This window comes from Vibrio sp. Vb2880 (assembly GCF_033337975.1).
GTDB lineage: Bacteria > Pseudomonadota > Gammaproteobacteria > Enterobacterales > Vibrionaceae > Vibrio > Vibrio alginolyticus.
The window spans coordinates 115,343-173,013 of sequence record NZ_JAWORT010000010.1 but is presented as its reverse complement, the minus strand read 5'-3'; the positions used below and the strand labels follow the sequence as shown (position 1 = coordinate 173,013).

The following is a 57,671-nucleotide window of genomic DNA, read 5'->3' as shown; positions in this document are numbered from 1 at the left end:
GTGACCGAAGGTTTGGACATCAGTGCGACAGATTACCTTGATATCACCAAAATGGATATTGCCGCACGCATCGACCTGTCGAGCTACGAGACCGACAAGGAATCCAATCGTTATCTGCAATACATTAAAGGACGCGTTGGCCGTAAAGTGGCGGACTTCTTCCTAGATTTTCTGCAAGCGGATATTGGCTTAGATACTAAACAACAAAACTTAGTGTTGATGCAGGCGGTGGATGATTTTTGTGCTGACTCGAAGCTAGAAAAGCAAGAAGTGAACGAGTACAAGAAACAAGTTTACGACTACTGCAATGAGCAAATTAAATCCGGTGATGAGGTTCAAATCTCAGAGCTTTCCGGAGAGCTTCCTCAAAGCCAAGATGGCACGAGCTTTATGGATTTCACCAAAGAGCAAGGGTACGAGATTGAAGAGTCTTTCCCAGGTGATCGTGCGACGGTTCGCAAACTGACTAAATTTGTTGGAGCTGGTGGTGGTTTGAATATTAGCTTCGATAGTCTCTTACTTGGCGAGCGTATTTTTTATGATCCAGAGACGGATATCTTAACGATTAAAGGGACGCCTCCAAATCTAAAAGATCAGTTAAGTCGCAATTAAAATCATATCGTTAAATAAAGAGAGCAAACGGCTCTCTTTTTTTATGTGAATAAGAAACATCCATAGTATATGCTTGTAATTAATGGAGATATGCGAGGGGCAAGTGTTGCTGAAGCTAAAAGAAGGAATACGGCGGTTTGTTTGGTTCTGGTTCGTTTTGTGGTGTGTTTTAGCACTTGGCATTTGGCTGCAAGCCAAACAAACGATTCAAACGATTTCGACTGTAAATGAGTTAGGAAGTAAAGTTGAAGAAGTCAGGCACTTTTTTAACTTCGATCTGCCTTACCGTGTTAAACACGTCGACCAAATTTCACTGAAACTTCAGTTGGCTTATGCAGTTCGCTTACAGCTTGAAAGTGAGTTTTCTGAAGGGAAAATCACACCAGACATCACTCAATTGCTTTATACGACCGACCGATTTTTAGAAAGTGCTCGAGCTTTTGTAAGAAGTGACAGTGAATTGGTTTCGTTAGCAGAACAGTTACGAAGCAGCCGTGCTCGAACAGAAAACTCTGATCAAATTCAGGCAATGTACTATCGCTTAGGTGCGCTTGTTTTTGAGTCTGTCTTTAGTGACTCTGCAACGAATAGCGATACTTACCGTGACTTAGACCGACTTTTTATTGAATCAGAGACGCTCTCTCCCGAAGAGCGAAGCGCTCTTCAGCGCCAGCTTGCTCAAACCTCAAGCGCACTATCTGCTCAGGCACAGGGCAGTTATTTATCCAATCAACTGCTTAATCCAGATTTCCCGAACCAGTTAACTTCGATAAATGATCAGTTGGAACAGAAGCTAATGACTTTTATTGTTTGGTTGTCTGTAATCAGTGGTTTGCTCCTTTTCCTCATTTCATGGGGAGCCTTCTCCCCAAAAACGATTCAACCGATACCACTACCCAGAACCGATGATAAAAAGTCAGAGCAAGTTGGCGATGATGAAAATGGAGCTAACGCTGTTCCCTCAGCTCAGTCAGAAAATTTTCAAAACGTCCAAATGAACGAAGAAAGTTGTAATGAGGTGAATTCATCACAAGTGGAAGTAGTGGAACGTGAGCCGTACATAGATATCAATAAAATGTTAGATTCTCTGTCTGGTGACGAGGGCGCTGTGCGGATGTTACTGGAGGTCTTTATTCAGGATCACTCTGGCGATGGCACTAAAATGTATCAGCTGTTAGAAGAGGATAAAGAGCAAGCGCAAAGAGCCGCACACAGTCTTAAAGGGGTCTCAGGGAGTTTAGGTGCAATGCCATTGCACTGTATTTCGGGTGATATTGAACTGTTGATTAAACAAGGGCAAAAAGTGCCGGAAGAGAAGTTGGCATGTTTAGATGATGTCCTAAAACAAACCATACTTTTTGCTAATAATGTTCTCAATAGTGAAAAGATAACAGAAGCGCTAACAGATTGATATTGCTCTGACTTAATGTCATAAGAGTTGAGGTAATAAAGGCTCGAACTATATGACTTAGTTCGCTTTATTCCTGTTCTATACAATTTGTTAAAGGTGTTTTCATGTCCGTTCGCCGAATGTCTTCAATGATGTTGATAGGGCTGGTTATGATGCTTTCAGGGTGCTCCCTGCTCGAAGTCAAGATCGAGAGTCAAACCGTCCCTCTTACCAAACAAGAGCTCAATATGCGTCTTTTGACTCGTGAGTATGCGCAGCAGTTTTTTGCTCAGGTTGAGCAAGCAGCAGATGCACTACACGAACAATATGATCCTCATGATAAAGTTCATCAATCTTATATTTTACTTTGGAAGATAAATGCTGAAGAGGGCATCCAAGCTTCTGCGTATCAAGTGTCCCCAATGGCTGCACTGATTGATACATGGACTTTCACGCTACAAATGGAACAGTTCTTTACTACCGCTTCTGGTAATGAGCTCTTTGCGTCTGATGAGGCCAAGTTAGTTTCCGTTTATTTAGCGAAAGAGGTAGATAAACTGGCTCAATCTTTATTGAAGAAAGAAGCATACATCAAGACACAAACGTTTGTTGCAGAGTTCGCCAAGCAGCATCCATTCGCTGATTTAAGCATGATTAGGACTCCGGCTTACCGTGGGTGGTTAGATGCAAACCAAATTAGCGAAGAGGAAGCCGTTACAACGCTAGGCACGATGCCAGAAGCACTTGGGGATGTCTCTGATCGTCTAAGTCTGGTATCAGAACAGACACCAAAAATTATGACGTGGAAAGCGCAGTTGTTGGCCTTGAATAGCTCTGCCAGTATCGAAAAAGTCAATGCGGCGCTCAATAGTTTGCAAGTTACCGCTGATTCGATGAGGGATTTTATCGATAACAACCCAGAGTACATGCGTTATTTGGCAGAACAAATGGCGCTGGAGTTACAACCTTTGGTTGACGATATCGATCAAAGGACGGAGGCGCGTTTATCTCAGTTGGGTGAAGAACGCCAAGCTATAGAGCTGATGGTTGCCAGAGAACGTCAAGAAATCGCACAGATCATTACCCATGAGCGCGAGAAGTTTGCTCAAGATATGGATCGAGTGTCGCAAGAGGTTGTGAATCTCGCCATGACTAAGCTGATTGAACTTGTCAAAAGTACCATCATCTACTTTATTCTGTTCATTGCCGTTATATTCTTTGCACCGCTTGGCTTGGGCTATTGGTTTGGGAAGCGTGCAGCCGTAAAAACGCCAGTAAAACAAAGCTAACGATTTGTTTTGGAAATAAAAAAAGAGCGCTTTAAAGCGCTCTTTTTTAGTATTGAATTCGGAAGGGAGGTTCTTCCTATCTCTACGAAGTTAAGCGGTTTGCTGCTTCAATTCGCCTTCAGCTTCTTCAACTGCTTCTGCTGTTGGTTCGCACTTATCAACAAACCAACCCATGTAAGAAGTGAAGATCGTTACGATGATACATACAAAACTCAGCCACATGAACGGGGCATAAGACAGTGTAGCAACACCCAAAATACTGGCCATGTAGATACCGTTGTCACTCCAAGGGACCATACCTGAGGTTAGCGTGCCGCCAAATTCTGCGTTACGAGACAAATTCTTACGTTTGTAGCCTAGACGGTCATAGTTCTTCGCACAGATTTTTGGGGTCAGAATAAGTGAAACGTACATCGCTGAACCAAATACGTTGCCCATAAAGGCCGTACCAATTGTGCTTGTTGCCAATGAACCTGCACTTTGAACGCGTTTTTCAAACAGCTTCGCGATAGTCTCTAGCACGCCTACTTTATCTAGTAGACCGCCAAAACCAAGGCCGAATACGATAACCGCTACCGACCCAAGCATTGAAGACATGCCGCCACGGTTAAGGATTGAGTCAATGAAATCTACGCCAGATGAGATTGCAAACGGAGCCCAAGCCGTGTTGAACGCGGTTAGGAAATCGACATCTTGGATCATCACTGCCCAAATAATACCTAGCAGAGAACCAAAACTGATCACTGGGAATGAAGGCATACGCATCGCTAGAAGTGACAATACGATGATCACAGGAACAAATGAGTAAGGGGTGATGTAGAACTGCTGTTCCATCGCTTTAATGACAGAGTCTACCTGGCTCATGTCAACTTGACCTGCGTAGTGGAAGCCAAATGCAGTAAACATAATGCCTGTAATAATGTAGCTAATGAGTGCTATCGGCAACATGCCTTTAATATGTTCCATCACTTCAACGTTAGACATAGATGAAGCAAGGATTACTGAATCCGATAGAGGCGACATTTTGTCACCAAAGTAACAGCCTGAAAGTACGGCACCTGCAGTGATTGGCGCAGGAACACCAAGACCTTGACCGATACCCATCATTGCAATACCTGCCGTGCCAGCCGCACCCCAAGACGTGCCAGTCGCTAGCGCAGTCAATGAACAGATGATCATGGTCGCGAGCAAAAAGATGGAAGGGTGGATTGCTTTAAGGCCGTAGTAAATAATGGTTGGAACAATACCACCAGAGATCCAAGTACCTACAAGCGCGCCAACGGCCAAAAGGATTAAAACGGCTCCAAGTCCATTGGAAATGCCATTTAGTGCTGCTTTTTCCAGATCTTTATACTGATGGCCAAGCTTTATGCCTAATATCATGACAATGAACCAACCGATGTATAGCGCTAGCTGAATCGGTAGGTCTAGCTTGGCTGTGAACGAAAATGCCAGCAGGAGAAATAAACCGAGCGAGATAAATACCTGTATCAAGCTTGGTAGGCGTGGTGTAACTTGCTTCATATGTGCCTCTGTCAATCTTGGAGCAATAGAGGAAGGCGCTCCTTGTTGTAATCGCGCATAACATACATTAACAAAAATTATATTTCGAACATTTGGTGTTTTATCTTGATGTTCGTTGGTAAAAACGTTTGCTTGTGAAATTAAATGTTAGTTTGTTTTAACTTTTTTGGTTTTAAATGTTGTGTAATGTGAAATTATTGTGCTTCATGTGTTATTTTCTCATTGAGTGGTAAGACCAATTAGGGGGCTAAAGTGCTTTCCCTACTTGAAAAATGGTTAAAACCGCAAACCAAACACTAAAAAATCTCGTGTAACCCGGTTTTTCAGAGGAAAAGGTTAAAAAACGCGCTTATTTACAAAATAGGGGTTGAGATTTTGCTGTGAAAAATTAACTATGGGGTAGGTTTTTTAATACATGGAGAGTTAATACGATGAGAGTTGGTTTAGTTGGTTGGCGCGGTATGGTTGGTTCAGTCCTTATGCAGCGTATGGTTGAAGAGAAAGACTTCGACCTAATCGAACCAGTATTCTACAGTACTTCTCAAGTTGGTATTCCTGCTCCTAACTTAGGAAAAGACGCAGGCTTACTGCAAGACGCGTATGATATTGAAAGCTTAAAACAGCTTGATGCGGTAATCACCTGTCAAGGTGGTAGCTACACAGAAAAAGTTTTCCCTGCACTTCGTCAGGCTGGTTGGAAAGGCTACTGGATTGATGCGGCCTCTACGCTACGTATGGCTGAAGATTCGATCATCACACTTGATCCAGTGAACTTAAAGCAAATCCAACAAGGCATCCACGGTGGCACGAACACATTTGTCGGTGGTAACTGTACGGTTAGTTTAATGCTAATGGGGCTAGGTGGTCTATTTGAGAAAGGCCTTGTTGAGTGGACAAGCGCAATGACTTACCAAGCCGCATCTGGTGCTGGTGCGCAAAATATGCGTGAATTGATCTCGCAAATGGGCGTTATCAATGACTCTGTGAGCTCTGAACTTGCAAACCCATCAAGCTCTATCCTAGATATTGATAAGAAAGTTGCGGATACAATGCGCAGCGGCTCTTTCCCTACCGATAAATTCGGTGTGCCACTAGCTGGTTCGTTGATCCCATGGATCGATGTGAAGCGCGATAATGGTCAGAGTAAAGAAGAGTGGAAAGCGGGCGCTGAGGCGAATAAAATTTTGGGTTCTCAAAGTTCACCTGTTCCAATTGACGGTACTTGTGTGCGTATTGGCGCGATGCGTTGTCACTCTCAAGCACTTACTATCAAGCTTAAACAAAATGTACCAATGGACGAAATCGAAGAAATCATCGCCACTCATAACGATTGGGTGAAAGTGATTCCTAACGACCGTGACATCACTGCTCAAGAGCTAACACCGGCAAAAGTTACGGGCACAATGTCTGTACCAGTGGGTCGTTTACGTAAGATGGCAATGGGTGATGATTTCCTAAATGCTTTCACTGTTGGTGACCAACTGCTTTGGGGTGCTGCGGAGCCATTGCGTCGTACTCTGCGAATTATTCTGTCTGAGAAAGCATAATCACATCAATCCTTTATTTGATGACAAAATAAAAGAGCTCCTTAGGGAGCTCTTTTTTCATGCGTCGTCTTCCGTTCGAACGACTCTTTTGTCTGGATCGGCTAGTTCACTACCACAATGTTTACAGTAAATTGCGTCAGAGTCGTGCCCTGCGTGGGAGCAGTTTGGGCATTTCACCAATACTTTGTGCGATTGCATCTCTTGGTGCAGTTCGGCAGTGAAAATACCTGTAGGTACCGCCAAAATGGAATAACCCAGTAACATGGTGAGTGATGCAAGCCCTTTACCTAGGTCTGTTTGAGGGACCAAGTCACCATACCCAACCGTTGTGATGGTCACGATCGCCCAATAAATACTTTTAGGAATGCTAGTAAATCCGTTTTCAGGTCCTTCAATGATAAAAATCAATGAGCCGAAAATCGTTACCATAATGGCGACGGAGCTAAAGAAGATAAAAATCTTTCTGCGCGCCATAAGCAGTGAACGTAAGAGGATATTGGACTCTTGGAGGTATCGGACTAACTTGAGTATGCGGAATATTCGCATCACTCGCAGCGCCCTGATCACACCCATAAACGAAGCCGATGGGAAGAAGAGTGCTAAATAAGTGGGCAAAATCGCAAGTAAATCGACGACACCATAAAAACCCTTTGCGTAGGCGGCAGGTTTGGGGGAGCAATAAAGCCTTAGAAGGTATTCAATCGTGAATAGGCCAGTAAATGTGTATTCAATAAACTTCAGCTCTTTTTCCCACTCGGCCCGAACGGAGGGTATCGAATCTAACACCAGTACGATTAACGAACTGATGATCGCGATAATGAGAGCAATATCGAACGTTTTACCAGCTTTGGTATGAGTACCAAAAATGGTGACATATAGAGTATGTTTAAGAGAGTCAGTCGTCATGACAAAGCGATCCATTGTTGAATCGCTCTATCATACAATTTTATAGAAACTCAGGCTAATCCTGGAAATAAGTTGCGTAAGCCATTCGCAATGAACTCTATGCCAAGCGCGCCCAATATCAAACCCATGATACGAGTAATGACGTTGATTCCAGTTTGACCTAAAAATCGTACGATCAATGGGGCAGAGCGGAACAATAGCCATGAACAAAGGCAGAACAAAACAATCGTAATACTAATGCCCACGGTATCGAACATGCTTGGGTAGCGTGCACCATAAACAATAGTCGAACTGATTGCACCAGGACCTGCCATTAAAGGCATTGCAAGAGGGACCACACCAATCTGTTCACGACTGACGTATTCCGTTTTCTCTTGTTTGTTCTGCTTATCTTCCCCCAGTTTACCGCTCATCATCGAGAATGCGATGCTAAGTAATAGCAACCCGCCAGCGACACGAAACGAATCCAGAGAAATACTGAACATGTCTAACAGTAACTGACCAGCAAAAAGCGAAATGATCAGGATGATCGCAACAGCCACATTTGCTGTTGTTGCCGTATTGCGCTTTTCGTCTGGAGTCATATGTCCGGTTAGTGACACAAACACAGGCATGATACCAACAGGGTTTACTGCGGCGACCAAACCGAGAAAAAACTGCAAGAAGATAGCAAGTTCAAAAGTTTGCATGTTGCGTACTCATCAAAGTTCACATTAGTGAAAAGGAGAAGGGGTAATTTGGGCGTAATGTAAGGCAAAAGTTAGGTTGTAAGAAATGAAAAAAACTAACGCATTCCCTGCCATTTAAGTGAGAAAAACTAATTCTTTAATAAACTGTATCTAATCTGGAAAGGAAATGTTACGTATAAAGTTGCTGATAAATTGCGCTGTTTTACATAAACGTTAACATTCGCACATTTTTGATAAAAACCAAGGTGGTTTGTAGAGAGATGTATTCGGTTCGATATACTCTCAGTAGCACAAAGAATTGGGCCTACATGTAATTTTGTTGGTCAAAAATGAAACTTTTTTACAGGTTGTTGTAGTTTCTTTTATTTATTTGTCCATTTGCTTCTTTTTTACTCAATAAAAAATGAAAGTTAATTTATTTGTTTATCAGTGATTTATGTCATTTTGGTGTGATGAGGCACCACTTTGGTAGTATTTAGGTGGTGAGAACTGATCCAAGTCAATTTTTTTCACACTATGAAATATTATACTCAGTCCTGAAAGCAATTTACTAAGACGTTTGTTTTCTAAGTGACTGATAAACAGTAAAAACGATAAGTAATAGCCTTAGTAAAAAGTTTTTAATATTTGTTAATTTTAGGAGATTCCCTATGCCTGTAACTAATATGGCTGAACTAGATGCAATGGTTGCTCGCGTTAAGAAAGCGCAAGAAGAGTTCGCTACTTACTCTCAAGAGCAAGTAGATAAAATCTTTCGTGCAGCATCGCTTGCAGCTAACCAGGCCCGTATCCCGCTAGCTCAACAAGCGGTAGAAGAATCTGGTATGGGTATTGTTGAAGATAAAGTAATCAAGAACCACTTCGCTTCTGAGTTTATCTACAACAAATACAAAGACGAACAAACGTGTGGCATCTTAGAAGAGGATGACAACCTAGGTACTATGACTATCGCTGAGCCTGTAGGCATCATCTGCGGTATCGTACCAACGACTAACCCAACTTCTACAGCGATCTTCAAATCTCTAATCTCTTTGAAGACTCGTAACGGTATCATCTTCTCACCACACCCACGTGCAAAAAACTCAACTAACGATGCAGCTAAACTCGTTCTAGATGCAGCAGTAGCAGCAGGTGCACCAAAAGACATCATCGGTTGGATCGACCAGCCTTCTGTTGAGCTTTCAAACGCTCTAATGAAACACGATGACATCGCGCTTATCCTTGCAACTGGTGGTCCAGGCATGGTTAAAGCAGCATACTCTTCTGGTAAGCCAGCAATCGGTGTAGGTGCAGGTAACGTTCCTGTTGTTATCGATGAAACAGCAGACATCAAACGTGCTGTTGCTTCTATCCTTATGTCTAAGACTTTCGACAACGGTGTAGTATGTGCTTCTGAGCAAGCTGCAATCGTAGTAGACGAAGTATACGACGAAGTGAAAGAGCGCTTTGCTTCTCACAAAGCTTATGTCCTAAGCAAAGCAGAAGCTGATAAAGTTCGTAAAGTGCTTCTTATCGATGGTGCGCTAAACGCGAAAATCGTAGGTCAGCCAGCAGCAGCAATCGCTGAAATGGCAGGCGTTAAAGTTCCAGCAGACACTAAAGTTCTTGTTGGTGAGGGTCTGGGTAAAGTATCTCACGATGACGCATTCGCTCACGAGAAACTATCTCCAACTCTAGGTCTATTCCGTGCTGACAACTTCGAAGACGCGGTTGCTCAAGCGGTAACTATGGTTGAGATTGGTGGTATCGGCCACACATCTGGTCTTTACACTAACCAAGATACTAACGCTGATCGTATCCGTTACTTCGGTGACAAGATGAAGACAGCTCGTATCCTAATCAACATCCCGACTACTCACGGCGGTATCGGTGACTTGTACAACTTCAACGTTGCGCCATCTCTAACGCTAGGTTGTGGTTCTTGGGGTGGTAACTCTATCTCTGAGAACGTAGGTCCTAAACACCTAATCAACAAGAAAACTGTAGCGAAGCGAGCTGAAAACATGTTGTGGCATAAACTACCTAAGTCAATCTACTTCCGTCGTGGTAGCCTTCCAATCGCACTGGGCGACCTAGAAGGTAAGAAACGTGCATTCCTAGTAACTGACCGTTTCCTATTCAACAACGGTTACGCAGATGACGTAGTAAGCCTACTAAAAGCTCAAGGCATGGAAGTTCAAACATTCTTCGATGTTGAAGCTGACCCAACACTGTCTGTAGTAGAAAAAGGTGCGGCTCAAATGGCTAGCTACCAACCTGACGTTATCCTAGCGCTAGGCGGTGGTTCACCAATGGATGCAGCGAAAATCATGTGGGTAATGTACGAGCACCCAGAAACTCACTTTGAAGAACTAGCAATGCGCTTTATGGACATCCGTAAACGTATCTACAAGTTCCCTAAAATGGGTAAAAAAGCTGAGCTTGTATGTATCACTACAACTTCAGGTACTGGTTCAGAAGTTACTCCATTCGCGGTTGTTACTGACGACAAGACTGGTGCGAAATACCCACTAGCTGACTACGAAATCACGCCAAACATGGCAATCGTTGATGCGAACCTAGTAATGAACATGCCTAAGTCTCTAACAGCATTTGGTGGTTACGATGCAGTAACTCACGCTCTAGAAGCTTACGTTTCTGTTCTTGCTAACGAATACTCAGATGGCCAAGCTCTTCAAGCACTTAAGATGCTAAAAGAGTACCTACCATCAAGCTATGCGAACGGTGCAAATGACCCAATCGCTCGTGAGAAAGTACACAACGCAGCTACTATCGCTGGTGTTGCATTTGCGAACGCATTCCTAGGTGTTTGTCACTCAATGGCTCACAAACTGGGTGCTGAGTTCCACTTGCCACACGGCCTAGCTAACGCACTACTTATCTCTAACGTGGTACGTTACAACGCGAACGACAATCCAACTAAACAAACTGCGTTCTCTCAATACGACCGTCCACAAGCACGTCGTCGTTACGCTGAAGTTGCTGACCACCTAGGCCTAAGCCAAGAAGGTGACCGTACTGCTCAGAAGATTGAACGTCTACTAGCATGGCTGGATGAACTAAAAGTTAACCTAGACATCCCAATGTCTATCCAAGCGGCAGGTGTTGCTGAATCAGATTTCGTAGCGAAACTGGATGAGCTAGCGGTAGAAGCGTTCGATGACCAATGTACTGGTGCGAACCCACGTTACCCTCTAATCAGCGAACTTAAAGATGTGTTGATGGCTTCTTACTACGGTAAAGCATTTGTTGAAGGCGAAACTTTCGAAGGTACAACTGTTATCAAGAAGAAAGCAGACCAAGAAGCAGCAAAAGCAGCACCTAAAGCAAAGAAAGAAAAAGCTGACGCGTAATTAAAAAATCGAGTGAGCAAGGTTTTCGCTAGCACGAAACCTTAATCGGGAAAAGGTTAAAGCCCCAGTCAAATGACTGGGGCTTTTTTTATTTTGGTGCAGGAGTTACATCTGGCTTGGGAAAACAGAGTTGCTGTGTATGCTTACACTTCGGTCGCAACTACTCGGCCACTGAAGTATTCATTCGCGACGATGTATGCTGTGTTGCGGACTAGTTCGTCTTGGATCTCAGCCCAGTGCCTCTCGTTGAGCTCTTCTTTTGTATGATTTACCGAGGGAATAACGCCGCCCACTCGAATGTTGAATGGTGTGAGTTCTTTTGCCCAGCTGTGAGTAAAACCTGACACCAACGCCGCCATGCTTTCAACTCCCGTAAAGTCTTCATGGTTATCATGAGAAATGACGTTAACAATGACGCCTTTCTTGTTTCTGGCTCGAAAGCGCTCTGCTCCTACTTGGCCGTAGGTATAAAGGAAGCGTGCCGCAGACGACAAGTGATCAATGTAAGTACTCATTGGTTCTGGCGCCATTAAGCCAGGCATAGGGGAGCTGGTCCAGCAATTAACAATCACATCTGGTGTCGCACGTAGCTGTGATTCTATCTGGTCAAACAATAAGTTAATGGACGTTGTGTTATCACTACACACATTCATAGCATACACTTTGTCAGTGAAAGCGCTGATTTGCTCATAGCTCGCTCTCAAAGCGCTAGAATTTTGGTCACAAAGAATCAACGTTGCTCCAAGGTGAGCAAAGTGATTTGCACAGGTTCTTCCTATAACCGAACCTGCAGACGTGACGAGAATAATTGATTCTTTGATATCCATAGCACCTTCACTGTATCCATATGTGAAAAACAATACACCAGTGGTTTGTGCTAATAGCATGGTTGAAATTCGTTGGGTTCAGTGTGAAAGGCTTCAAACTAACGCTTTCGAGTGAGGACTATTGTGCGGTAATTTGTAAGATGTCACATTTCTGACGTGTAGGTATTGCAAGCTATTGGATAAAAAGCGGATCTCTATGCTTTAGCTTGAATTTGATGCTGACGTTGAGCCGTCACTAGCTGATTATATAGCCCAGCATCTGGGATCAGTTGTTTGTTGCGTTCGCCCAATCTGCGTCGCTCATGACCAGATAGGTTGTGATAAACCTCCTCTGGTAGGTTGAATGTGTCTTCAGGCAGGTAAGTCAGCGCATCTGGTTTTAGGTAATGGCTCAGCTTTGCGGAAGGCAATCCTGCATCGTGAAACTGTTTCGCTTGTTCAGCTGCGAGTTCATAGCTGCTGCTATCAGAACGAAGAGCTTGAGGTTGCGATAAACCCAATTGTTGGCGAAGAATACTGTCACTGGTGATGACTTCCTGGACCTCTTCAACTGGGACCACATCGCGAACATCATTAGAGAACATAGACAGAATCAGCGAGAAATCCGCACGACGACCTTCGTGTACGGCATGGTTAATACCATTACCGAACTGAAGTTCGTTGATAATTGCAGCTTTGTCTAACGTATGAATTTGCATGATGTTCCTCGCTCGATGCTCTTTTAACGGCGTGGATAAGAAGAACTTTAGTAAAAGAGGGAATTATTTAAAGGTGCTAGGGAAGGCGAAACAAAAAAGCCCGCTAAATAGCGAGCTTTTGAATAAGACTAAATTGAACTTAGGGGGAAGTATATTACTTCGCTAGGTTCTCAGCTACGAAGTCCCAGTTTACTAGAGCCCAGAAGCCGTTCATGTAATCAGGACGTACGTTGCGGTAATCGATGTAGTACGCGTGTTCCCATAGGTCAACAGTTAGAAGTGGTGTTGTACCTTCTTCTGTTAGAGGAGTTGCAGCGTTAGAAGTGTTAACGATCTCTAGAGAGCCGTCAGCTTTCTTAACAAGCCAAGTCCATGAAGAACCGAAGTTGTTGATTGCTGAATCAGTAAACTTCGCTTTGAATTCTTCAAAAGAACCGAATGCTGCGTTGATAGCGTCTGCAACTGCGCCAGTTGGCTCGCCGCCCGCATTTGGAGCAAGACAGTGCCAGTAGAACGTGTGGTTCCAGATTTGCGCTGCGTTGTTGAATACGCCACCAGTAGAAGTCTTGATGATCTCTTCTAGAGTTTTGCCTTCGAACTCAGTACCAGGGATAAGACCGTTAAGCTTAACAACGTAAGTGTTGTGGTGCTTACCGTGGTGGTAGTCTAGAGTCTCTGCTGAGATGTGTGGTTCTAGTGCGTCTTTCGCGTAAGGAAGAGCTGGTAGTTCAAATGCCATTACTCGATTCTCCATTGATTTGAAAGGATGACCTTTCGATTGCTTCCAGTGTTTTTTTATAGCTATGTCGCCTTTAAGGCTGACTTGCTAAGTATTTTAGCAAGTTTTTACTTTATTAAAACCCCGATATGAAAATATTTTAAGAGGTTAGCAGTGGTGAAGTGCTGCATTGCTCGCCAATGAGCAATCTAAAATTAAGCCTTATTAATTATGTGGTTTTTATTCTGTCGTTATTGAGTAGAATGTGGCAAATAAATAAAGTTCAAACCCATGAATGAGGAAGCGATGGAAACTATCGACAAAATCAAACAGCAGATCTCTGAAAACTCAATCCTGCTGTACATGAAAGGATCACCGAAACTACCTAGCTGTGGTTTCTCTTCTCAAGCGTCACAGGCACTAATGGCATGTGGTGAGAAGTTCGCTTACGTAGACATTCTGCAAAACCCAGATATCCGTGCTGAGTTACCAAAGTACGCGCAATGGCCAACTTTCCCTCAACTATGGGTTGAAGGCGAGCTTATCGGCGGTTGTGACATTATTCTAGAAATGTTCCAAAAAGGTGAACTGCAGCCTCTAATCAAAGAAGCAGCAGCGCGCGCTGAAGATCAAGCTGAGTAATTCGTAAATACTCACATTTAGCGATAGAATACGAAGGAGCCGTACTGGCTCCTTTTTCTTTTTAGGTTAGTGGAATGAACATAAAGCTTTACTACGTGCATGACCCAATGTGCAGTTGGTGTTGGGGTTACAAACCAACGCTGGATAAACTAAAACAGCAACTGCCAGGTGTGATTCAGTTTGAGTATGTGGTTGGTGGTCTTGCGCCAGATACTAATTTACCGATGCCGCCCGAGATGCAACAAAAACTCGAAGGTATTTGGAAGCAGATTGAGCGCCAGTTAGGCACTAAGTTTAACTACGATTTCTGGAAGCTTTGTACGCCAGTTAGAAGCACTTACCAATCTTGTCGTGCGGTTATTGCAGCGGGCTTTCAAGATTCTTATGAGCAGATGCTAGAAGCGGTTCAGCATGCGTATTACTTACGTGCGATGCCTCCTCATGAAGAAGCCACTCACTTGCAATTAGCGAGAGAAATTGGCTTGAATGTTCAGCAATTCAAGAATGACATGGATGGCTCTTTCTTAGAAGGTGTGTTCGAAGATCAATTGAGCCTTGCAAAGAGCCTAGGTGTGAGCTCTTACCCTAGCTTGGTTCTTAAAATTAACGACGCTTATTTTCCGATTGCCATCGATTACCTGTCGACAGAACCAACCTTGAAGCTGATTCGTGAGCGTATTATTGACAATATGCCAGCGCAATAACCACAGTTATGAATAACAAAAAGCCGCTCATTGAGCGGCTTTTTCGTAACTAATGTATATCCATCCAAACAATAGTATTAAAGCACCATTGCTGCAATCCAACCAAAGATGATTAGAGGGATATTATAATGGATAAAGGTTGGAACGACTGTTTCCCAAATGTGCTCATGTTGACCGTCGGCATTTAGACCAGATGTAGGGCCTAATGTAGAGTCAGAAGCTGGAGAGCCTGCATCACCTAACGCCGCCGCAGTACCTACCAGTGCAATCGTTGCCATCGGCGAGAAACCGAATGCTAGCGCAAGAGGCACATAGATAGTTGCAAGGATTGGAATCGTAGAGAACGATGAACCAATGCCCATTGTTACTAATAGACCAACGATCAGCATCAGTAGTGCAGCTAGAGGCTTATTGTCACCGATGCTGGTTGATAGCGATTGTACTAGTGTTTCAACACCGCCAGTTTGCTTCATTACTGCTGCAAAACCTGCCGCTGCGATCATGATGAAGCCAATCATTGCCATCATGTGTACACCTTTAGTGAACACGTCGTGCGTCTCTTTCCATGCGATAACGCCGCCGAAAGTGAACACCATAAAGCCAGCTAGAGCACCGATAATCATTGAACCTGTGTAAAGCTGAACACCCAAAGCAGCGACAATACCAAGTGCCGCAACTAAGATGTGCTTTTTATTAATGACGTGATCGGTTTCGTCAACGACAGTCAACTCAGTTTCTTTGTAGACACGCGGTTTACGATAGCTCACAAAGATAGCCAGTAATAGACCAAACAGCATCCCTGCACCTGGCAGTAACATGGCGGTTGGGACTTGGCTTGCAACCACGTTTTCCAAACCGTTGTCATGTAGGTTCTTTAATAGAATGTTGTTTAAGAAAATACCGCCGAAACCAACAGGTAAGATCATGTAAGGTGTGATCAAACCGAAGGTAAGAACACACGCGACCAAACGTCGATCGAGCTTAAGTTTCGCAAATACGCCCAAAAGAGGTGGAATCAAAATTGGAATAAAGGCGATATGGACCGGAATTACGTTTTGAGATGACATAGTGACAAGGACGAGCGCGACTAACACCGCGTACTTTAACCCGGTAGTTGACGCCGAGTTTTCTTTACCATTTAAGCGCTTGATAACACTTTTGGCCAGTAGATCCGTGATGCCTGATTTCGAGATGGCAACAGCGAAAGTACCTAACATGGCGTAGCTTAGCGCGATAGTTGCACCGCCACCTAGACCACTTTCAAATGCGGCAACCGTATCCCCAAGGCTCATGCCTGCGACTAGGCCGCCTACGATGGCACTAAACGTGAGGGCAACCACCACGTTTACGCGCATCAATGCTAACACGAGCATGACGCACACTGATATAACGACAGGATTCATACTTTTCCTAATATGTTGTGTTTACTTATTATTCTTCGTCGACAAGCGGCCAACCGCCGAGGGCCTTCCATTTGTTGACAATACCGCAGAATAATTCTGCTGTTTTTTGTGTATCGTAAAGCGCAGAGTGTGCTTCACGGTTATCAAATTCCATCCCGGCTGTTTTGCATGCTTTAGCGAGAACTGTTTGGCCATAAGCAAGGCCACTTAATGTAGCCGTATCAAAAGTAGCAAAGGGATGAAAAGGGACTCTTTTTAGTTTACAGCGTTCATTTGCTGCATTTACAAAACCCAAGTCGAATGCTGCGTTATGAGCAACCATAATTGCACGTGAGCAATCTGCGGCTTTTTGTTCTTTGCGAATAAGCTTATAAATTTCCTTTAGCGCCTCTTGCTCAGAAACAGCACCTCGAAGAGGGCTGAAAGGGTCACGAATACCATTGAATTCAAGCGCTTCTTTTTCTAAGTTAGCGCCTTCAAATGGTTCCACATGAAAATGAATGGTGGAGGCCGGATGCAACACGCCATGTTCGTCCATTTTCAACGTAACGGCACAGATTTCTAAAAGTGCATCAGTTTGAGCATTGAAACCAGCGGTCTCAACGTCTACTACCACAGGGAAATAACCACGAAAGCGTTTTTTCAAGGTTAGAGCTTCATTTTCTAGTGTCATGTTGGCTTATTTTTGTGTGACGAAGGCTGCATTATTGCAGATTATACCGATGAGAAAAACCGCAATTTAAGAGAAAACCGGAATTCTATTTTGCATCCAATCAATAAGTTTGTATTGCATATTATGTAGACGTTTATTCGCCATACTTTGCATCATGTAAACCGATAAAACATGAGAAAGTAAAACGCTAAGTGGCGGTTAAGGTGATTGGAACACTATGGCTTACATTAATGGCAGTGTGACAGATATTCCGATATTGGCGAGATTTTTGCATGCCCGTTGAAGTGGTTTTATTGATGCAATTTGACGGCAACAGACTGCCGTTTAAGAGACAGTATTAGATGAAGAAATGGCTGATTACCAGTGGTGTTGTATTTTCGTTGTTTAGCACAAGCAGCTTCGCTTTGATGGGCAAACGTTATGCTGCAACTCTACAGCAATCTCAATGGGAAATGGTGGTCAATACACCATTAGAATGTCAGCTTGTACACCCCATTCCAAGCTTTGGAGATGCGGTATTTTCATCTCGTGCGAATAAAAAAATCAATTTAGACTTTGAGTTAAAAATGCGTCGCCCGATGGGAGAAACACGTAACGTCAGTCTCATTTCTATGCCGCCACCTTGGCGACCAGGTGAACACGCCGATCGAATTACAAACCTAAAGTTTTTTAAACAGTTTGATGGTTATGTCGGAGGGCAAACAGCATGGGGCATGTTGTCTGAGCTGGAAAAAGGCCGTTATCCGACTTTTAGCTACCAAGATTGGCAGAGCCGAGATCAGAGAATTGAAGTCGCATTGTCATCAGTACTATTTCAAAACAAGTACAACGCGTTTAGCGACTGCATTTCAAACTTATTGAAATACAGTTTTGAGGACATTGCTTTTACGATTTTGCACTACGAAAGACAAGGTGATCAGTTAACCAAGGCTTCTAAAAAGCGTTTATCACAAATTGCAGATTATATCCGACATAATCAAGATATCGATCTCGTGCTGGTGGCGACTTACACAGATTCAACCGATGGTAAAAGTGCGAGCCAAAGTTTATCAGAGCGACGTGCAGAGTCACTTCGTGATTATTTTCAGTCTCTAGGGCTACCGGAAGATCGAATTCAAGTGCAAGGGTACGGCAAGCGTCGTCCTATTGCAGATAACGGTTCGCCAATAGGAAAAGACAAAAACCGCCGAGTCGTGATATCTCTAGGGCGAACCCAAGTGTGATGCTTATAAAAACGCCGAAGCTGAAAGCTTCGGCGTTTTTGATTTACTGACGTTGTTAATAATATTTTAGTGGTATTTTGCCAAGCACCTTTCGGTGATTCCTGCTGTATAATTTGAATGTTAGTTTAATAATTTGAATGTTAGTTTAAGCGGAATTTGGCAATGACTTCGCAATTGGTTGCGGTATCTATTTTTTCAACCTGTTTGGCAATAGCTGGATTAGGGTGACGCTTCATAAAGTCTATCAACGCCTTAGTACAGCATCCTATCGAGTCGATAAAGCTTGCACACTCTTTATTTGGGCATTGTGGGATAAGTGTTAAGACTTTCTCAGAGGCCAGTTGAAGGTATTTGAGTTCATAGTCAGTATCTCCGGCCCAACGCCAGAACTGAGCTAAGTTATGACAAGAAATCACAGAAATTAATAATCGCTCGTCCGCCTCAATTTCCACACATTCGCTAATATCTTCACTCAGGCTTAGGGCTTGCTGGTAATGAAGAATGCTGCGAACAGGGTCATCTAGTTGAAGTGCCGTATCGGCTAGAAGTGTGTGTTTTTCCCATTCACTGATCATTATCGTAATCCCGCATATCGAAGTTGCGGATAAATCTAAACGATAACTATTATCAAGTAAAGAGTTTTGTTTATAAAAGGACAGGCAGATCGCAGACCTGCCTGTAATCGGAGTTCAACTTGCAGTACAAGTGATTATTAGAAGTGCCGCTTAGCCTTCAAGACCTGCTGAAGCTTGCTTGTTTTGAATAAGCTCAATCATGTAACCATCTGGGTCTTTTAAGAATGCAATGTGCGTGCTTCCGCCTTTTACTGGACCTGGCTCACGAGTCACATTACCGCCCGCCGCTTTGATAGCGTCGCAAGTTGTGTAGATATCATCAACACCAATGGCGATATGACCAAAAGCGGTACCTAAGTCATACTCAGTTTTACCCCAGTTGTAAGTCAGTTCGATCACTGCACCTTGGGATTCGTCACCATAACCAAGAAACGCTAGCGTGTATTCGTACTCTTTATTTTCGTTAGTACGAAGCAGCTGCATGCCCATAACTTCAGTGTAAAACTTGATGGATTTGTCTAGATCACCTACGCGAAGCATAGTGTGGAGAATTCGACCATTTGACATTTTTTGCTCCTAGCTTTGATTTACAAATAGCGTTAGCTATCTGGGTATACTTTCTCTTTATATTCGCACAAATCTTCGATAATGCAGCTACCGCAGCGAGGCTTTCTTGCTACGCACGTATAACGACCATGAAGAATGAGCCAGTGGTGCACATCGAGTTTGAATTCTTTTGGCACAACTTTTAATAGCTTCTGCTCGACATCATCAACCGTTTTTCCCATCGCAAATTTAGTGCGATTCGACACGCGATAAATGTGCGTATCGACGGCAATAGTTGGCCAACCAAAAGCGGTGTTGAGCACGACGTTTGCGGTCTTGCGACCTACGCCTGGTAGCGCTTCTAACGCTGCACGATCTTCAGGAACTTCACCATTGTGTTTTTCCAACAAGATCTTACAAGTCTTGATTGTGTTTTCTGCCTTTGAGTTAAACAAACCGATGGTCTTTATGTATTCTTTTAAGCCATCGACTCCCAAATCAAGAATGCTTTGAGGTGTATTCGCTACAGGGAAAAGCTTGTCGGTGGCTTTATTGACGCTTACATCGGTTGCTTGAGCTGATAGTAATACAGCGATTAGCAGCTCAAAAGGGGAGCTCCAGTTAAGCTCAGTTTGAGGATTCGGATTGTTTTCTCGTAATCGCTCAAGAATTTCGATTCTTTTTATTTTGTTCATTGCTGACTTCCAATACCGTCTCTGCGGTTTATGAAAAAGGCTCCTATGACAGAGCCTTATCTTGTTATGCGTTAGTGACGCGAGCACGTTCTATGGTTGGTTTTTCTTCTTTTGGTTGACGTGCCTGAATTGAATTATCTATGACATTTTTGAGCGCTATCAACAGCCCAACACCGATAAATGCACCAGGTGGGAGAAGCGCTAACAGGAAGCTATTGTCAAATTGGAAAACTTGAATCCGTAGAGCTGAAGCCCAGTCTCCTAGGAGAAGGTCTGCTCCGTCGAATAGTGTGCCATTACCAATTAATTCGCGCATGGCACCTAAAACAACCAAGACGCTCGTCATACCAAGGCCCATCCACAAACCATCTAGCGCAGCGGGTGCAACATCATTTTTTGACGCGTAAGCTTCTGCTCGGCCAATAATAATGCAGTTCGTTACAATCAGAGGAATAAAGATACCTAGAGACAGGTACAAACCGTACGCATAGGCATTCATTAACAACTGAACGCAGGTAACGAGTGAGGCAATGATCATAACGAATACAGGTATACGGATCTCTTTTGGCACATAGTTACGGATAAGAGAAACTGTTACGTTGGATCCAACTAGCACGAGTAAGGTTGCAATACCAAGACCTAATGCATTGGTTATCGTGGAAGAAACCGCTAGCAGTGGACATAAGCCCAGCAGTTGTACGAGAGCGGGGTTATTACTCCACATACCGTTTTTCATCAGTAATTTATTCTCATTCATTACTGCTCTCCTTCACAGCCTAACGGCTGGCTAAGAATGTCTTCACGAGATTGGTTTACGTAGTTAACGGTATTTCGCACCACTTTTACGACGGCTCTTGGCGTGATCGTTGCACCAGTAAATTGATCGAAATCGCCGCCATCTTTACGAACTTTCCACGAATTCCAATTGTTTTCCGTGACTTGTTTTCCTGTAAAGCTCAGGATCCAGTCGGTGACACGAAGATCGATTTTATCGCCCAGACCAGGGGTTTCTTGGTGGTTTAGGACGCGTGTCCCCAAAATATTGCCCTGATTATCAATCCCAGTAATCACTTTTATCTCACCATTGTAGCCATCTGGCGCGATAGATTCTATTGCGATTGCTGTTGGTTCACCATTCTTCGTGGCGAGGTAGGCTGGCATCGCACGTAATGTCCCCAGATCTGGAGACGTGACCATTGTACAAGCTTGCGTGAGTGCGTTGTCATGCATGTTTTCTGGAATGACTTGATTCAAAACAGAAAGTAATTGTTTTTGCTCTTGTACCTTGATTTGGTCTTTTGTTAGGTACTGAGTAAGGGCGACTAATCCGGTTGTTGCACATGCAAATATCGCGAGTGTCAGACCATTTTTTCTAATAGCGGTTAACATGTTTACCTCAGTGACCGTAAGTTCTAGGTTTGGTGTAGTAATCGATCAGTGGCACACACATATTTGCAAGCAACACTGCAAATGCAACACCATCTGGGAAACCGCCCCAACTGCGAATGATAAAAACCAAAGCACCAATAAGCGCACCGAAGATTAAACGTCCTTTGACGGTGGTAGACGCCGAAACGGGATCGGTTGCAATAAAGAATGCGCCAAGCATGGTTGCACCAGATAACAAGTGTAAAATTGGCGACGCAGTTTCCCCTGGCGTCAGCAACGTGAACACTAGGCTAAACAGAGTCAGACTCGCAAGGAAACCTGCTGGAATATACCATTGGATGATACGCTTTTTGATCATGACTATGCCGCCAAGAAGGTAAGCAAGGTTTACCCATTGCCAACCAATACCACCTAAGCCATCAAATATTGGCTGCGACATTACTTCGCTTGGAGTGGCACCTGTAAGAATGCCAGTCTTAAATGCATCAAGTGGTGTCGCCATTGTCACGCCGTCAACACCTGAGCGAACTTGCTGAAGTGATAAGCCGTCGTAATCATAGCCCGTAAAAATTAAAGAGAGTGTATCTGCAAAATTTACATGATCAGGTATGAGTGATGTCGGTGCACTCCAACTCGTCATTTGTACTGGGAAAGAGATCAACAAGACCACATAAGCGACCATTGCAGGGTTGAATAAGTTTTGTCCAAGGCCACCATAGAGGTGTTTAGCGATTACTATCGCAAAAATAAGCCCGATCACCATAATCCACCACGGAGACCATGGTGGTATAGCAACGGCTAACAACCAAGCGGTAACTATTGCACTGTTATCACGTAGCGCTCTCATTGGTGAGCGTTTACGACAGATCATGACTAAGGCTTCAAGGGATACAGCGACTGCAATGGCAAAAATCAGCTGAATAAGCGTACCCCAGCCAAAGAAGTAGGTTTGAGCTACTAAACCTGGAAGTGCGCAAAGTGCCACCCATTTCATTAAATCTGGCGTACTACGACGACTGTGGGTATGCGGTGAACTGGCAATAAAAAACGACACTACTCGTTCTCCTCAGTATTATTTTTATTAGCTTCTTGCTGCGCTTTGCGAGCCTTCGCGCGCGCAATAGCCGCAGCGACAGCCGCTTTTTTCGGATCTTCAGTTTGTTCAGCAGGCGTTTCAGTTTCTACCGTTTCTGCTGGTTCTTGTTGCTTAGCTTTACGCGCTTTGGCACGCGCAATAGCAGCAGCGACAGCCGCTTTTTTCGGATCTTCAGTTTGTTCAGCAGGCGTTTCGGCTTCTACCGTTTCTGCTGGTTCTTGTTGCTTAGCTTTACGCGCTTTGGCACGCGCAATGGCAGCAGCAACCGCGGCTTTCTTTGGATCTTCAGTTTGTTCATCAGGCGCTTCAGCTTCTACCGTTTCAGCTGAGTCTGCTTGTTTCGCTTTACGAGCCTTAGCGCGAGCAATAGCAGCAGCCACGGCGGCTTTTTTCGGATCTTTGGTTTGCTCGGCAGGTGCTTCGGCTTCTTCCGCTTCAATTGAGTCTGCTTGCTTCGCTTTTCGTGCTTTGGCACGTGCAATCGCAGCAGCCACGGCGGCTTTCTTCGGATCGTCGGTTTGCTCAGCAGGTGCTTTAGCTTCTTCCGCTTCAGTTGAGTCTGCTTGCTTAGCTTTGCGCGCTTTGGCTCGAGCAATTGCAGCGGCAACTGCGGCTTTTTTCGGATCGTCGGTTTGCTCAGCAGGTGCGTCAGCTTCTTCCGCTTCAGTTGAGTCTGCTTGCTTCGCTTTACGTGCTTTGGCACGTGCAATGGCAGCAGCAACCGCGGCTTTCTTCGGATCGCTGTCTTGCTGTGCAGACGTTTCCGATTCTACAGATTCAGTTGAATCTTCTTGTTGTGCTTTTTTCGCTTTAGCTCGGGCGATGGCGGCCGCAACTGCCGACTTTTTATCATCAGCGTTATTGTCTGGCGTTTCGCCTTGTTCTTTTTGCGCTTTCCGTTCGCGAGCAAGACGTTTGCGTTCTTCGCGCAGTTTTGCCATTTCTGAGTTATCAGGTTCACTAGAGCCTGCTTTAGCTGCTGCCGCTTGTTTCGCCTTCGCTTTGGCAATGGCTGCCGCTACGGCTGGTTTTACTGCTGGCTCTGTTTTTTCTGTGGTTTCTGTCTTTTGAGCTTTCACTCGTGCGATTGCTGCTGCTATCGCATCATCGCTGCCAGAAGACTTCATCTCTTTACGGCGCTGATCGGCAGCTTTCTTGAAGCGATTTTCACGTTCTGCTTTTTCGCGTTCCATACGCGCTTTTTTCTCTTCAAAACGCAGTTTTGCTCGCTCTGCAGCTTCCGCTTCTTGTGTTCTAGTTCTAATTTCTGCTTTCGCTTGGCGGTAGTACTGTACGAGCGGAATTTCACTTGGACATACAAACGCACAAGCGCCGCACTCGATACAATCCTTTAAGTTTAATTCTTCGAGTTTGTCATACTCTTCAGCTTTTGCATGCCATTGCAGTTGTTGAGGCAGCAGCGAAGCAGGGCACGCTTCTGCACATTGGCTACAGCGAATACATTCCATCTCATACTGGTGCGGAGAGATCTCACGACGAGTCGGAGCAAGGATACAGTTTGCTGTCTTGGTAATCGGCACTTGGGAGTGAGGAAGGGTAAAGCCCATCATTGGCCCACCCATAATTAAACGCTGTAACTTCTTATCTGCTTTATAGCCAAACTCATCCAACAGTGCTTGTACTGGTGTCCCTAACAATGCCCAAACGTTGCGTGGTTGTTTGAAGGTTTTACCAGTGAGAGTCACGATGCGCTTTATCATCGGTTCACCGTCGATGACTGCGCGTTTTATAGCGTAAAGAGAACCAACATTCTGAACCAAAATACCAATATCGGCTGGAATCGCGCCACTTGGTACTTCTTTATTGGTTAAAATTTTGATCAGCTGTTTTTCACCGCCAGAAGGGTATTTAGTCGGGATAACGCGAATAACGATATCTTTGTTTATAGCCGCAGCTTCTAGCGCTTTGATTGCTTCTGGCTTGTTGTCTTCAATGCCAATAATCGTGAGCTTTGGTGTCAGGATATGTTCGACAATTTCGATACCTTGAATAAGCTCTTCGGCATGTTCTTGCATGAGCTTGTCATCAGACGTGATGTATGGCTCGCACTCTGCTGCATTAACGATAAGAATCTCGGTACGAGCAAAACCTGATTGGATTTTTTTTGCAGTAGGGAAGCCTGCGCCACCCATACCAGAAATACCAGCGAGACGAATAATATCAATCAGTGCGTCAGGGGTTTCTTGTTGGTAATCTGCGACGGGGTTTCTTTCACACCATGCATCTTTCCCATCAGGCGTGATGACTGCGCACAACTCACTTAACCCAGAAGGGTGCGCGACAGTTCGTGGCTCAATCGCGGTGAGCGTACCTGATGTTGGAGCATGCACTGGAACCGTAAAGCCGGTCTCCGATTGCGTTAATGGCTGACCTTTTAATACGTAGTCACCTTCGGCAACCAGTAGGTTACCCGCTTTACCAATGTGCTGTTTTAGCGGCAATACAATTTCTGACGGGATAGCCGCATGAGCGAGTTCAGTTTTGTTGGACTGCTTTTTATTTTCTGCCGGATGCACACCACCTGGGAAATCCCAAAGCGCGCCTGTACGAATTTGTTCAATCAAAGACAACATGTGAAACCTTACTTAATTGAATCTTTCACGTTCGCTGCATTGTCGGCAGCATCCGTAATGTTAAGTACCGGAATGGAGTGAAGTTGCCACTTCCAGCTTTCTGTGGTCGTTGCCACAGGAATCATTTCAATACAATCAGTCGGACATGGGGCAACACACAAGTCACAGCCCGTACATTCGTCTTTGATTACGGTATGGACCGCCTTTGTTCCGCCTACAATTGCATCCACCGGACACGCCTGAATACACTTAGTGCAGCCAATACACATGTCTTCATGAATAAACGCAACGGTTGGAATTTTGCTGTCGAGATCGTGCGCAGATTCTTCTGGCTCAACACCCATTAAGTCGGCGAGCTTTTCGATTGTTGCCTGACCACCAGGTGGACATTTGTTGATGTGGTCGCCATTTGCAATTGCTTCAGCATAAGGGCGGCAACCAGGGTAGCCACATTGACCGCATTGAGTTTGCGGTAAAATGGCGTCGATTTGATCCACAATAGGGTCCGCTTCTACTTTAAAGCGAATAGAAGCAAAACCAAGTATCGCGCCGAAAATCGCAGCCAGAACCGCTAACGCGATAATCGCAATTAAAATCGTACTCATCGCTTACTTCACCAAACCTGTAAAGCCCATAAAGGCGAGTGACATTAAACCTGCTGTAATCATTGCTATTGATGCCCCTTTAAAAGGTACAGGAACGTCGGCGGCGGCTATGCGCTCTCGCATGGATGCAAAAAGTATCAACACCAATGAGAAACCAACAGCGGCGCCGAAGCCGTAGATGATCGATTCAATAAAGTTATGGTTTTCATTAATGTTAAGAAGTGCCACGCCCAATACTGCGCAGTTTGTTGTGATCAGCGGTAAGAAAATGCCAAGCAAGCGATAAAGCGTCGGGCTGGTTTTGTGCACAACCATTTCGGTGAACTGCACCACAACGGCTATCACCAAAATAAAACTCATGGTTCGAAGGTACTCAATACCTAGTGGACGAAGGATGTAGCTTTCCACTAAATACGCACACACTGACGCGAGCGTTAGCACAAAAGTTGTCGCTAAGCCCATACCTATTGCTGTTTCCAGTTTTTTGGACACACCCATGAAAGGACATAGGCCCAAAAACTTCACCAGTACAAAGTTGTTCACCAGCACAGTGCCGACCAACAACAAAACATATTCGGTCATAGTTATTACGTTCTTAAAATCCGATCTTGATATTATCGTGTTTTGTGACACCAATAACAACCAGTGAACGATGTGGTTTTACATACACGATGGAAAAATAGTCGTCTATTTGATCTATTTTGATGAATCAATAAGAAATTGAATCGTTTGCTGAATGTATTGTTAGCGAGAGGATACTACCTATTAATTTTCATCTAATGTGTGATTTTAAAAAAAGCCCGCCTCTCCCAGGTAGAAAAGAGAAGCGGGTAATGCATATTTACAAGCTAATTATTTAAATCTTCTGAGTGCTTGATGGACTATGTTTATATCTTACTTGTGAAAGTACGAGTGATGACGTCTTGCTGTTGCTCTGTCGTTAGAGAGTTAAAACGTACCGCATAACCAGACACTCGAATCGTCAACTGAGGGTATTTCTCTGGATGTTCAACCGCATCCAATAACATCTCTCGGTCTAGAACGTTGACGTTAAGGTGTTGACCACCTTCAATCGCAATGCCCTCGTTGCTTGCTTCGTGATGGAAGTAACCATCCATTAGCGCAGCTAGGTTCTTCTTCTGACTCAAGTCATCTTTACCCAATGCGCTCGGCACAATTGAGAAAGTGTAAGAAATACCATCTTTAGCGTAAGCAAACGGTAATTTAGAAACCGATGCCAGAGACGCAACCGCCCCTTTTTCATCACGACCGTGCATTGGGTTTGCCCCCGGTCCAAAAGGCATACCTGCGCGACGGCCATCAGGTGTATTACCCGTTTTTTTACCGTAAACCACGTTAGATGTGATTGTTAAAATCGATTGAGTTGGCACTGCTTCGCGGTAGGTGTGCATCTTCTGAATTTTCTTCATGAAGCGCTCAACCAGATCACAAGCGATGTCATCAACACGGGCATCATTGTTACCAAATTTTGGATAATCACCTTCGATTTCAAAATCAACGGCGATGCCATCTTCATCACGAACAGGTTTCACGGTCGCGTATTTAATTGCCGCCAAAGAGTCAGCGACAACAGACAGACCTGCAATACCACACGCCATGGTGCGGTGCACGTCGCGATCCATCAATGCCATCAGTGATGCTTCGTAGCTGTAACGGTCATGTGAGTAATGGATGATGTTCAACGCTGTGACGTATTGCGTTGCTAGCCACTCCAACATATTGTCGAAACGAGGCATCAAAGCGTCAAAGTCGAGAATTTCATCTTGAACTTTGTCCACTACCGGACCCACTTGCGCTTTCGATTTTTCATCGATACCACCATTGATGGTGTAAAGCAGCGCTTTTGCAAGGTTGGCACGTGCACCAAAGAATTGCATGTGCTGACCAACAATTTGCGGGCTCACACAACATGCAATCGCGTAGTCGTCATTGTTGAAATCAGGACGCATTAGATCGTCGTTTTCGTATTGAACCGAAGAGGTATCAATCGACACTTTTGCAGCGTATTGCTTGAACGCTTCAGGTAATTGCTCTGACCAAAGAATCGTCATGTTTGGCTCAGGAGCAGGGCCCATAGTATGTAGTGTATGTAAGTACCGGAATGTCGTTTTAGATACTAGCGTACGGCCATCAACGCCCATACCAGCCATGGCTTCGGTTGCCCAGATTGGGTCGCCAGAGAACAATGAATCGTATTCTGGTGTGCGTAGGAAGCGAACCATGCGTAGCTTCATGATGAAGTGGTCAATCATTTCTTGCGCTTGTGATTCATCAATCAAACCGTTTGCGATATCGCGTTCTAGATAGACGTCTAGGAAAGTCGAAGTACGGCCCAGTGACATTGCTGCGCCGTTTTGCGATTTAACCGCCGCTAGGTAGCCAAAGTAGGTAAATTGGATCGCTTCTTGTGCTGTTTTTGCAGGTAGCGACATATCAATACCGTATTTCAGACCCATTTGACGAATGTCTTCAAGTGCTTGAACTTGATCGGCTATTTCTTCGCGAAGACGAAGTGTTTTCTCAAGATCGTTGCCTTGTTCTAAGAACGTTTGTGTTGAATTGTATTGTTCTTTTTTGTCTGCTTTTAAGAAGTCGATACCGTATAGGGCGAGACGGCGATAGTCACCAATAATACGACCACGGCCATAGGCATCAGGAAGACCCGTAATGATGCCGGATTTACGACACGCTAGGATTTCTTTGGTGTAAAGGTCGAAACACGCTTTGTTGTGAGTTTTACGGTATTCAGTGAAGATTTTTTCAACCGTTGGATCCAGCTCGCGGCCATAAACTTCGCAAGAGTTTTTGACCATGCGAATCCCGCCATTGGCGATGATTGCACGTTTTAGCGGTTGATCAGTTTGTAAGCCAACGATCTTTTCCAGATCTTTGTTGATGTAGCCTGCATCGTGGGAAGTGATTGTTGAGGGCAAGTCTGTGTCAAAATCAATAGGGGCGTGTGTGCGGCTTTCTTGTTTTATGCCTTCAAGCACTTGGTTCCATAATGCTGAAGTGGATTCGCTAACTTCAGCTAAGAAAGTCTCGTCTCCCTCATAGGGTGTATAGTTTTTTTGGATGAAGTCACGAGTGTTGACAGAGTTTTGCCATTCACCAGCAGTAAATCCAGCCCATGCATCTAGCATGTCAGTTGTCGGAATAGTCATAAGTAAATCCCTAAGTTATTGATAATTAGAATGGAGGCGACGAGTAGGACGGAACCATTCTTAACCCTTTTAATCGTATGGATTTATTTGTTATGAGTAAAATGAATGCTTTTCATTTTTTTAATGATTAAATTGCATTAATAATAGATTCAACTATTTACGATTGTGTTTTGCTAGAAAAGAGACAGAATTAAATGTGTGGTGCTGTGAGAACACTATCTATGACAATGTTATGAGTTCTGTAATTTGAACTTATTTCGGTGTGATTTTATGGCGCCTAGATTGGCTTAGATTTCATGGCGATTAAGATACAAAAAAAGCCGTGTCTTGCGACACGGCTTTTCTATAATCTGGCTCCTCCTGCTGGGCTCGAACCAGCGACCTGCGGATTAACAGTCCGTCGCTCTACCAACTGAGCTAAGGAGGAATTGCTTTGCTTGAAAGCGGGACGAATCTTACCGAGCACTCAAACTACTGTCAACAGTAAAAAAATACATTTTTAGCAAAAAATATTGAGTTAAGGGCTTTACTTTTCTGTATGGCTTGCCAGTAAAGGCTCGAGGTTAGTTATCCACTAAATTTGTGGATAAGTATGTTGATGAGATCTGGGTAAAGAAAATTGATATGCAACTAAGCTTTTATTTAATGAATTTTTAGTCGGAATTATGCGTAAAATAAGCAAATAAAACAGAGATTTATCGATGTTAATCAAAAGGTATTCAAAGTGGATAAAAATCAATCTTTTGGGGATAAGAAAGTTTTAAGCTAATTTTTGGGGAAAAGTTGTGGAAACTATAATGTGAAGAATGTGTGTAGCTCTTCAACTAGGGCGAAGTACTATATCAGAGTCACTTTTGTATGGCTATAGCATTCTAGACAAACAAGAAAATTTATTAACAATGATGGGTAAATTCTCGATAGACGTAGATTTCATTAGCTAAGGTGTATATATATACAGCCTTAGCGCAGTAAAATTGAGGAAGGGTATGAGTAAAGTCTATGAATTGGTCTCCGATTATCAGCCGTCGGGCGATCAACCAGGAGCGATCAATCAGTTGCTTGAGGGGCTCGATGCTGGGCTAGCACATCAAACATTGTTGGGGGTCACAGGCTCAGGTAAAACCTTCACACTAGCGAATGTGATTGCTCAAGCCCAACGACCTGCAATATTACTTGCGCCAAACAAAACGCTTGCTGCTCAGTTATATGGTGAGATGAAGTCATTCTTTCCTAATAATGCGGTTGAGTATTTTGTTTCTTACTATGATTACTACCAACCTGAAGCATATGTTCCCACAACAGATACTTTCATTGAAAAGGACGCTTCGGTTAACGCCCACATTGAGCAAATGCGACTGTCTGCCACTAAAGCTTTATTGGAACGGAAAGACGCTATTATCGTTGCTTCGGTTTCAGCTATCTATGGTTTGGGTGATCCGGAATCCTACTTACAAATGATGCTTCATTTGCGACGTGGAGATGTGATTGATCAGCGTGATATGCTTCGTCGCCTAGCGGAGCTCCAATACTCGCGCAATGATGTTGCTTTTGAGCGGGGGCAGTTCCGTGTCCGTGGCGAGGTGATTGATATATTCCCTGCTGAATCAGACCAAGACGCTGTGCGCGTTGAGATGTTTGACGATGAGGTGGATTGCATCAGTGTGTTCGATCCATTGACAGGCGTGGTGAAACAACGAGACTTGCCGCGCTATACCATCTATCCCAAGACGCACTATGTGACGCCAAGAGATCGCATTCTTGAAGCGATTGAAAATATTAAAGTCGAACTAGAAGTGCGCAAAAAGCAGCTTCTAGATAATAACAAGCTACTGGAAGAGCAGCGAATTAGCCAGCGCACTCAATTCGATATCGAAATGATGAATGAGTTGGGCTTTTGCTCCGGTATCGAAAACTATTCTCGTTATCTCAGTGGACGCTCGGAAGGTGAGCCGCCACCAACCCTGTTTGACTACTTACCTCATGATGGCTTGTTGATCATCGATGAATCTCACGTGACAGTACCGCAGATAGGTGCCATGTATAAAGGCGACCGTTCGCGTAAAGAAACGCTGGTGGAGTTTGGTTTCCGGTTACCTTCAGCTTTGGATAATCGTCCACTGAAGTTTGAGGAGTTTGAAGCACTAGCGCCACAAACGATTTTCGTCTCTGCTACTCCTGGAAATTACGAACTAGAAAAATCGGCGGGTGATGTAGCGGATCAAGTCGTTCGTCCTACAGGCTTGCTTGACCCTGAGTTGGAAGTTCGCCCAGTAGCGACCCAAGTCGACGACCTATTGTCTGAGATCCGTATTCGCGCAGCTAAAGATGAACGAGTTCTGGTTACAACACTGACCAAACGAATGGCTGAAGATCTCACCGAATACCTTCACGAACATGATGTTAAGGTACGTTATTTACACTCAGACATTGATACTGTTGAGCGTGTGGAAATTATCCGTGACCTTCGTCTTGGGGAATTTGACGTGCTGGTGGGAATAAACTTATTGAGAGAGGGCCTGGATATGCCAGAGGTCTCGTTAGTTGCAATTTTGGATGCGGATAAAGAGGGCTTCTTGCGGTCTGAACGCTCACTCATTCAGACCATTGGTCGTGCTGCACGAAACATCGAAGGTAAGGCGATTTTATACGCTGACCGAATCACCAACTCAATGAAAAAGGCGATGGATGAAACTAACCGTCGTCGCGAGAAGCAGGAAGCGTACAATGAAGAAATGGGTATTTCGCCACAAGCGCTCAAGCGAAATATCAAAGACATCATGGAACTTGGCGATATCACTAAGTCTAAACGCCAGCGTAACACTAAACAGGTACCATTATCGAAAGTGGCGGAGCCTTCGCAAACTTACGAGGCACTGTCCCCTCAGCAGCTAGAAAAAGAAATCAGTCGACTGGAGGCAGCGATGTATCAGCATGCGCAAGATTTAGAATTTGAGTTAGCGGCACAAAAGCGTGATGAGATTGAAAAACTACGAGCGCAGTTCATCGCAAATAGTTGAACAAACTTACCGATTTAACTATCCAAGCATTTTAGGTCGCTTGTAAAAAAAGAAGCCAATAGGCAGTCGGGTCTATTGGCTTGTTTTGTGAACATATCGTTCACTAACAACGTCAGTTGGCTAGGTGACCCGAGGGGTCACAATGGTTACAGCATGGTTTGTGCCACTTTTTAAATAATTGATATTATTTTTGAATTTTTTCCTTTGCCCATAATTTAGCTAATGTTATTTGCAAAATGCAAAGCGTAATGCGATTATTGTTTAAAACACAACAAAATAATAGCTAGGTTATGCAACAAAAAACCGAAGGCCCAAAGTCTCGTTACCTTTTAATGGTCGAGGACACCGCATCTGTTGCGGCTCTGTACCGCTCATACCTGACACCGCTTGGCATAGATATCAATATTGTCGGCACAGGTAGGGATGCCATTGAGAGCCTAAATCATCGAATTCCAGATCTTATTTTACTCGATCTCCGTCTGCCAGATATGACGGGGATGGACGTTTTACATGCCGTTAAAAAGAGTCATCCCGACGTACCTATAATTTTTATGACCGCTCACGGTTCTATCGATACCGCTGTCGAGGCCATGCGTCATGGCTCACAAGACTTTCTAATTAAACCGTGTGAAGCAGACCGTTTACGTGTCACGGTTAACAATGCAATTCGTAAAGCGACCAAGCTAAAAAATGAAGCCGATAATCCAGGCAATCAGAGCTATCAGGGGTTTATCGGCAGTAGCCAAACCATGCAGCAGGTTTACCGTACGATAGATTCAGCGGCGAGCAGTAAAGCGAGTATTTTTATCACAGGTGAAAGTGGTACTGGTAAAGAGGTATGTGCCGAGGCTATTCACGCAGCAAGTAAACGTGGTGACAAACCTTTTATTGCAATTAACTGTGCTGCAATTCCAAAAGATTTGATTGAGAGTGAACTGTTTGGTCACGTAAAAGGGGCCTTTACTGGCGCTGCGAATGATCGTCAAGGGGCAGCTGAGTTAGCGGATGGCGGCACACTTTTTCTAGATGAGCTTTGTGAGATGGACTTGGATTTACAAACCAAGTTGCTACGATTTATTCAAACGGGCACATTCCAAAAAGTGGGTTCCTCAAAAATGAAGAGCGTGGATGTGCGCTTTGTTTGTGCCACTAACCGTGATCCCTGGAAAGAGGTACAAGAAGGTCGATTCCGTGAAGATTTGTACTATCGTTTGTATGTCATTCCTTTGCATTTACCGCCTTTACGCGAACGAGGCGAAGATGTTATTGAAATTGCATACTCACTGCTAGGTTACATGTCACACGAAGAAGGAAAAAGCTTCATACGTTTTGCGCCTGATGTCATCGAGCGATTCAAAAGCTATGAGTGGCCGGGTAACGTTCGTCAGTTACAAAACGTGCTACGCAATATCGTTGTTCTAAACAACGGTAAAGAGATTACGTTGGACATGTTACCGCCACCGTTGAATCAACCGCTTGACCGTCCGTCGTCTGTGGCTAAATTAATTGAGCCGAAAGCGATGACCGCATCTGAGATTATGCCATTATGGATGACGGAAAAAATGGCAATCGAGCAAGCGATTGAAGCATGTGATGGCAATATTCCTCGAGCGGCGGGATATCTTGATGTCAGTCCGTCGACGATTTACCGCAAGTTACAGGCATGGAACGGCAAGGAAGAGCGGCAAAAAGTATGAGTGTAAATGTATTAAATCAGCAAAAAATAGATGAACTGTCGATGGAAATTGGCAGTGACAACGTACCTGTACTGTTCGATATCTTCCTAGGAGAAATGGATACCTATATCGAGAACTTATCCCAACTGCAGGGGGCAGAGCGATTAGCTTACTCAAAAGAAATCAGCCACGCGTTGAAAAGTAGTGCTGCGAGCTTTGGGGCAGATCGCCTTTGTGAACTGGCTATGTCCATAGACAAAAAAGCGAAAGCCGGTGAGTTGACTGCGGAGTCTGAGGAGTTAGAGGCTATGTTCGATCTTTTGCACGAAACTCGAGATGCTTATCGCTCTTGGCGACAGTAGCTATTTTTTCTATTAACCATTTTTTCTTAGTAAACATCTGTTTTTACTGGATGCCTGAACTAAAACCCTTCGATGACAGAAGGGTTTTCATTATCAATAAACACCTTAAAAGAGGGCGCTAGCCAGGTAACGTGCTCTTAAATAGAAAGTTGTAGCTGATTTTCAATCGCTAGTTTGAGCTTGTTTCTATCGTGACGCCAGTCTCGGTTAGAGGAGGCGAGTGACTCCGTCACTACATTCCATTGACTTAAGATGTCTTGCTCGGTTTTCTCTGCTAGAACCACGTCTATTTTTCTTCCTTGACAGGCACGTTCACACCATTCTAATTTTTGAGCCATCGTCATTCGTCCCGCTGGGCCGTATTCTGGACTCAGGTTAGCAACAAAAATGACTTTTGCTTTTGTGTTTGCTGCAATCGCTTTGCCGAGTTCAGGCAGCAATAAAGGAGGCATGATACTAGTTAAAAAACTGCCAGGGCCAAGAATAATCGCGTCCGCTTCCGCCAAAGCTGTGATGGCTTCTTTGGTAGCAGGTACTTCTGGTGAAAGATCCAAACGTCGCAAGTCTGCTTTCATTTCGTCGACATTTGTTTCTCCCGTAACCCACTTCCCATCTACGGATAACGCGGAAAGATCCGAAGGGTGTTCGGACATAGGAAGGATGTTAACGTCGACTTTTAACATATTGCGAATCAGATTAATAGCATCTAAAGGTCTGACCGATAAGTTATCGAGTGCAGTAAGCATCAAATTACCAAGATTATGACCATCAAGTTCGCCAGTGCCTTTGAAGCGATATTCAAACATCATAGAACTGATCGAAGGCTCTGTAATGAGCTGATTAATACAGTTACGTGTGTCTCCCCAAGCGATTCCTCCTTGGCAGTGACGAATTCTTCCTGTTGAACCACCATTGTCAGTCGTGGCAACAATCCCAGTTGCATTGCTGCCAAAATCTCGTAATGCGGCCAGCATTCGACCTAAGCCATGACCACCGCCAACAGCGACCACTTTTTTATCTGTGTAGATATTCATTATGTTCTTCTAATAATCTAATAAAAAACGGCTACAATTTATCTTAAGGAGTGTCTTAAAGGTACTCACTTAGCGGTAAATTGTGTCTCTAGAGAGTTTTTTATCACTCAAGTCTGGATTCCATTACAAATATTAAGTATTTTACACCGCAAAGCTATCAGAGATTTCATATCTCTGGTTGCCATAACTCCGAGCTCACTATTGCTAAGTCCTTGGATAAGCGTTTTGAGCCAGTGGCATACTGTCACAAGGGCATGATTGGAAATGGCCATGCCTCCCGTGTTTGGAAAGGTGTTCCGTGGCGCAACAATTCGAAGACAAATTTCATCGTAAGTTTTATTACTTGCGTCTGTCTGTGACCGACGTATGTAATTTCAAATGTACCTATTGCCTTCCTGATGGCTATAAGCCTTCGGGCAATAAAAACTCGTCTTTTTTATCTCTCCCTGAAATCAAACGGGTCGTAAAAGCATTCGCTGATTGTGGCACGTCAAAAGTGCGCATCACTGGTGGTGAGCCTAGCTTACGCAAAGATTTTACCGACATTATCCATTCAGTAGCGGCGACGCCTGGCATTCAAAAAGTTGCAACGACAACCAATGGCTATCGCATGGCAAAACAAGTCGCAGATTGGCGTGAAGCGGGTTTAACCCACATTAATGTCAGTGTGGATAGCCTTGACCCGCGTATGTTTCATCAAATCACAGGTGAAAATAAGTTTACTGAAGTCATGAATGGTATCGAACGTGCGTTCGAGGTCGGTTATGAGCAAGTAAAAGTTAATGTGGTGTTGATGAAAGATCTGAACCATCACGAGCTGCCAGCGTTTCTTAACTGGATAAAAGATCGTCCAATCCAACTGCGTTTCATTGAGTTGATGCAAACGGGTGAGATGGATGAGCTATTTAATAAGCACCATGTATCCGGAGTGGCAATTCGTAACCAGCTAATTGCAAATGGTTGGTTGCTGAAAGTGCGCTCGCATAATGATGGTCCTGCGCAAGTATTTGTTCATCCTGATTACAAGGGTGAAATAGGTCTTATCATGCCTTATGAAAAAGACTTTTGTGAAAGCTGCAACCGACTGCGCGTTTCTGCGATGGGTAAGCTGCACCTATGTCTGTTTGGAGACCACGGTGTAGAATTGCGTGATCTTTTGGAACGTGATGAGCAAGAGAGTGAGCTTATTGAACGTATCCAGGCGCAGTTACAAACCAAGTCGGTAAGCCATTTCTTGCATGATGGCAATACTGGTATGACGCCACACCTCGCGTCTATCGGCGGCTAACTTCATTCAATTTTTAGAGCGAGTTCACTGATAAGCTGGCTCTAACTTTTTCCGAATCGATACCAAGCGTATCAAAGCTAATTAAGAGAATAGGTGAACAAATGGGTCACGCTGAAAGCAAATTCCAACCTGCAAATATTGCCGTTCTAACGGTATCTGACACTCGTACTGAAGAAAACGATACCTCTGGTCGTTACCTAGCTGAGCATGCTCAAGAAGCGGGTCACAACGTAGTAGACAAGCAAATTGTTATTGATGACATGTACAAGATCCGCGCGATTGTTTCTCAATGGATTGCTGATGAAAGCGTACAAGCGATCATGATTACTGGCGGTACAGGTTTCACCTCACGTGATAGCACGCCAGAAGCACTTAAGCCTCTATTTGATAAAGAAGTTGAAGGTTTTGGTGAGTTGTTCCGTATGGTGTCGTACGAAGAGATCGGTACGTCTACGATTCAGTCTCGTGCGATTGCTGGTTTTGCTAACCACACCGTGATCTTCGCAATGCCAGGTTCAACTGGTGCGTGCCGCACAGGCTGGACAAAAATTATTAAACAGCAGTTGGATGCAAGTCATCGCCCTTGTAACTTCATGCCACACCTATCTGTATAACCTTTCCTAAAAGCGAAGGAAAAACAATGACCCAATTTACACATATCAATGCTTCTGGCGAAGCAAACATGGTTGACGTGTCAGCAAAAACGGAGACGGTTCGTGAAGCTCGTGCTGAAGCATTTGTTCACATGGCCCCAGAAACACTTCAACTGATTGTCTCTGGCCAGCACCACAAAGGTGATGTATTTGCGACGGCTCGTATAGCTGGTATTCAAGCTGCGAAGAAAACCTGGGATTTGATTCCACTTTGTCATCCGCTACTACTCTCTAAAGTTGAAGTTCAACTGGAAGCTATCGAAGCAGAAAACAAAGTTCGCATCGAATCAGTATGTAAACTTGCGGGTAAAACTGGTGTGGAAATGGAAGCGCTCACGGCAGCTTCCGTTGCTGCTCTAACGATTTACGATATGTGTAAAGCAGTACAAAAAGACATGGTCATTGGTCAAGTTCGTCTACTAGAGAAAACGGGTGGTAAATCTGGTCACTTTAAGGTGGAATCATGATTAAAGTACTTTTCTTTGCTCAAACTCGCGAGCTGATTGGCATCGACAGTGTCGAGTTAGACGGGCCGTTTGAAACGGTTGAATCAATTCGTTCACATCTAGTGGAAGAAGGCACTAAGAAAGATGGCAAGTGGGATTTAGCGCTCGAGCCAGGAAAGCTACTTGCTGCAGTGAACCAATCCATCGTCCCTCTGGATACACAAGTAAAAGCAGGTGACGAAGTTGCGTTTTTCCCGCCGGTAACTGGGGGTTAAGATGGATTCTCGTGTTTCTGTACAAATTGAAGACTTTTCGGTTGAGCAAGAATATCAACGTCTATCTGAAGGGACGGCTGCCGGCGCTGTCGTTACATTCGTTGGTAAAGTTCGAGATATGAACCTTGGGGATAATGTCATTGGTTTACATCTAGAGCACTATCCGGGGATGACAGAGAAGAGCTTGAGCGACATTTGCGATCAAGCTGAGTCTCGCTGGCCACTATTAGGTGTACGCGTGATTCATCGTGTCGGAGACATGGATAGCGGTGATCAAATTGTATTTGTGGGCGTTTCCAGTGCGCACCGCGGCGCGGCATTTGATGCGTGCGAGTTCATCATGGATTATCTGAAAACCCAAGCACCATTTTGGAAAAAAGAGCGTACGACGAATGAAGATCGTTGGATTGAGTCGCGCGACACCGATCATCAAGCTGCACAGCGTTGGGAAAAATAGAACTAACCCGCATTCTAGTGAAAAAAGCTAAGTGCTAATGGCACTTAGCTTTTTTTGTATTTATCTTCATTGTATTGCTCACTTTGTTTCAATATTTCCTATCTTTTGTCTGGTGATATTCTTCACAATAAAAGTTTTTTGCCCAATATATAAACAATTATTTGTTAGACTTGATTTGTCATAAATGTTAAATGATGTGTAAATATCTAGCATAAGATGCTAGTAAATGGTTTAAACTCAGATTAATCGAAAGTTTCGCCTGTTAAATGTCGCTTCTGGTCTTTATTTGGCTGGTGAATGCTTTGGGGTTAGAGTTTACTGCTAGATATGTGTGGTTTAGTCAGCATTATTGGTTTTTTTGCTACATTTTTATGGCAAATTACTTCAATGATTGCTAATGTGTGCCGCAGTCTTTGTAAGGTTTTAGACTTTTGTGCTCAGAAAGTGCACTAAAAAAATCTAAAACTCTGACCGTTCCAGGCCCTTACAAAGAAGTCATGGATGCTAACGAAAAAATTTGGAGTTTTACGCATGTATAAGAATAAAATCACGCGCGCTTTATTTATTGGTGCTGGTCTTTCTCTCGCTCTAGCTGGTTGTGGTGAAAAGCCTGCGGAGAAACAAGCTGCTGAGCCTGCTCCGGCTCCAGCCCCTGAAGCTAAATCTGATTCTAAAGAGCCAAAACTTGCTGCTGTTCAAGAATTGGTGCGTGGTAACGGTACAGAAGTTGCGACAATAGACCCTCATAAATCTCAAGGTGTTCCAGAATCCCACGTGATTCGCGATCTTCTTGAAGGCCTTGTAAACCAAGATGCGGACGGTAACACTATCCCTGGTGTTGCAGAATCTTGGGAAACTGAAGACAACAAAACATACACTTTCCACTTACGTGAAGACGCAAAATGGTCAAACGGTGATCCTGTCACTGCAGGTGATTTCGTTTACAGCTTCCAACGTGCAGTCGATCCAGCAACCGCCTCTCCATATGCTTGGTACATGGAATACACCAAGATGAAGAACGCAAAAGACATTGTTGCGGGTAAAAAAGATAAGAGCGAGTTAGGTGTTAAAGCGGTTGACGATCACACGTTAGTGGTTGAGTTAGATACTGCAGTACCATATTTTGTAATGATGATGGGCCACACGACAGTGAAACCTGTTCATCAAGCAACTGTTGAAAAGTTCGGCGATCAATGGACGAAGCCAGAGAACTTTGTAGGTAACGGTGCTTATGTTGTTGACAACTGGGTTGTAAACGAGCGTTTGGTTCTAAAACGTAACGAACAGTACTGGGACAACGAAAACACGACGCTTGACCAAGTCACTTTCTTACCAATCGAGAACCAAGTAGCGGAAATGAACCGCTTCCTAGCGGGTGAAATCGACTTCACGAACGAGCTGCCTACAGAGCACTTCAAGCGTCTGAAGAAAGAGCACCCACAAGAAGTGTCTGTAACCGGTAACTTATGTACTTACTACTACATCTTCAATACGAAGAAAAAGCCGTTTGATGATGTTCGTGTGCGTAAAGCGATTTCTTATGCGATTGACCGTAACATTGTGACCGACGCGATTTTAGGTCAAGGTCAAAAGCCAGCTTACTTCTTAACACCTGAAATTACGGCAGGTTTCAACCCAGAAATTCCTGCATACGGCAAAATGACGCAAGAAGAGCGTAACGCAGAAGCTGCGCGTCTATTGGAAGAAGCGGGTTACGGCGCAGACAACCCTCTTGAATTTAACCTTCTATACAATACATCAGAGAACCACAAGAAACTTGCGGTTGCACTGGGTTCAATGTGGAAGAAGACACTTGGTCTAGACGTTACGCTAGAAAACCAAGAGTGGAAAACTTACCTATCTACCAAAGATTCTGGCAACTTTGAGGTTGCTCGTGCAGGTTGGTGTGGCGACTACAACGAAGCTTCATCTTTCCTAACGCTGATGATGAGTAATAACACTACTGGTGGTATTCACTACGACAGCAAAGAGTACGATGCGATCATGAACAAAGCATTTGCTTCAACTTCTGACGAAGAGCGCCAAGCACTTTACCTAGAAGCAGAGAAGTTGATGGCAAAAGATATGCCAATCGCACCTATCTACCAGTACGTGAAATCACGTCTACTATCACCGAAAGTTGGTGGCTTCCCAGTAAATAACGCGGAAGACAAGATTTACTCTAAAGATCTCTACATCACAGAGTAATTCGTAACTCGATAGAACTATAAAAATGAGGCCCTACATGTGAGAAATTGCATGTAGCGCCTATCTTTAGTCCAAAAGAATTGGACGACTTCTTTAATTTAACTGTCACAGACTGAAAGAGTGAGTTTATGCTTAAATTCATCGCAAAAAGGATATTTGAGGCGATCCCAACAATGTTGGTTTTGATCACCGTATCTTTCTTTCTTATGCGCTTTGCACCGGGAAACCCTTTCTCGACAGAGCGTCCATTGCCACCCGAAGTAATGGCAAATATCGAAGCTAAATATGGCTTGGATAAACCTGTATTTGAACAATACACCACGTATTTGACCAATGTTATCCAAGGTGATTTCGGACCGTCATTTAAATACCTTGATTACTCAGTAAACGAGCTGATCGCGGTTGCCTTACCAGTTTCGGCTAAAGTGGGCTTCATCGCCTTTATCTTTACTTTGATAATGGGGGTTACCGTCGGTACCATTGCTGCGCTCAAGCAAAATACTTGGATTGATTACACCATTATGTCGACTGCGATGCTTGGTGTCGTAATGCCATCCTTTGTATTAGCGCCTGCGCTTATCTACATATTCTCGCTTCATTGGAATATCTTCCCTGCGGGCGGTTGGCAAGATGGTAGCTGGCAGTATTTAGTGCTTCCTGTTATTGGTATGTCGCTACTGTATGTTGCTACCTTTGCTCGTATCACGCGTGGTTCGATGATCGAAACCCTAAACAGTAACTTTATTCGTACGGCACGTGCTAAAGGTCTAAGTTACCGTTATATCATTATCAAACACGCTCTTAAGCCGGCACTTCTCCCTGTTGTTTCTTACATGGGCCCAGCTTTCGTAGGTATCATCACCGGTTCCGTTGTTATCGAAACCATTTTTGGTCTGCCTGGTATTGGTAAACTATTCGTTAACGCTGCGTTTAACCGTGACTACTCGCTAGTAATGGGGGTAACCATTCTGATTGGTTTCCTATTCATTCTATTCAACGCGATTGTAGATATTTTACTTGCAATGATTGACCCGAAAATTCGCTACTAACAGGGACGTTTGGTTATGTTAACGAAAAAAGAAAACCTAGAAGCGATTGAGAAATTCTCCGAAAACTTGGAGATTGAAGGTCGCAGTCTTTGGCAAGATGCTCGTATCCGTTTCATGCGCAACAAAGCGGCGATGGTGAGCTTATTCCTTCTTGTTCTAATGACGTTGGCGGTTATTATCCTGCCAATGATCGCACCGTACACATTTGATGATACTGACTGGTACGCGATGCACGTTGCACCGAATGCTGACCATTGGTTTGGTACTGACAGCTTAGGCCGTGACTTATACGTGCGTACGCTAATTGGAGGTCGTATTTCGTTGATGGTAGGTGTTATGGGTGCATTTGTAGCGGTACTGATTGGTACGCTCTACGGCGCAGCATCTGGTTTCATCGGCGGTAAAGTTGACCGCGTAATGATGCGTATTCTAGAAATTTTATACGCGGTACCGTTTATGTTCCTGGTGATTGTACTGGTAACATTCTTCGGTCGTAACATCATGCTGATCTTCGTTGCGATTGGTGCTATCGCATGGCTAGATATGGCGCGTATCGTACGTGGCCAGACTCTTAGTCTACGTAGCAAGGAGTTTATCGAAGCGGCACATGTGTGTGGTGTAAGCAACTGGAAAATCATTACTCGTCATATCGTACCGAACGTACTGGGTATTGTAGCGGTATACTCTACGCTGCTTATCCCAAGTATGATTCTAACGGAATCATTCCTATCATTCCTTGGTCTTGGTGTTCAGGAACCAATGACAAGTTGGGGCGCTCTTCTACAAGAAGGTGCACAGACAATGGAAGTAGCAATCTGGCAGCTGGCATTCCCAGCAGTGTTCATGGTTGTGACGCTATTCTGCTTCAACTACGTTGGTGACGGCCTGCGCGATGCGCTGGATCCAAAAGACAGATAATTAAAAGATAAGATTAAGGAAGCAATGATGAGCTTATTAGATGTCAAAGATCTGCGCGTCGAATTCACCACGCAAGATGGTATCGTAACCGCAGTAAACGATTTGAACTTCTCTCTCAACCAAGGCGAAACCTTAGGTATCGTTGGAGAGTCGGGATCAGGTAAATCTCAAACCGTATTCGCAATCATGGGCCTTTTGGCTAAGAATGGTATTATTTCTGGTAGCGCAAAGTTTGAAGGCAAAGAAATCCTAAACTTACCAGAAAAAGAACTGAACAAAGTGCGTGCGGAACAGATCGCAATGATCTTCCAAGACCCAATGACATCACTGAACCCTTACATGAAAGTCAGTGATCAGTTGATGGAAGTGCTTATGCTGCACAAAGGCATGGGCAAAGCGGAAGCATTTGAAGAATCAGTACGCATGCTGGAAGCGGTAAAAATCCCTGAAGCGCGTAAGCGTATCACGATGTACCCGCATGAGTTTTCAGGCGGTATGCGTCAGCGTGTAATGATCGCGATGGCGTTGTTATGTCGTCCTAAACTGCTTATAGCCGATGAGCCAACAACAGCACTTGATGTGACGGTACAAGCACAGATCATGGACTTGTTGAATGAGCTGAAATCTGAGTTCAACACAGCGATCATCATGATCACTCACGACCTTGGTGTGGTTGCAGGTTCGTGTGACAAGGTGCTGGTGATGTATGCAGGCCGTACCATGGAGTACGGCAACGTAAACGAAATTTTCTACAATCCAAGCCATCCTTATGCGGAGGGTCTGCTGAAGGCGATTCCTCGCCTCGATACTGAGGGTGAAATTCTGCCGACCATTCCTGGTAATCCACCAAACTTGCTTCGTTTACCGCCGGGCTGCCCTTATCAAGAGCGCTGTCACCGTGTGATGGATCGTTGTAAGCGCGAGGCGCCAATTCTGACACCATTTGGTGATGGTCGTCAGCGTGCATGTTTTTCTGAATGGGAGGCTTGGAACAAATGAACGCAGTAGACAAAAAACTAATTCTGGACATTTCTGAGCTGAAAGTTCACTTCAGCATTGCCTCAAAGTCGGCATGGCCGTGGTCAAAGCCTTCGAGCCTGAAAGCGGTAGATGGCGTGAATGTTCGACTATACGAAGGGGAAACGCTTGGTGTAGTAGGTGAATCAGGTTGTGGTAAATCGACGTTTGCTCGTGCCATCATTGGTCTGGTTGAAGCTACTGACGGCCAAGTAGTGTGGTTGGGTCAAGACCTTACTAAAATGAAAAGCGTTCAGCGCCGTGAGACGCGTAAAGAAATTCAGATGATTTTCCAAGACCCATTGGCATCGCTGAATCCGCGTATGACTGTTGGTGATATCATTGCTGAACCTCTTGAGACATTCTATCCAGAACTGTCTAAGCAGGAAGTGAAAGATCGCGTTAAAGAGATGATGGCGAAAGTTGGCCTATTACCTAACGTGATTAACCGTTACCCACACGAGTTCTCGGGTGGTCAGTGTCAGCGTATCGGGATAGCGCGTGCGCTTATCCTTAAGCCTAAGATGATCATTTGTGACGAGCCAGTATCGGCGCTTGATGTATCTATTCAAGCTCAGGTGGTTAACCTACTTAAAGAGATTCAAAAAGAGTTAGGGCTTTCTCTGGTATTCATTGCGCATGACTTGTCTGTCGTTAAACACATTTCAGATCGCGTTTTAGTTATGTATTTAGGTAATGCCGTTGAGCTTGGCGAGGCCGAGGCTCTGTTTGCTGATCCTAAGCACCCATATACGCGTGCGCTGATGTCTGCGGTTCCGATCCCGGACCCGGATATTGAGCGCAATAAGAAAATCCAAATGCTAGAGGGTGATCTTCCTTCACCTATCAACCCACCGTCGGGTTGTGTATTCCGCACTCGTTGCCCACAAGCAACCGAAGAGTGTGCGAAGACGAAGCCAACCATTTTAGGTAATGACGTTCACGCGGTATCTTGTTTACACGTTAGTGTATAAATTCAGCCTGTGACGGGCTTAAGCGCGACACCTTCATCGGGTCGCGCTTTTTTTATGTGTCTGATTTATACATTCGAATTTCTTGAACATGATGTCCTAAGTTCGATGATTCTCTGTTTGATAGGAAACGCTAATATAGACACAAACAGAACGAGAGGAGAGCAATCATGGGTAAGTTGGTTGAAGGTGTTTGGCAAGATGTCTGGTATGACACAAAATCAAATGGTGGCAAATTTGTGCGCGAAGATGCCGGATTCCGTAACTGGGTTAAAAACGACCCTGATGCGGAGTTTACGCCAGAGTCCGGTCGATACCATTTGTATGTCTCTCTTGCTTGTCCGTGGGCACATCGAACCCTCATTTTCCGCAAGCTGAAAGGTTTAGAACCACATATTGATGTCACGGTCGTTTGCCCTGATATGCTCAGCCAAGGTTGGCAAATGGGGCTTCCTGAGCCATTGTTTGGTCACACGCGCATGTATCAAATTTACACGCAGGCCAAACCCGATTACACGGGCCGCGTAACCGTGCCTGTACTTTGGGATAAAAAGACCAATACTATTGTGTCAAACGAGTCGTCAGAGATCATTCGCATGTTCAATTCGGAATTCAATGCGTTAACAGGGAATCACGACGACTACTATCCAGATCATCTAAAACACGTTATTGATGAGTGGAACGATTTTGTTTATCCAAATGTCAACAACGGAGTGTATCGTTGTGGCTTCGCGACTACACAAGAGGCGTATGAAGAAGCGTTTGATTCTTTGTTTAATGCGTTAGATAAAATCGATGCTCACTTAGCGACGCATCGTTACTTAGCAGGGAACACAATTACTGAGGCTGATTGGCGTTTGTTTACGACTCTTATTCGTTTTGATGCGGTGTATGTGGGGCATTTCAAGTGTAACAAGCAGCGCATCGCAGACTACGAAAATATACAAGGCTACTTAAAAGAGTTATATCAAGTCGAAGGCGTCGAAGAAACGACGGATTTCTATCACATTAAACGCCACTACTACTTCAGCCACACTGGGATTAATCCGACGCAAGTTGTACCAAAAGGGCCTGATTTAGACCTAAATACTCCTCATGGAAGAGAAAGGATTGGCTAGTTTGCTGCTTCCATTGCAAATGAAAAAGTACTTAACGGTTAGCAATGCCGTTAAGTACTTTTGTGTCATCTAAATACCGGGAGTAGGAAGTTTACTTTTTCATTCATCGCCACCTTACTTAGCGCGTACGATGTCCATCACTAGCTTTCCGTCCACTTTTACAGGACCGTCCTCTTTAGCGCCGAGCGTATACTCAAACACACCAGTCTTCATGCCACCTTTCTCTCCGTGGACCATTAACATCAGCATACCGCCTGATTCTACTGGTTCCATCAAAATTGCATTTACGTTTTCATTCTTTCCCATTTTTAACGGAGCGTAGCCGATAACAGGACCAGGCTTCATTGATTCGTCTGTTCGGTGGACAACCATCCACCCATTGTCATCAGCATGAGCCATTTCAGCGGTCACCGTTCCTCCGGACATATCTTGATCGACGCCTTTAATACTCGAGGCGGAAAAGCTGAATGAAGAAAAAATAATCAGAAACGCAGCTAAACCAAACTTTATCAGTGATGTATTGATGAAATCCTTCATATATATTCCTTAGCAGTCAATGAGTTTGTGCATTGCAGTAGCTTTTACGTATTTCCTAGCAAAAAAGTTTAGCTAAAACGTAAATAATGCCGATAAATTGAACAGGGGCCGTGCTGCCTTGGAGCCAATGTATTTTGGGGAATGGGTCAATCGGTGTAAGAACAAGCGCGAGCATTGTCGATTAGGTGTGGTGGGGCGATAGGGAGAAAAGCTTTGCGCACCAGTAATTATAGGTTGTGCAGTGATTGGTATAAAAAACAAATAAGTGTTCTGGCCAGCAATAGAAAAAGCCCTCGACGAATCGAGGGCTTTGTATCTATATCTAACTAGATGTCAGAAGCGATTATTTAGCTTCTTGGTCTGCTTGGATAGCTGTTAGAGCGATGGTGTACACGATGTCGTCTACTAGCGCGCCACGAGACAAGTCGTTTACAGGCTTACGCATACCTTGCAGCATTGGACCGATAGATACTAGGTCAGCTGAACGTTGTACCGCTTTGTAAGTCGTGTTACCCGTGTTTAGGTCTGGGAATACAAATACTGTCGCTTTACCTGCAACTGGAGAGTTTGGTGCTTTAGAAGCAGCAACGTTTTCCATAATAGCAGCGTCGTATTGTAGAGGACCATCAATGATAAGATCAGGACGTTTCTCTTGAGCCAGTTTTGTTGCTTCACGTACTTTATCAACGTCTGCACCCTTACCAGATTCACCAGTAGAGTAAGAGATCATTGCAACGCGTGGTTCGATACCGAATGCTGCTGCAGAGTCAGCAGATTGGATAGCGATTTCAGCAAGCTGTTCAGCAGTTGGATCTGGGTTGATTGCACAGTCACCGTAAACCAGTACTTGATCAGGCAGAAGCATGAAGAATACTGAAGATACGATAGACGCATTTGGTGCCGTCTTGATGATTTGGAACGGAGGAACGATAGTGTTCGCCGTAGTGTGAACAGCACCAGAAACTAGGCCGTCAACTTCGTCGTTCTCAAGCATCATTGTGCCAAGGAATACTGAATCTTGTAGCTTCTCACGAGCCACAACTTCAGTCATGCCTTTAGCACCGCGCAACTCAACTAGGCGAGCAACGTAGTTTTCACGAACAGCATCTGCATCAATGATGGTTACACCAGTACCTAGCTCAACGCCTTGTTGAGCCGCTACGCGACGGATTTCATCTGGGTTACCTAGAAGTACACAGTCTGCAATGCCGCGTTCAGCACAGATTGCCGCTGCTTTAACTGTGCGTGGTTCGTCACCTTCTGGAAGAACGATACGCTTACCTGCTTTACGAGCAAGTTCAGTTAGCTGGTAACGGAACGCTGGTGGGCTTAGACGACGAGACTTCTGAGTGCCTTCAGTCATAGACTCGATCCAGTTACCGTCGATGTGGCCAGCAACGTGTTCGTTGATGAACTCGATACGCTCTTTATCGTCTGCAGGTACTTCGATGCTGAAGCTCTGTAGGTTTAGAGACGTTTGCCAAGTGTTACCTTGTGCTTTGAAGATAGGTAGACCAGTGTCGAATGCTGGTTTACATAGGCCTTCGATTTCGCTAGGGATATCGTAACCGCCAGTTAGCAGTACTGCACCAATATCCACACCGTTCATTGCAGCAAGAGAAGCAGCAACGATAACATCAGGACGGTCTGCAGAAGTAACAAGTAGAGAGCCCGGTTTGAAGTGCTCAATCATGTTTGGCAGAGAACGTGCACAGAAAGTGATGCTCTTGATGCGACGAGTGTTGATGTCACCTTCGTTGATGATATCTGCTTTCAGGTGCTTAGCCATGTCGATTGCACGAGTCGCAATCAGATCAATGCTCCATGGCACACAACCTAGTACACGAATTGGAGAAGTGTTAAAAATTTCCATCACTTTCAATTCGTTTTGTTTCGCGCTGTCTGCATCGTCAAAGATTTCAGATAGGTCAGGGCGAGTACGGCCAGCTTCGTCAACAGGAGCGTTTAGCTTGTTGATGATAACACCAGAGATGTTTTTGTTTTTAGTGCCGCCGAAGTTAGAACATGCTACTTCGATACGCTCTTTCAGTTGCGCAGGGTTATCAGTACCTGGAGTCGCAACTAGCACGATTTCTGCACCAAGTGTTGCCGCGATTTCCGCGTTTACTTGGTTTGCAAATGGGTGCTTACGAGTAGGTACAAGACCTTCGATTAGCGTAACGTCTGCGTCTTTGTTGATTTGGTTGTAACGTTCAACAACGGTTTCTAGCAGCTCGTCCATGTTGTCGTTACCGATTAGGCTTTCAGCAACAGACATCGCCATTGGTTCACCGATCTTCATATCGCTGTTACGACCAACGATAGTTGAAGTCAGATCTGGCTGATCACCACCTGAACGTGGCTGACAGATTGGCTTATAGAAAGAAACTTTAACGCCTTTACGCTCCATAGCGCGAAGAACACCCATGCTAACGCTTGTTAGGCCAACGCCTGCGCTAGTAGGGATAAGCATAATAGTACGAGACATTCGTAGAGTACCTTTAGCTATTTGGGGGATAAAAGCTCAACTCTTATTCCATGAAGCTCGAAGAATAGGAGTTGAGCCCCTAAGAAATTCGTTTGAATGAAAATCTGGCTAGCCGAGTGGCTAGCCAGGAATTCAATTAAAGACCTGTCAGGCGAGCAGTGTCTTCAGCGATGACTAGCTCTTCGTTAGTAGAGATAACCATTGCAGGGATACGGCTGTTTTCAGTCGTGATAACGCCTTCGCCGCCGAAGCGAGCTTTAAGGTTAGCTTCGCTATCTACTTCGATACCGAAGATGCCAAGACGGTTTAGAACCATTTCACGGATAGGGCCAGAGTTCTCGCCGATACCGCCAGTGAAAGTGATTGCGTCTAGACGGCCTTCCATTGAAGCAGTGTAGCCAGCAACGTATTTAGCTAGACGGTGGCAGAACACGTCCATTGCGCGTGTTGCTTCTTCTTTTTGACCGTAGTTGTCTTCAACGAAACGACAGTCAGAAGTCACTTCGGTTAGACCTTGAAGACCAGACTCTTTAGTTAGCATCGTGTTGATTTGATCAACAGAGTAACCTAGAGCGTCGTGTAGGTGGAAGACGATAGCAGGGTCGATGTCGCCACAGCGAGTACCCATTACCAGACCTTCAAGTGGAGTAAGACCCATAGACGTGTCTACAGATTGACCGTTCTTGATCGCACATACAGATGCGCCGTTACCTAGGTGACAGTTGATGATGTTTACTTCTTCAACTGGTTTGTTTAGTAGGCCTGCAACTTCACGAGTGATGAACAAGTGAGAAGTACCGTGCATGCCGTAACGACGGATACCGTGTTCTTTGTATAGGTTGTATGGAAGAGCGTATAGGTAAGACTCTTCAGGCATAGTTTGGTGGAACGCAGTGTCAAATACAGCAACGTTTTTCAGCTCTGGGAAGTTTTTCTTAGCCGCTTCGATACCGATGATGTGAGCAGGGTTATGAAGAGGTGCAAATGTTGCAGCGTCTTGAATACCTTTTAGAACTTCATCAGTAATTAGTGCAGATTGAGTGAACTGCTCGCCGCCGTGAACGATACGGTGACCGATTGCGCCTAGGTTAGCTTTAAGCTCTGGCTTAGAAGCAAGAATAGTTTCTACCATAAACGCTAGTGCTTCTTCGTGAGCTGCACCATTGCCTAGTTGAGCTTCGTGCTTGCCATCAAGTTTCCACTTGATGCGAGCTTCAGGAAGGTGAAGACACTCAGCAAGACCTGACAAGTGCTCGTCGCCGTTCTCGGCATCAACAACGGCAAATTTAAGAGAAGAACTACCGCAGTTTAAAACTAAAACTAGCTTAGACATGTATGACTACCTGTTATTCGTCTGATAAAAAATCAGTTAAAGAATGAAAAATTAATCACAAGAATAGCCGATACCCAGAAGGCTGCGTACTAATCCTGGTCAAAAATTGTTCTAATTCCATATAAAGAAATAGTGATGAACCCTTCCATCACTATGATGCGATCCGTGCAGATAGATATCTCGGAGTTGCTTAAATTGTAAATAACAGCAACAATGAGATTGAGGGTCTGCAAAGGATAGCGATAATAAGCAATGATAACAAAAAAAATTTGAAAGAATATTAACTTTCATCAATTTTTTGTACCTTCAGTTGAAATGTTCAACTATTTTTTAGTGAGAGAGCGGTATGAGTAATAAAGTCGGATTGATCCATAGCCTGAAAGATGGCCAGAATTACATGGAGATCTGGCCGGTTCGTAAAGAGCTAAGCGCCATATTTCCGGAACAGCGTATCATTAAGGCGACTCGCTTTGGCATTAAAGTCATGCCGGCCGTTGCTGCGATCAGCGTACTCACTCAAATGGCATTCAACAATTACCACGCGTTACCTCAATCCATTGTTGTCGCCTTGTTTGCGATTAGCTTGCCACTTCAAGGCATTTGGTGGCTTGGTGCTCGATCCAACACGAAATTGCCGCCTTCTTTGGCCTCTTGGTATCGGGAGTTGCATCAAAAAATTGTGGAAACAGGTTTTGCATTAGAGCCTGTCAAAGCTCGCCCTCGTTACAAAGAGCTTGCGATAATACTGAACCGAGCGTTTCGCCAGCTCGATAAATCGTCATTAGAGCGTTGGTTCTAATTTAAATTGTTTGAAATGGAGTGTGCACTGGCCGCTCCATTTTTGATCCTGCCTCTATTACCTACTTTGACGAAGCGAGCGAAGCTTTGTTTACCAAAGATTCTTTCCGGATGAAGAAGTCCCCCCGATCACAAATGTTGCTTTAGTGTTAAATCTTTCTTTTCTTTACTAAGACTTAGTAGTAATAATAAAAACAAGATGCGCAAGAAGTGCACAGTTATACGAACACAACAATACCGCCTTCAAACATTTGAATTCACGAGTCGATACACATATTGAAAGCTCGTGAAACAAGGACGAAGTCACATCAAGGAGTTATGATGAAAACGAAACGTTTATTAGCCACTGCCGTTCTATCAGCTACTGCTATTTTCTCTTCTACCAATGTACTGGCCGCCACTGCAACTGTCGCAGTTTCACAGATTGTCGAACACCCGGCGTTAGACGCGACGCGCCAAGGGTTACTTGATGGTTTGAAAGCGAAAGGCTACGAAGAAGGCAAAAATCTAGAATTTGATTATAAGACCGCACAGGGTAATCCAGCGATTGCGGTGCAAATTGCCCGTCAGTACGTCGGCGAAAATCCTGATGTGTTAGTTGGCATCGCGACACCTTCGGCACAAGCTTTGGTGTCGGCTACTCGCTCTATTCCTGTTGTCTTTACTGCGGTAACAGATCCGGTTGGTGCGAAATTGGTTAAGTCGATGGAACAACCAGGTAAAAACGTAACTGGCCTGTCTGATCTTTCACCCGTTGCTCAGCATGTCGATCTCATCCAAGAAATTCTTCCTCAGGTGAAAAGCATCGGGGTTGTATTTAATCCCGGTGAAGCTAATGCCGTGACTTTAGTTGAATTACTAAAAGAAAGCGCAAAAGCAAAAGGCATACAAGTGGTTGAAGCGACCGCACTAAAAAGTGCTGATGTTCAGTCTGCGACTCAAGCGATTGCAGCGAAATCAGACATTCTTTACGCCCCAACAGACAATACAGTTGCAAGTGCGATTGAAGGGATGATTGTGGCAGCGAATCAAGCGAAGAAACCTGTATTTGGTGGCGCGACGTCGTATGTCGAAAAGGGTGCAATTGCAGGCTTAGGTTTTGACTACTACCAGGTTGGTGTACAAACCGCGGATTATGTGGCGGCGATTCTTGATGGTCAAGAACCAGGCAAGCTGGATGTAAAAGTCGCGACGGGTTCTGACCTTGTAATTAATGAAAGCGCAGCATCTAAGCTCGGTATCAAGCTGCCAAATTCTGTGGTTGAACGTGCGACAAGCATGCAATAAGTAACGCTTTTTGGGGTTAAGCCTGTCACGTTGGTTGATAGAGGCTTGCCCCAAAACTGATACTCTCCAGATTTCTCGTGTAAAGCATTCTGCTAGAGAAGAAGGGGAGTATACGTTAGAAGTCTTAAGTTCAGGTTGGTATTAGCCAGCCTGAGCATGCAGAAAGGAGCAGTTATGTCTGCATTTGCTTTTTTTGGTGCACTCGAAATTGGCTTGATTTATGGCCTAGTCGCTCTGGGTGTGTATCTTACGTTCCGTGTTCTCGATTTCCCCGATTTGAGTGTGGATGGCAGCTTTCCAATGGGAGCGGCGGTGGCTGCAACGGCGATTGTCGCAGGTATTAATCCTTGGCTTGCGACAATAATGGCGATGATAGCTGGTAGTATGACGGGGTGGGTAACCGCTTTTCTGGCTGTTCGGTGTGGTATTTTACACCTGTTAGCTTCCATTCTTACCATGATCGCTGCATTTTCAATTAATATTCGTATTATGGGCAAACCTAATATGGCGTTGCTTGGAGAGGATACGATTCTCACTCCGTTTGAAGCATTGGGCGATGCGATGTTTATTCGCCCTCTGGTTGTTGGGGCCTTAGTTCTTCTGTCCGCTTTCTTTGTCATTCGCCTGCTGAACAGCGACTTTGGTCTTGGTTTACGAGCCACGGGTGTGAATGCGCGTATGGTTTCTGCGCAAGGGGCGAGCACTGGCTTTTATACCTACTTTGGCTTGGCTTTATCCAACGGGTTTGTGGGATTCGCAGGCGCGTTGTTTGCACAAACGAACAGCTTTGCGGATGTGACCTCTGGCGTGGGCACCATTGTCGTTGGTTTGGCAGCTGTGATTTTGGGGCAGACCCTTATTACCGGGCGCAAGATTTGGGTTGCGGTGTTTGCGGTCATCATCGGTTCGGTACTTTATCGCCTTGCAGTAGCTTTCGCTTTGAGTTCTGGCATGTTTGGTTTACAAGCTTCAGACCTCAACCTTGTTACCGCAGTATTGGTGGCTGTGGCGCTTATTGCTCCAAAGCTAAAACAGAGCATGAGAGCGAAACAACGCGTTACTGATGCTAAACAAGCGGCATCAAAAAATGGTTCTGGGGAGGCATTATGATCGAACTAAATAATATTCAGGTCACGTTCAACCCTGGGACGATTTTGGAAAATCGTGCATTGAAAGGCGTCTCTTTAGAGGTTCCAGATCATCAATTTCTTACCGTGATTGGTTCTAATGGCGCAGGAAAATCGACGTTGCTTGGTGCGGTGACAGGTGAGACGCCGATGATAGGTGGTCAGGTTATCATTGACGGCAAAGACGTCACCAAGCAGACGGTTGCCCAACGTGCGACGCAATGCGCCCGAGTGTTTCAAGATCCATTGGCCGGGACTTGTGGTGAACTTACGATAGAAGAGAACATGGCTCTAGCGCACATGCGTGGTAAAAAACGCAGTTGGGGTTTGGCGCTTTCAGCTAAACGTCGCAAGCTGTTCCAAGAGCGAATTAGCATCCTCGGTCTTGGTTTAGAAGACCGCTTGGGCGATAGCATTGGGTTGCTGTCTGGTGGACAACGACAAGCCGTTAGCCTTGTGATGGCGACGTTATCGGAGAGTAAGTTGTTATTGCTTGATGAACACACGGCTGCGCTTGATCCTCGTATGGCGGCGTTTGTTATCGACTTAACTAAACGTATTGTCGATGAGTTCGATTTAACAGTGATGATGGTGACGCATTCGATGAAAGACGCATTAGCATGTGGCGATAGGACCGTAATGCTTCACCAAGGTGAAATTGTGCTTGATGTGGCTGGAGAGCAGCGCGCTAACATGCAAGTACCAGACTTGTTGGATATGTTCTCCAAAGTGCGTGGTGAAGAGCTGGCAGATGACAGTCTCTTGTTGAACTAAGCGGTATCCGACAAGTCACTACGCCTACTAAGTGTGATCCTCCTTGGGAAAATTGGCTGATATGTCAACTCGCAAGGAGGATTTCTTGTCTCTAATTCTTCAATAACATAGTGGCATATCCGATGACGAGGAGTGCCCATAATGAACCTGCCATTTATTTTTCATAGTCAAACTATTGATGGTTTAGCTTTTAATGACGAGCAAGTTACAGTCAGACTGAAAACCGAGACATTGGATTTTGATTCCGTCTATGTGCGTATTGAGCCGGACAATGAAGAATATCTGGTCGATATGGCTCAAGTAGGAACAGCTGGTGAATTATTACTATGGGAGGCATCGTTTCGACCAAATCAAGATCGAGATGTCACACATTATGTGTTTAAGCTCCTCAAAGACGGACAACAATACTGGCTCGATGCACGAGGCGTACAAAAGCGTATTCCACCCAAAGAGTTCCACTTTAAGTTGAATGTAGAGCATCAACCACCAAGCTGGGTCCAAGAGCAAGTTTTCTATCAAATCTTTCCTGACCGTTTTTCTGCTAGTAAAAGTGAGTCTGATATTCGCCACGCTTATGCTCAGTATGATTCTGCATCGATCGTCAAGGCGTGGGGAGATGCGGTAGGCTCTCACCAAAATACCGGGGCACGTGAATTCTTTGGCGGCGACCTCAAAGGTGTGGAGCAAAAGTTGGACTATCTTGAACAGCTCGGCGTTACTGCGCTTTATTTTAATCCGATCTTTTCTTCACCAAGTAATCATAAATACGACACCACTGATTACTTCACTGTTGACCCTATGTTCGGCACCAATGATCAGTTTGCTGAACTGTGTGAGAAAATCCGTGGTAAGAATATGAAGATTGTCTTAGACGCGGTGTTTAACCACACGTCAGTGCATCATCCTTGGTTTGATATCGAACAAAAAGGAGAAGGAGCGTATGGCAATCCGCAGTCAAAGTTCCGTGATTACTACTTTTTCGAAGGCGAAACCAATCACTACATGGGTTGGAAAGGCATTGGTAACTTACCGGTTCTGAACTTTGAAAATGAACAGGTGCGCGACTACATCTACCAAAGTGAAGAGTCTGTCATCAAGTACTGGCTGAAGCCACCGTACTTGGTTGATGGCTGGCGGTTTGATGTAATCCATATGCTTGGCGAAGGGGACGGCGCGAAAAACAATGCTCATTATGTGGCAGCGTTTCGTCATGCGACTAAGTCAGTAAACCCGAATGCTTATGTGTTAGGTGAGCACTTTTTTGAAGCAACGCAGTGGTTGCAAGGTGATCAAGAGGATGGGGCGATGAACTACTACGGTTTTGCTCATCCAGTCCGAGCTTTTATCGCACGACAAGACATTATGTACGATCCAATCAACATTGATGGTTTGGAGTTTAAAGCGTGGTTGGACGAAGCCAGAGCAAAAATCCCATTTTCTAATCAGCTATCGCAGCTAAATCAACTCGATAGTCACGATACTGCTCGGTTTATCACATTGGTTGATGGTGATAAGTGTAAAATGAACATCGCGCTAGCAATGCTTATGACTTACGTTGGCACGCCTTGTATTTACTATGGGAGTGAAGTCGGTCTAGAAGGAGGGCTAGACCCGGATAATCGTCGTTGTTTTCCTTGGAATGAAATTGAAAGTTCACAATGGCTATCGCTTTACCAACAATGGATCAAGATACGTAAACAATGTAAGCCTTTACAGTCGGGCTGTATTCAATGGTTGCATTGCACTAACAACCAGTTGGCGTACGCACGTGTACTGGGTCGTGAAGCAGTCGTTGTTATGATTAATCTCAGTGGTAATGAATGTTCAATCGATTTACCTATGTGGCAACTGGGCTTGGAGGTTAGCCAAGTTATATCGTTGTTAGATGACACAGAACAGGTTGATTATAAAGGTCATATCTCTGTCAATATGTCGGCACAGAGCTGCAAATTATGGCGACTAAAGTGACACCACACTCTATATTGATTAAACTCCTTTAATATATAAACGGTCTCAAACAGCGCGCACACATTTGTTTGGTCTCTTGTTATCTGGTGCTGCATTGCATGCGTCACCAGATAACGAGTATCAATTTAATAGCAGTCATAAGAGACTATTGACCTTTCATATGCATGGTACTCAATGGTAAACCAAAGGCGATTTAGCCTCTCATTTGTCATCTTTTTTCCTCTGGCGTTATTTGTAGTGGTTTTACTCGTGACAACGAAAAATTACTATGATGCGGTTAACCGCTATATCGATTCTGAGTATTCGCGTATCGAGCGTGCAATGTCTCGCGGTATTAAAGTACTCACGGCTTTAGATTACAGCTTCACCAACTATACCAATTACGCTAACCCACTGTTTGAAGAACATAATTCTTTAGTCAAAGAAGGGCTTTGTTATCTTTGGCCTATAGATGTGTTATTACTCGAAAGTGTCTATAGTGAAGGGTTACCTGCGGTTGACCTTGATTATATGATCGTAGGGGACGAAAGCTTATGTCAGCAAGGTTCAACGATTAACCAGTTAGCTGAACAAAAGGCGGGTTTTGCGCCGTCATTGTCATTTCTGCACGATATTGAATCGCACATTGTTGGAATCCATTACATTGACAAGCGCGGTTACGTTATCTCCTCACCCGATACCTACGCAAAAAATTTCACAAGAGAGCTTTTGTCAACGCTAAAAGCCCGACCTTTTTGGCAAAAAACCGCGCAAGATAAAGTGAACATTACCTTGGCTGGACCAGGGCCTGTGTTGGACTCGATGGAAGGTCAAGTCATTAGTATGACGGTACCCGTCTATGAGAAAGGAGAACATCAAGGTGTTTTGTCTATTGATTTCGACATCAATACGCTCATGGCTTCGTCGCTAGGTCTTGTTGGTCAGTTTCATTTGGTTTCCAATTTACAATCCATTCCTTCAAACAGTACACGAATCAAACCAGTCGAATTAGAGCGATTGAGTGCGAGTCACAGCATGTACTACGAGTACAACCTTTGGGATGAAGCTAAGAACCTAGCGGTTTTTGAAAAATACAGCCTTATTGTCGCACTATTTATTTACGTGCTGAGTACCGTCGTCTTGTTCTATGTGAATATGCATAGCGAGCGACGTTACTTTAAAGAACTGGCAGCAAGAGACCCAATGACCAGTTTATTGAATCGTCGAGGTATGCAAACCGTGTGGCGTAATAAGATGACAAAAAAACAGGTTGCTTTGGCAGTGTTCGATATTGATAACTTCAAGAAGATCAACGACACCTATGGTCATGATGTCGGTGATTCTGCAATTCAGCTTGTTGCAAAATGTATACGTGAAAATATTCGCCATACCGATGTTGCCTCAAGGTTTGGTGGCGAAGAGTTCGTTTTAGCGATTTATGACGAAGATTCAGAAGGCATTAAACTCATTTTAGACAGAGTAAAAAAAGCCATAGATGAGCGCTCGATACGCGTAACGAAAGAAGGCTTTACGATCTCTGGCGGTGTGGTGTTTAGTAAAGAGAGCCGAGTAGAAAACTTTGATGAATTGTTTAAAGCGGCGGATGAAAAGTTATATCAAGCCAAAAGTACCGGCAAAAATAAGATCTGTTACTAGGATTTAGGTACAAAAAGGACGAGATATTCGTCCTTTTTGTGTTCGGGAATTATGCAACCTGAGAGTTTAAGTCATCGCGGTAGCGTTGAATATGCTCAACAATTGGTGCGGCTTTATTGAACGTTCTGATTTCTCTAAATAGGTCTTTTGCTTCAGGATAAGCCTGACGCAAATAAGAGAACCATTGTTTTACGCGGTTTGGGTAATACAAGCCTTTATCGCCTTTCATCTCAAACTTGGAGTAATAGATGAGCAACTCAACCACCTCGGGCCATGACATTGGCTGGTGGTTATGTTTTACCATATTGCCTAAGTTAGGGATATTGAAAGCGCCTCGGCACACCATCAAAGA

Annotated in this window: 51 protein-coding genes, 1 tRNA gene and 1 riboswitch (2 of these 53 running past the window's edge); of the genes, 28 read left to right on the top strand and 24 right to left on the bottom strand. The window is 44.4% G+C overall.

Annotation, left to right across the window (positions count from 1 at the left end):
• The 3 genes from yejK to R7M92_RS13275 all read left to right on the top strand — a co-directional run.
• Positions 1 to 612, top strand: the 3' portion of a protein-coding gene (gene yejK / locus R7M92_RS13285) for a nucleoid-associated protein YejK (protein WP_318133611.1). 387 nt of this gene lie to the left of the window's left edge; only the last 612 of its 999 coding nucleotides appear in the window; its start codon lies off the left edge, out of view; the stop codon is at positions 610 to 612.
• 82 nt (positions 613 to 694) lie between these two features.
• Positions 695 to 2,023: an Hpt domain-containing protein gene (locus tag R7M92_RS13280; protein ID WP_080276925.1), complete on the top strand. Its 1,329-nt coding sequence runs from the start codon at positions 695 to 697 to the stop codon at positions 2,021 to 2,023.
• Between the two features lie 104 nt (positions 2,024 to 2,127).
• Entirely contained in the window at positions 2,128 to 3,291 is a 1,164-nt protein-coding gene (locus R7M92_RS13275) for a chemotaxis protein (protein WP_258649785.1), read from the top strand.
• Between the two features lie 90 nt (positions 3,292 to 3,381).
• Here R7M92_RS13275 and nhaC read toward each other — a convergent pair whose 3' ends face one another.
• On the bottom strand, positions 3,382 to 4,815 hold the full coding sequence (nhaC, locus tag R7M92_RS13270) for a Na+/H+ antiporter NhaC (RefSeq protein ID WP_005380726.1): 1,434 nt from the start codon (positions 4,813 to 4,815) through the stop codon (positions 3,382 to 3,384).
• A gap of 431 nt (positions 4,816 to 5,246) precedes the next feature.
• Between nhaC and asd the strand changes: the two genes are divergently transcribed.
• Positions 5,247 to 6,362 carry an aspartate-semialdehyde dehydrogenase gene (asd, locus tag R7M92_RS13265; RefSeq protein ID WP_005380727.1) on the top strand — a complete coding sequence of 372 codons (1,116 nt, stop codon included), beginning with the start codon at positions 5,247 to 5,249 and terminating at the stop codon, positions 6,360 to 6,362.
• Between the two features lie 57 nt (positions 6,363 to 6,419).
• On the opposite strand, the gene R7M92_RS13260 is transcribed toward asd, so the two are convergent.
• Together R7M92_RS13260 and R7M92_RS13255 are read right to left on the bottom strand one after the other, a co-directional pair.
• Complete coding sequence (locus tag R7M92_RS13260) at positions 6,420 to 7,283, bottom strand: ion transporter (RefSeq protein WP_318133607.1); 864 nt, start codon at positions 7,281 to 7,283, stop codon at positions 6,420 to 6,422.
• A 35-nt stretch (positions 7,284 to 7,318) separates the two neighbouring features.
• Complete coding sequence (locus R7M92_RS13255) at positions 7,319 to 7,957, bottom strand: YchE family NAAT transporter (RefSeq protein ID WP_318133605.1); 639 nt, start codon at positions 7,955 to 7,957, stop codon at positions 7,319 to 7,321.
• A 650-nt stretch (positions 7,958 to 8,607) separates the two neighbouring features.
• On the opposite strand from R7M92_RS13255, the gene adhE reads away from it, so the two are divergent.
• Complete coding sequence (adhE, locus tag R7M92_RS13250; RefSeq protein WP_005380731.1) at positions 8,608 to 11,310, top strand: bifunctional acetaldehyde-CoA/alcohol dehydrogenase; 2,703 nt, start codon at positions 8,608 to 8,610, stop codon at positions 11,308 to 11,310.
• A gap of 143 nt (positions 11,311 to 11,453) precedes the next feature.
• Here the strand turns inward: adhE and R7M92_RS13245 are convergent, their stop codons facing one another.
• The 3 genes from R7M92_RS13245 to sodB form a co-directional block, all read right to left on the bottom strand.
• Positions 11,454 to 12,197, bottom strand: a complete 744-nt coding sequence (locus R7M92_RS13245) for an SDR family oxidoreductase (protein WP_005380732.1) — start codon at positions 12,195 to 12,197, stop codon at positions 11,454 to 11,456.
• 134 nt (positions 12,198 to 12,331) lie between these two features.
• Positions 12,332 to 12,835, bottom strand: coding sequence for a VC2046/SO_2500 family protein (locus R7M92_RS13240; RefSeq protein WP_033907342.1), 504 nt, complete (start codon positions 12,833 to 12,835; stop codon positions 12,332 to 12,334).
• A gap of 154 nt (positions 12,836 to 12,989) precedes the next feature.
• The gene (gene sodB / locus R7M92_RS13235; RefSeq protein WP_005396533.1) at positions 12,990 to 13,574 is read right to left on the bottom strand and encodes a superoxide dismutase [Fe]; all 585 of its coding nucleotides are present in this window, start codon (positions 13,572 to 13,574) and stop codon (positions 12,990 to 12,992) included.
• 285 nt (positions 13,575 to 13,859) lie between these two features.
• On the opposite strand from sodB, the gene R7M92_RS13230 reads away from it, so the two are divergent.
• Positions 13,860 to 14,195 (top strand): Grx4 family monothiol glutaredoxin, encoded by a 336-nt coding sequence (locus R7M92_RS13230; protein ID WP_017635833.1) that lies wholly within the window; start codon positions 13,860 to 13,862, stop codon positions 14,193 to 14,195.
• 74 nt (positions 14,196 to 14,269) lie between these two features.
• Positions 14,270 to 14,899: a DsbA family protein gene (locus R7M92_RS13225; RefSeq protein ID WP_025767201.1), complete on the top strand. Its 630-nt coding sequence runs from the start codon at positions 14,270 to 14,272 to the stop codon at positions 14,897 to 14,899.
• Positions 14,900 to 14,976: 77 nt separating this feature from the next.
• Here the strand turns inward: R7M92_RS13225 and R7M92_RS13220 are convergent, their stop codons facing one another.
• Both R7M92_RS13220 and rnt read right to left on the bottom strand, forming a co-directional pair.
• Entirely contained in the window at positions 14,977 to 16,302 is a 1,326-nt protein-coding gene (locus R7M92_RS13220) for a Na+/H+ antiporter family protein (RefSeq protein ID WP_017821192.1), read from the bottom strand.
• A gap of 28 nt (positions 16,303 to 16,330) precedes the next feature.
• Entirely contained in the window at positions 16,331 to 16,975 is a 645-nt protein-coding gene (gene rnt / locus R7M92_RS13215) for a ribonuclease T (RefSeq protein WP_005384888.1), read from the bottom strand.
• Between the two features lie 341 nt (positions 16,976 to 17,316).
• On the opposite strand from rnt, the gene motY reads away from it, so the two are divergent.
• The gene (gene motY / locus R7M92_RS13210; protein WP_318133602.1) at positions 17,317 to 18,198 is read left to right on the top strand and encodes a flagellar protein MotY; all 882 of its coding nucleotides are present in this window, start codon (positions 17,317 to 17,319) and stop codon (positions 18,196 to 18,198) included.
• A 140-nt stretch (positions 18,199 to 18,338) separates the two neighbouring features.
• Here the strand turns inward: motY and R7M92_RS13205 are convergent, their stop codons facing one another.
• The 11 genes from R7M92_RS13205 to R7M92_RS13155 form a co-directional block, all read right to left on the bottom strand.
• Complete coding sequence (locus R7M92_RS13205) at positions 18,339 to 18,773, bottom strand: DUF2753 domain-containing protein (RefSeq protein WP_005384886.1); 435 nt, start codon at positions 18,771 to 18,773, stop codon at positions 18,339 to 18,341.
• 150 nt (positions 18,774 to 18,923) lie between these two features.
• A complete protein-coding gene (gloA, locus tag R7M92_RS13200; protein WP_318133601.1) occupies positions 18,924 to 19,340 on the bottom strand; it encodes a lactoylglutathione lyase in 417 nt (138 codons plus the stop codon).
• Positions 19,341 to 19,372: 32 nt separating this feature from the next.
• Positions 19,373 to 20,014: an endonuclease III gene (gene nth, locus R7M92_RS13195; protein ID WP_005380743.1), complete on the bottom strand. Its 642-nt coding sequence runs from the start codon at positions 20,012 to 20,014 to the stop codon at positions 19,373 to 19,375.
• 64 nt (positions 20,015 to 20,078) lie between these two features.
• On the bottom strand, positions 20,079 to 20,771 hold the full coding sequence (locus R7M92_RS13190) for an electron transport complex subunit E (protein WP_005380745.1): 693 nt from the start codon (positions 20,769 to 20,771) through the stop codon (positions 20,079 to 20,081).
• Positions 20,771 to 21,403 (bottom strand): electron transport complex subunit RsxG, encoded by a 633-nt coding sequence (gene rsxG, locus R7M92_RS13185; protein WP_005380747.1) that lies wholly within the window; start codon positions 21,401 to 21,403, stop codon positions 20,771 to 20,773. Before rsxG ends, R7M92_RS13190 begins: the two co-directional genes overlap by 1 nt.
• Positions 21,404 to 21,410: 7 nt before the next feature.
• On the bottom strand, positions 21,411 to 22,457 hold the full coding sequence (gene rsxD, locus R7M92_RS13180) for an electron transport complex subunit RsxD (protein ID WP_005380749.1): 1,047 nt from the start codon (positions 22,455 to 22,457) through the stop codon (positions 21,411 to 21,413).
• Positions 22,457 to 25,093: an electron transport complex subunit RsxC gene (rsxC, locus tag R7M92_RS13175; RefSeq protein ID WP_318133599.1), complete on the bottom strand. Its 2,637-nt coding sequence runs from the start codon at positions 25,091 to 25,093 to the stop codon at positions 22,457 to 22,459. The genes rsxD and rsxC overlap by 1 nt, the downstream gene beginning before the upstream one ends.
• An 8-nt stretch (positions 25,094 to 25,101) precedes the next feature.
• Positions 25,102 to 25,698, bottom strand: coding sequence for an electron transport complex subunit RsxB (gene rsxB, locus R7M92_RS13170; RefSeq protein ID WP_005380760.1), 597 nt, complete (start codon positions 25,696 to 25,698; stop codon positions 25,102 to 25,104).
• Between the two features lie 3 nt (positions 25,699 to 25,701).
• Positions 25,702 to 26,280: an electron transport complex subunit RsxA gene (rsxA, locus tag R7M92_RS13165; protein ID WP_005380762.1), complete on the bottom strand. Its 579-nt coding sequence runs from the start codon at positions 26,278 to 26,280 to the stop codon at positions 25,702 to 25,704.
• Positions 26,281 to 26,585: 305 nt separating this feature from the next.
• Entirely contained in the window at positions 26,586 to 28,883 is a 2,298-nt protein-coding gene (gene pflB / locus R7M92_RS13160; RefSeq protein WP_318133597.1) for a formate C-acetyltransferase, read from the bottom strand.
• Between the two features lie 351 nt (positions 28,884 to 29,234).
• Positions 29,235 to 29,310: transfer RNA gene (locus R7M92_RS13155), tRNA-Asn, on the bottom strand.
• A gap of 559 nt (positions 29,311 to 29,869) precedes the next feature.
• On the opposite strand from R7M92_RS13155, the gene uvrB reads away from it, so the two are divergent.
• From uvrB to luxU, 3 genes are all read left to right on the top strand, one after another.
• Positions 29,870 to 31,900, top strand: a complete 2,031-nt coding sequence (uvrB, locus tag R7M92_RS13150) for an excinuclease ABC subunit UvrB (protein WP_017636056.1) — start codon at positions 29,870 to 29,872, stop codon at positions 31,898 to 31,900.
• A gap of 290 nt (positions 31,901 to 32,190) precedes the next feature.
• Positions 32,191 to 33,597, top strand: a complete 1,407-nt coding sequence (gene luxO, locus R7M92_RS13145) for a quorum-sensing sigma-54 dependent transcriptional regulator LuxO (RefSeq protein ID WP_318133595.1) — start codon at positions 32,191 to 32,193, stop codon at positions 33,595 to 33,597.
• Complete coding sequence (gene luxU, locus R7M92_RS13140) at positions 33,594 to 33,938, top strand: quorum-sensing phosphorelay protein LuxU (protein ID WP_017636054.1); 345 nt, start codon at positions 33,594 to 33,596, stop codon at positions 33,936 to 33,938. Before luxO ends, luxU begins: the two co-directional genes overlap by 4 nt.
• 137 nt (positions 33,939 to 34,075) lie before the next feature.
• Here the strand turns inward: luxU and R7M92_RS13135 are convergent, their stop codons facing one another.
• Positions 34,076 to 34,972, bottom strand: a complete 897-nt coding sequence (locus R7M92_RS13135) for a YvcK family protein (RefSeq protein ID WP_171342879.1) — start codon at positions 34,970 to 34,972, stop codon at positions 34,076 to 34,078.
• Between the two features lie 175 nt (positions 34,973 to 35,147).
• Positions 35,148 to 35,282, top strand: a riboswitch (molybdenum cofactor riboswitch).
• Between R7M92_RS13135 and moaA the strand changes: the two genes are divergently transcribed.
• From moaA to R7M92_RS13080, 11 genes are all read left to right on the top strand, one after another.
• Positions 35,271 to 36,260, top strand: a complete 990-nt coding sequence (gene moaA / locus R7M92_RS13130) for a GTP 3',8-cyclase MoaA (RefSeq protein WP_017636052.1) — start codon at positions 35,271 to 35,273, stop codon at positions 36,258 to 36,260. Its footprint overlaps the riboswitch before it by 12 nt.
• Positions 36,261 to 36,361: 101 nt before the next feature.
• Positions 36,362 to 36,874, top strand: coding sequence for a molybdenum cofactor biosynthesis protein B (gene moaB / locus R7M92_RS13125; RefSeq protein ID WP_005388935.1), 513 nt, complete (start codon positions 36,362 to 36,364; stop codon positions 36,872 to 36,874).
• 26 nt (positions 36,875 to 36,900) lie between these two features.
• Positions 36,901 to 37,380, top strand: a complete 480-nt coding sequence (moaC, locus tag R7M92_RS13120; protein WP_005380779.1) for a cyclic pyranopterin monophosphate synthase MoaC — start codon at positions 36,901 to 36,903, stop codon at positions 37,378 to 37,380.
• On the top strand, positions 37,377 to 37,634 hold the full coding sequence (gene moaD / locus R7M92_RS13115) for a molybdopterin synthase sulfur carrier subunit (protein WP_170890430.1): 258 nt from the start codon (positions 37,377 to 37,379) through the stop codon (positions 37,632 to 37,634). The genes moaC and moaD overlap by 4 nt, the downstream gene beginning before the upstream one ends.
• Before the next feature lies 1 nt (position 37,635).
• Positions 37,636 to 38,091 (top strand): molybdopterin synthase catalytic subunit MoaE, encoded by a 456-nt coding sequence (gene moaE / locus R7M92_RS13110; RefSeq protein ID WP_005380781.1) that lies wholly within the window; start codon positions 37,636 to 37,638, stop codon positions 38,089 to 38,091.
• A gap of 531 nt (positions 38,092 to 38,622) precedes the next feature.
• Positions 38,623 to 40,299, top strand: a complete 1,677-nt coding sequence (locus R7M92_RS13105; RefSeq protein ID WP_017633862.1) for an ABC transporter substrate-binding protein — start codon at positions 38,623 to 38,625, stop codon at positions 40,297 to 40,299.
• A 128-nt stretch (positions 40,300 to 40,427) separates the two neighbouring features.
• Positions 40,428 to 41,348 (top strand): oligopeptide ABC transporter permease OppB, encoded by a 921-nt coding sequence (gene oppB / locus R7M92_RS13100; protein WP_005380786.1) that lies wholly within the window; start codon positions 40,428 to 40,430, stop codon positions 41,346 to 41,348.
• Between the two features lie 15 nt (positions 41,349 to 41,363).
• Positions 41,364 to 42,266: an oligopeptide ABC transporter permease OppC gene (gene oppC, locus R7M92_RS13095; RefSeq protein WP_017633861.1), complete on the top strand. Its 903-nt coding sequence runs from the start codon at positions 41,364 to 41,366 to the stop codon at positions 42,264 to 42,266.
• Between the two features lie 27 nt (positions 42,267 to 42,293).
• Positions 42,294 to 43,265, top strand: coding sequence for an ABC transporter ATP-binding protein (locus R7M92_RS13090; protein WP_005380792.1), 972 nt, complete (start codon positions 42,294 to 42,296; stop codon positions 43,263 to 43,265).
• The gene (gene oppF, locus R7M92_RS13085; protein WP_005387265.1) at positions 43,244 to 44,257 is read left to right on the top strand and encodes a murein tripeptide/oligopeptide ABC transporter ATP binding protein OppF; all 1,014 of its coding nucleotides are present in this window, start codon (positions 43,244 to 43,246) and stop codon (positions 44,255 to 44,257) included. Before R7M92_RS13090 ends, oppF begins: the two co-directional genes overlap by 22 nt.
• A 167-nt stretch (positions 44,258 to 44,424) precedes the next feature.
• Positions 44,425 to 45,372, top strand: a complete 948-nt coding sequence (locus tag R7M92_RS13080) for a glutathione S-transferase family protein (protein WP_005387267.1) — start codon at positions 44,425 to 44,427, stop codon at positions 45,370 to 45,372.
• A gap of 114 nt (positions 45,373 to 45,486) precedes the next feature.
• Here the strand turns inward: R7M92_RS13080 and R7M92_RS13075 are convergent, their stop codons facing one another.
• The 3 genes from R7M92_RS13075 to R7M92_RS13065 form a co-directional block, all read right to left on the bottom strand.
• Positions 45,487 to 45,909, bottom strand: a complete 423-nt coding sequence (locus R7M92_RS13075) for a hypothetical protein (protein ID WP_318133593.1) — start codon at positions 45,907 to 45,909, stop codon at positions 45,487 to 45,489.
• Positions 45,910 to 46,252: 343 nt separating this feature from the next.
• On the bottom strand, positions 46,253 to 48,397 hold the full coding sequence (gene pta, locus R7M92_RS13070) for a phosphate acetyltransferase (RefSeq protein ID WP_005380805.1): 2,145 nt from the start codon (positions 48,395 to 48,397) through the stop codon (positions 46,253 to 46,255).
• A 136-nt stretch (positions 48,398 to 48,533) separates the two neighbouring features.
• Positions 48,534 to 49,730, bottom strand: a complete 1,197-nt coding sequence (locus R7M92_RS13065; protein ID WP_005380807.1) for an acetate kinase — start codon at positions 49,728 to 49,730, stop codon at positions 48,534 to 48,536.
• 346 nt (positions 49,731 to 50,076) lie between these two features.
• Here R7M92_RS13065 and yfbV point away from each other — a divergent pair, with 346 nt between their 5' ends.
• The 6 genes from yfbV to R7M92_RS13035 all read left to right on the top strand — a co-directional run bounded on the left by yfbV (position 50,077) and on the right by R7M92_RS13035 (position 57,319).
• A complete protein-coding gene (yfbV, locus tag R7M92_RS13060; RefSeq protein WP_005380809.1) occupies positions 50,077 to 50,529 on the top strand; it encodes a terminus macrodomain insulation protein YfbV in 453 nt (150 codons plus the stop codon).
• A gap of 320 nt (positions 50,530 to 50,849) precedes the next feature.
• Positions 50,850 to 51,815 (top strand): ABC transporter substrate-binding protein, encoded by a 966-nt coding sequence (locus tag R7M92_RS13055; protein ID WP_053349612.1) that lies wholly within the window; start codon positions 50,850 to 50,852, stop codon positions 51,813 to 51,815.
• A gap of 174 nt (positions 51,816 to 51,989) precedes the next feature.
• Entirely contained in the window at positions 51,990 to 52,925 is a 936-nt protein-coding gene (locus R7M92_RS13050) for an ABC transporter permease (RefSeq protein ID WP_318133590.1), read from the top strand.
• Entirely contained in the window at positions 52,922 to 53,716 is a 795-nt protein-coding gene (locus tag R7M92_RS13045) for an ABC transporter ATP-binding protein (protein ID WP_318133588.1), read from the top strand. Before R7M92_RS13050 ends, R7M92_RS13045 begins: the two co-directional genes overlap by 4 nt.
• Before the next feature lie 141 nt (positions 53,717 to 53,857).
• Complete coding sequence (gene malZ, locus R7M92_RS13040; RefSeq protein ID WP_318133586.1) at positions 53,858 to 55,684, top strand: maltodextrin glucosidase; 1,827 nt, start codon at positions 53,858 to 53,860, stop codon at positions 55,682 to 55,684.
• A 174-nt stretch (positions 55,685 to 55,858) separates the two neighbouring features.
• A complete protein-coding gene (locus R7M92_RS13035; protein WP_256902942.1) occupies positions 55,859 to 57,319 on the top strand; it encodes a sensor domain-containing diguanylate cyclase in 1,461 nt (486 codons plus the stop codon).
• Positions 57,320 to 57,368: 49 nt separating this feature from the next.
• Here the strand turns inward: R7M92_RS13035 and dusC are convergent, their stop codons facing one another.
• Positions 57,369 to 57,671, bottom strand: the end of a protein-coding gene (gene dusC / locus R7M92_RS13030; RefSeq protein ID WP_017633856.1) for a tRNA dihydrouridine(16) synthase DusC. It continues 657 nt past the right edge of the window; 303 of the gene's 960 nt are visible here — the last part of the coding sequence; the start codon falls outside the window, past its right edge; its stop codon occupies positions 57,369 to 57,371.

Coding starts and splice junctions, on each gene's coding strand:
- R7M92_RS13280 (WP_080276925.1), top strand. CDS start 695: ATGGAGATATGCGAGGGGCAAGTGTTGCTGAAGCTAAAAGAAGGAATA.
- R7M92_RS13275 (WP_258649785.1), top strand. CDS start 2,128: ATGTCCGTTCGCCGAATGTCTTCAATGATGTTGATAGGGCTGGTTATG.
- nhaC (WP_005380726.1), bottom strand. CDS start 4,815: ATGAAGCAAGTTACACCACGCCTACCAAGCTTGATACAGGTATTTATC.
- asd (WP_005380727.1), top strand. CDS start 5,247: ATGAGAGTTGGTTTAGTTGGTTGGCGCGGTATGGTTGGTTCAGTCCTT.
- R7M92_RS13260 (WP_318133607.1), bottom strand. CDS start 7,283: ATGGATCGCTTTGTCATGACGACTGACTCTCTTAAACATACTCTATAT.
- R7M92_RS13255 (WP_318133605.1), bottom strand. CDS start 7,957: ATGCAAACTTTTGAACTTGCTATCTTCTTGCAGTTTTTTCTCGGTTTG.
- adhE (WP_005380731.1), top strand. CDS start 8,608: ATGCCTGTAACTAATATGGCTGAACTAGATGCAATGGTTGCTCGCGTT.
- R7M92_RS13245 (WP_005380732.1), bottom strand. CDS start 12,197: ATGCTATTAGCACAAACCACTGGTGTATTGTTTTTCACATATGGATAC.
- R7M92_RS13240 (WP_033907342.1), bottom strand. CDS start 12,835: ATGCAAATTCATACGTTAGACAAAGCTGCAATTATCAACGAACTTCAG.
- sodB (WP_005396533.1), bottom strand. CDS start 13,574: ATGGCATTTGAACTACCAGCTCTTCCTTACGCGAAAGACGCACTAGAA.
- R7M92_RS13230 (WP_017635833.1), top strand. CDS start 13,860: ATGGAAACTATCGACAAAATCAAACAGCAGATCTCTGAAAACTCAATC.
- R7M92_RS13225 (WP_025767201.1), top strand. CDS start 14,270: ATGAACATAAAGCTTTACTACGTGCATGACCCAATGTGCAGTTGGTGT.
- R7M92_RS13220 (WP_017821192.1), bottom strand. CDS start 16,302: ATGAATCCTGTCGTTATATCAGTGTGCGTCATGCTCGTGTTAGCATTG.
- rnt (WP_005384888.1), bottom strand. CDS start 16,975: ATGACACTAGAAAATGAAGCTCTAACCTTGAAAAAACGCTTTCGTGGT.
- motY (WP_318133602.1), top strand. CDS start 17,317: ATGAAGAAATGGCTGATTACCAGTGGTGTTGTATTTTCGTTGTTTAGC.
- R7M92_RS13205 (WP_005384886.1), bottom strand. CDS start 18,773: ATGATCAGTGAATGGGAAAAACACACACTTCTAGCCGATACGGCACTT.
- gloA (WP_318133601.1), bottom strand. CDS start 19,340: ATGTCAAATGGTCGAATTCTCCACACTATGCTTCGCGTAGGTGATCTA.
- nth (WP_005380743.1), bottom strand. CDS start 20,014: ATGAACAAAATAAAAAGAATCGAAATTCTTGAGCGATTACGAGAAAAC.
- R7M92_RS13190 (WP_005380745.1), bottom strand. CDS start 20,771: ATGAATGAGAATAAATTACTGATGAAAAACGGTATGTGGAGTAATAAC.
- rsxG (WP_005380747.1), bottom strand. CDS start 21,403: ATGTTAACCGCTATTAGAAAAAATGGTCTGACACTCGCGATATTTGCA.
- rsxC (WP_318133599.1), bottom strand. CDS start 25,093: ATGTTGTCTTTGATTGAACAAATTCGTACAGGCGCGCTTTGGGATTTC.
- rsxB (WP_005380760.1), bottom strand. CDS start 25,698: ATGAGTACGATTTTAATTGCGATTATCGCGTTAGCGGTTCTGGCTGCG.
- rsxA (WP_005380762.1), bottom strand. CDS start 26,280: ATGACCGAATATGTTTTGTTGTTGGTCGGCACTGTGCTGGTGAACAAC.
- pflB (WP_318133597.1), bottom strand. CDS start 28,883: ATGACTATTCCGACAACTGACATGCTAGATGCATGGGCTGGATTTACT.
- uvrB (WP_017636056.1), top strand. CDS start 29,870: ATGAGTAAAGTCTATGAATTGGTCTCCGATTATCAGCCGTCGGGCGAT.
- luxO (WP_318133595.1), top strand. CDS start 32,191: ATGCAACAAAAAACCGAAGGCCCAAAGTCTCGTTACCTTTTAATGGTC.
- luxU (WP_017636054.1), top strand. CDS start 33,594: ATGAGTGTAAATGTATTAAATCAGCAAAAAATAGATGAACTGTCGATG.
- R7M92_RS13135 (WP_171342879.1), bottom strand. CDS start 34,972: ATGAATATCTACACAGATAAAAAAGTGGTCGCTGTTGGCGGTGGTCAT.
- moaB (WP_005388935.1), top strand. CDS start 36,362: ATGGGTCACGCTGAAAGCAAATTCCAACCTGCAAATATTGCCGTTCTA.
- moaC (WP_005380779.1), top strand. CDS start 36,901: ATGACCCAATTTACACATATCAATGCTTCTGGCGAAGCAAACATGGTT.
- moaD (WP_170890430.1), top strand. CDS start 37,377: ATGATTAAAGTACTTTTCTTTGCTCAAACTCGCGAGCTGATTGGCATC.
- moaE (WP_005380781.1), top strand. CDS start 37,636: ATGGATTCTCGTGTTTCTGTACAAATTGAAGACTTTTCGGTTGAGCAA.
- R7M92_RS13105 (WP_017633862.1), top strand. CDS start 38,623: ATGTATAAGAATAAAATCACGCGCGCTTTATTTATTGGTGCTGGTCTT.
- oppB (WP_005380786.1), top strand. CDS start 40,428: ATGCTTAAATTCATCGCAAAAAGGATATTTGAGGCGATCCCAACAATG.
- oppC (WP_017633861.1), top strand. CDS start 41,364: ATGTTAACGAAAAAAGAAAACCTAGAAGCGATTGAGAAATTCTCCGAA.
- R7M92_RS13090 (WP_005380792.1), top strand. CDS start 42,294: ATGAGCTTATTAGATGTCAAAGATCTGCGCGTCGAATTCACCACGCAA.
- oppF (WP_005387265.1), top strand. CDS start 43,244: ATGGGAGGCTTGGAACAAATGAACGCAGTAGACAAAAAACTAATTCTG.
- R7M92_RS13080 (WP_005387267.1), top strand. CDS start 44,425: ATGGGTAAGTTGGTTGAAGGTGTTTGGCAAGATGTCTGGTATGACACA.
- R7M92_RS13075 (WP_318133593.1), bottom strand. CDS start 45,909: ATGAAGGATTTCATCAATACATCACTGATAAAGTTTGGTTTAGCTGCG.
- pta (WP_005380805.1), bottom strand. CDS start 48,397: ATGTCTCGTACTATTATGCTTATCCCTACTAGCGCAGGCGTTGGCCTA.
- R7M92_RS13065 (WP_005380807.1), bottom strand. CDS start 49,730: ATGTCTAAGCTAGTTTTAGTTTTAAACTGCGGTAGTTCTTCTCTTAAA.
- yfbV (WP_005380809.1), top strand. CDS start 50,077: ATGAGTAATAAAGTCGGATTGATCCATAGCCTGAAAGATGGCCAGAAT.
- R7M92_RS13055 (WP_053349612.1), top strand. CDS start 50,850: ATGAAAACGAAACGTTTATTAGCCACTGCCGTTCTATCAGCTACTGCT.
- R7M92_RS13050 (WP_318133590.1), top strand. CDS start 51,990: ATGTCTGCATTTGCTTTTTTTGGTGCACTCGAAATTGGCTTGATTTAT.
- R7M92_RS13045 (WP_318133588.1), top strand. CDS start 52,922: ATGATCGAACTAAATAATATTCAGGTCACGTTCAACCCTGGGACGATT.
- malZ (WP_318133586.1), top strand. CDS start 53,858: ATGAACCTGCCATTTATTTTTCATAGTCAAACTATTGATGGTTTAGCT.
- R7M92_RS13035 (WP_256902942.1), top strand. CDS start 55,859: ATGGTAAACCAAAGGCGATTTAGCCTCTCATTTGTCATCTTTTTTCCT.